The following is a 56,345-nucleotide window of genomic DNA, read 5'->3' as shown; positions in this document are numbered from 1 at the left end:
GCCTGCGAGGTTCCTGATGACCCACGAACCGGGCTTCGTCGACGCGAACTTCACGGCGGGCTTGCGGATGAACGAGGTTTCGCTGCCCCAGCGCACATCCGGGAACGGTGATTCGGCCATGGTTCATGGGACAACCCGACCGCGCCCGGTGTCAACACCGCAACCACTGGGCAGGAGTGGAGCCTGCGGAACGACCCCTACTAGGCTGGCGGGCATGGCTGAGCCCAGCGGCACCGACGCGTCGGACATGTATCCCTCGAGCATCTACATCGCGTCACCGGAAGGGGACACCGGGAAGTCGACCATCGCGCTCGGTGTGCTGCAGATGCTCGCCGCGTCCGCGGCCAGGGTTGGGGTGTTTCGTCCCATCGCCCGCTCCACCGACGAGCCGGATTACATCCTCGAGTTGCTCGTCGAGCACACCACCGCAGATCTGACGTACGAGCAGTCGCTCGGTGTCACGTACGAGCAGGTGCACGCCGATGCGGATGCAGCGCTCAGCGAGATCGTCAACCGGTACCACGAGGTGGCCGCTCAGTGCGACGCCGTGGTGATCGTGGGCAGCGACTACACCGACGTCGGCAGTCCCAGTGAGCTCGGTTTCAATGCCCGCATCGCCGTCAATCTCGGTGCCCCCGTGCTGCTTGCGCTGCGCGGGTCCGGTCGCACGCCCGACGAGATCGCGCAGTTGGCCACTCTGTGCCACGGCGAGCTGCGTCAGCATCATGCCCACCTGGCTGCGATCGTGGCCAACCGTTGCGCGCCGGACGATCTCGATGCGGTGACCGACGCCTTGGCGTCGGTCGGCGTGCCTGCGTGGTCGCTGCCGGAGATCCCACTGCTCGTCGCGCCGACGATGGCGGAGCTGCTCGAGGCGGTGGACGGTTCCCTGTACTCCGGTGACTCGTCGCTGCTGCAGCGAGAAGCGTTGCGGGTCATGGTCGGTGGTATGACGGCCGAACACATCCTCGAACGCCTCACCGAGGGCGTCGTCGTCATCGCGCCGGCGGACCGATCGGACGTACTGCTTGCCCTCGTCAATGCCCATGAGGCGGAGGGTTTTCCGTCGCTGGCCGGCATCATCATGAACGGCGGCATCGAACCCCATCCGGCGATCGCTCGTCTGGTGGCAGGACTCGGACCCCGATTGCCGATTCTGACCACCGAGCTCGGCACCTTCGATACCGCCTCCGCTGCAGCGCAGACGCGCGGCCGCGTGGCGGTGGGATCGCAGCGCAAGGTGGACACCGCACTCGGACTGATGGAACAGCGGGTCGACGCGAAAACCCTTCTGGGGCGGCTCGACATCGCCATCCCCACCATCACGACCCCGCAGATGTTCGAGTACCAGCTGATCCACCGAGCCCGCGCCGACCGCAAACACATCGTGCTTCCGGAGGGCGGTGACGATCGCATCCTCCGGGCTGCCGGACGTCTGCTGCAGCGTCAGGTCGCGGACCTGACGATCCTCGGCGAGGAGGGCCCCATTCGACGACGCGCATCGGAACTGGGCGTCGATCTCGACAGCGCTACGGTTCTCGACCCCAAGAACTGCGACTACGCCGAGGACTTCGCCGCCGAGTACACCGAGCTGCGCAAACACAAGGGCATGACGATCGACCGTGCCCGCGAGATCATGGCCGACATCTCGTACTTCGGAACGATGATGGTGCACAAGGGAATTGCCGACGGCATGGTCTCCGGTGCCGCGCACACCACCGCGCACACCATCAAGCCGTCGTTCGAGATCATCAAGACGACCGAGGGCGTGTCTACCGTGTCGTCGATCTTCCTGATGTGCCTGTCCGATCGTGTTCTCGCCTACGGCGACTGCGCCGTCGTACCCGACCCGACGGCCGAGCAACTCGCCGACATCGCCGTGTCCTCCGCGCAGACAGCAGCCCAGTTCGGTATCGAGCCGCGGGTGGCGATGCTGTCGTACTCCACCGGCGAGTCCGGTTCCGGAGCCGATGTCGACAAGGTACGGCAAGCCACAGCACTTGTGCGCGAACGTAATCCGGAACTGCTCGTGGAGGGTCCGATTCAGTACGACGCGGCGATCGAACCGTCCGTCGCCGCGTCGAAGCTGCCCGACTCCGACGTTGCAGGGCGTGCGACGGTGTTCATCTTCCCGGACCTCAACACCGGCAACAACACCTACAAGGCCGTCCAGCGCAGTGCCGGTGCGGTCGCCGTCGGACCCGTTCTGCAGGGCCTGCGCAAGCCCGTCAACGATCTCTCGCGCGGCGCGCTGGTCGAGGACATCGTCAACACCGTCGCCATCACCGCGATTCAGGCACAGGGCATCGCCGCGGCCGATGGGGAGGGCAAGTGAGCATCCTCGTCGTCAACTCCGGCTCGTCCTCGGTCAAGTTCCAACTGGTCGACCCCGGCTCGGGGGAGTCCGTGGCCAGCGGGCTCGTCGAGCGCATCGGTGAGTCCGACGGACGCGTCGAACTCGACCACCGGGGCGAGACCGTCGAGCGAGTCCAGCGCATCGACGATCACGGTGCCGGTCTGGCCCTGGCCTTCGAGATGCTCGCCGACGCAGGCGTCGAACTGGAATCGGTCACCGCCGTCGGGCACCGTGTGGTCCACGGCGGGACGGTCTTCTACCGTCCGACGATCATCGACGACTCCGTCGTGCAACAGATCTCCGATCTGAGCAACCTTGCACCGCTGCACAATCCGCCGAACGTGCTGGGCATCGAGGTCGCCAGGAAGCAACTGCCGAACGTGCCGCACGTGGCCGTGTTCGACACGGCCTTCTTTCATTCCCTGCCCGACGCCGCCGCGACCTACGCCATCGACGCAACCGTCGCTGCCGAGCACGACATTCGGCGCTACGGCTTCCACGGCACCTCGCATCGGTACGTGTCCGAGCAGGTGGCGCAGTTCCTCGGTCGCGACCTCGCCGACATCGACCAGATCGTGCTGCATCTGGGCAACGGTGCCTCGGCCTCGGCCGTCGCAGGGGGCAAGGCGGTCGACACCTCGATGGGACTGACTCCACTCGAAGGGCTCGTGATGGGTACCCGCAGTGGGGATATCGACCCCGGTGTGATCATGCACCTGCGACGCAGTGCGGGCATGAGCGTCGACGACATCGACGACCTGCTCAACCGTCGCTCCGGCCTGATCGGACTGTCCGGGGTCAACGACTTCAGGCAACTGCAGCAGCGCATCGACGACGGGGACGCCTCGGCGCGTCTGGCGTACGAGGTCTACATTCATCGTCTCCGCAAGTACATCGGCGCGTACATGATCGGCTTGGGCAAGCTCGACGCCATCACGTTCACCGCCGGTGTCGGTGAGAACGCCGCAGCGGTGCGTGCGGATGCCCTGGCGAATCTCGAGGGCTTCGGCATCGAGATCGACGCCGAGCGTAATGCGCTGCGCAGCAAGCAGGCTCGGGTGATCTCGACCGACTCCTCTGCCGTCACGGTGTTGGTGGTGCCGACCGACGAGGAGCTGGCGATCGCTCGTGCGGCGGACGACCTCGTCCGAGAAGGCAGCTAGAACAGCGCTGCAGTCAGAAGAGCGACCGTGGTCTGATCGCGTTCGCCAGGTCCACCAGCGAGAAGCGGTGGGCGCGATCGGTGGCGTTGCGGGCCAGTGCGCGAAGGCCCTTCTCGGTGCCGCGCCGCAACCCGTCCTCGGTGAACGGGACGCTGAGAATGGGTTCTCGCTCGGCTGTGGCGGCGTGGCCGGAGACGATCCAGTCCAGGGCCATCGCCAGCACCAGCGTCCGCATCTGCAACGCCCGGCTCTCGGCTTTGGGTAGCAGCGCCACTCGACGTGCTGCAGAACGGAAATCGGCCTCGGACAGCTCGGCTCGCGAGCGGTCCATCAGCAACGTCAACACGCTGGTCATGCGGGCCATGGAGTAGTGCCGCGAGCTGATCGGCACCTGATCGAGCGCGGCGATGGCACCGGTCTGATCGCCGCGGCGCTGCAACTGCCTCGCCAGGCCGAACGCCGAGCTGACGATGCCACGATTGGTTCGCCATACCGCTCGGTAGAGGCCCTCGGCGCGGGCCCGCCACTTCTCGGCTTCCTCCTTGTCGCCCGCGGCCACATGCCCGAGCAGTTCCGACGTGGCTCCGAGAGCGAGCTTGGGCGCGAGTTCGCCGGGCATCGCACCGAGCACGTTGTCGAAATGGGTGAACGCAGAATCGTATTCGTGATGCAGCAGCGCGATCAGGCCCGCGTACCACTGCACCCGCCAGGGGTCGGCAGTGTGGTCGGTCGACTGCACCTTCGCCAGGATGTCGGTTGCATCGACGACGTTCCCGAGATCCAGGTGGGCCTTGACCTCGGCGAGCGTGATCTCGAGGCTCAGTTCCACCGGACTCGACGAACCTGCGGAGCGGCCCGATTCGGCCCCGGCGGTGACGCGTTCGATGCCGTTTCGTTTGGCGTGCTGCAGCGAGTCCAGGGTCTGTCGCGGTTCGACGTGTACGGCCGCCGCCAGCAACGGCGCGCTCGGATCGTTGGGGTCCACCAGTGGAACCGGAAGCGCAGCAACCACTTCGGCGGCCGTCATTCGTTCGTGGCGTACCGTACCGTCCACGTAGGTGTCGGTGCGTCCCACCGACTGCTCGGTGCCGAAGGTCGTACGGGGCGGGCTGAACACCGTCGACAGTCCGGGCCGCTCGACACCTGTCCTGATGGCCAGAATCTCACGCAGCACGCCGGTGGCCTGCCCGGCCAACTCGTCCGCGGATCGGAACCGCCGAGTGGGGTCCTCGTGCGTCGCGCGCAGCAGCAGTCGATGCAACGACGGAAACTGCTGTAGCACTTCGGATTCCTCGGCCGAGGGTAGGCCGTCGAGGTACTTGCCGTTCTTCGACGGCATGTCCAGCGTCAACACCGCGAGTGTGCGGCCGACGGTGAAGATGTCCGACGCCACCGTCGGTCCCGTCTTCACGATCTCCGGTGCCTGATAACCCACCGTGCCGTACAGGTAACCGTAGTCCTCGATGCCCGCGACCGCGCCGAGGTCGATGAGTTTGATCTGGTCGTCGGAGACCATGATGTTCTCCGGTTTGAGGTCGTTGTAGACCAGCCCGATCGAATGCAGATAGCCCAGTGCCGGAAGCACTTCGAGTACGTAGGCCAACGCTTGCTCGACGGGCAGACGGGCACCGTCACCGCAGGCGGTGAGGATGTCGCGCAGCGAACGGCCGCCGACGTATTCCATCACGATGAAGCCGACGGTCGAGCCGTCGCTGCGGGGTTGCTCGACGAAGTTGTAGATCTTCACCACGCCGGGGTGGGCGACCTCGGCGAGGAACTGTCGCTCCGCGACCGCGACCGCGTGCGCCTCTTCGTCCCCGAAATGCAGCAGTCCCTTGAGGACCACCCAGCGGTCACTGACGTTGCGGTCGATGGCGAGGTAGATCCAGCCGAGCCCCCCGTGTGCGATGCAGCCCTGCACGTCGTACTGGCCGACCACGCGATCGCCCGGCTCGAGCAGTGGAGTGAAGTCGAACGTGGCCCCGCAGTGCGGGCAGATACCCATCGCCACGTCGGGCTCACCCGGTTCGCTGCGACCGACCTTGGCATTGCACTTCCAACAGAACCGTTTGTGCTGCGGCACCGTCGGATCCGACATCACTGCGGTGGCAGGATCGATCGGTTCGACGCGAGGCACGTCCACCAGACCGCCGCCGAGTCGTCGCCGAATGCCGGTGCTGCGCGATCGACCGGATCTCGATCGACCCGTCTTGGAGCGGGTGGAAGCGGACTGTGACGCCGTCGATGTCGGGGTCGGATCGCCGACCGTCGACCGCGAGACGGCCTGAGTACGCTCGACGCCGTCCGTTGCCGACACTGCTTGCGTTCTCGACACCGCCCGGGTGCGCTCGCTGTCGTCGGTGCGCGAGACCGCCTGCGTTCGCTCCGCCGGGGCCGTGGGCTGCTGTTCGTCGTCCATGTCCAGGCCCCTAATCGCTGTACGTCGCGCTGGGCGGACCGGGGGAGGGACCGAGCACCGTCAGCCAACGATCGTAGATGCGATTCCAGGTGCCGTCGGAGCGGATGCGCGCCAACGTCCCGTTGACGAAGCGCACCAGATCCTCGTTGTTCTTGTTGATCCCCACCCCGTACGGCTCCGGGCTCAGGCTGTCACCGACGATCTCGAGGTAGGGATCCTGAGCGGCGAGACCGGCGAGGATCGCGTCGTCGGTGCTGATGGCGTCGACCTGCCGTTGCTGCAGCACCACAAGGCAATCCGACCACATCGGCACCGTCACCACCGTCGCGGCGGGTTGGACGCGTTGAACGCGTCGCAGCGAGGTGGTGCCCTCCACTGCGCACACTCTCTTGCCTGCCAGATCCTCGACACCGCGGATGCCCGATCCCTGTACCACCAGAACACGGTGCTGCGCTTGGAAGTACACGGTGGAGAACTGGACATCCTTGCGGCGAGCACACGTGATGGTCATGGTCTTGACCACCATGTCCACCGAAGAATCCTGCAGAGCTTCGAGCCGCTGCGCAGAGGTGAGGATGCGAAAGTCCAATCGATTCGGGTCGCCGAACAGATCTCGTGAGACTTCCCGCGCGATGTCGACATCGAACCCGACCAGCTGGCCGGTCATCGGATCACGGAAGCTGAAAAGATTGCTGCCCGTGTCCAACCCGACGACCAACCGGCCCTTGGCGCGCAATGCGTCGACGGTCGGTTGTGGCGGCGGCGGAGCATCGGTGCCTGTCTGCAGCGGGCGCAGGCTGGCCGTGGGGCGCGCGCACTCGTCGTCGGCGGGACTCTCGGTGGGGCGGGCGGCGACGGACGCGCCGTCCGGTAGCGGCGGTTCGGTGAACGTCGTCTCCGCTTGCGGCGGTGCGTTTTCCGGCGTGGCGCAGCCGACCACCAGGGAGGTGACCAGAATGCCAACGGCAAGTAGACGTTTCACAGGTACTCACGCAGCCTCGGAAAGAGGCCGATACCGAAGGCGACCGACGCGAAGACGGTGAGCACGTAGGCACCGTTCGGCAGTCCGGACAGCACCCACACCGATCGGTCGATGTTGGACCGCAGTTCGCTTCGCGCGTTCTCGATTCCGTCGACCAGAACGCTGTCGAGCGCGGTGAACGCGGCCGCCGAATCGGACTCGCCCGAGCCGGTGGCGATGGAGACCGCGCCGTTGAAATCGCCGACCTCGAGGGCGGAGTCGATCCTCGAGTGCGAGACCGACCACGTGTTCAGTGCATCGATCACCGTGGTGTCGCCCTGGAACATCTCGGTGAGCCGAGAGACGTTGGCGTCGAACGATTCTCCGTAATCCTGGCCGCCGCCGCGACGAGCGAGGTCGAGTGTCTCGTCCGCTCTGGCCTGTTGCGCCAGAATGAAACCCGTCGTGTAGGACTTCAACGGGGACACTCCACGGTCGATCGCACGATCGGTGGCAATCGAGGAAATCAGTCCCACCACCAGCATCCAGCCGAGCAGTCCGGCGACAGCAACTGTGGCAGTGAGGAATCCGGCGTTCAACGTTCGGCGGGTGGTCCGCGACAGATACCACTGAGCCAGGCCGGTCATCAGCAACAGGAACACCAGCGAGCCGATCGCGAACAGTGGAGGACTGGTGAATCGTTCCTGATCGGCCGAGACTCGCGACGCCTGTTCGGTGTACAACTTCTCGGCCAGCGGCAGCAAACTCGACTGCATCATGGTCGATGCCTCGCCGAGATACGCCGCGCCCACCGGGTTTCCGCTGCGGTTGTTGGCTCGCGCAGTCTCGACCAGACCGCTGTACACCGGCAACCCCGCGGCGATCTGGGTGAGCACCGCGCTGGTGGCCGCGTCGTTCTCGGTCACCCCGGCCGAGGCCGCGATCAGCTCGGACGACGCCTCGCCGAGCGCCTGCGAGTAGCGCTCGCGTACCTCGGGCGGTTCGAGACCACCGGCGATGAACGCGGTGGCCGCGGCCGCGTCGGCCACCGACAGAGCCCCGTACAGATTCTGTGCCGAGTTCGCGAAGGGCTCGGTGCGCACCAACAGGGTGCCCAGGGTGTCGACCCGATCGGTCACGGCCGTGGACGCAAGATTTCCGACCGTCAACGCGAGCACCACCAGCGCGATTCCCATCGCGACCAACCGCGCGGGCGTCGAGCGCATCGTGTAGCGAACCGGTGGCTTGCCTGCAGCGACACCGACGTGTGTGGCCGTTGTCGGGGGGACGGCAGCGGAGGGGGTAATACCGGCCGCGATCACGCACCCGAGCATATAAGTAGGCGGACGGTACTGCAGCCACTACAGGCAGGTGATTCACCTAGGGTGGTGAGCATGCGTGGTGACGGCGACGGCTGGGTGATCGGCGAGAACGGCACTCGGCACTGGGGAAGGCACGGTGCCGCCGGCCTGTTGCTGCGCGCACCGTCCGACGCAGGCGAGCCGATGGTGTTGCTGCAGCACCGTGCCCTGTGGAGTCACCAGGGCGGAACGTGGGCACTGCCCGGCGGAGCCCGCGATTCCCACGAGAGCACGGCGCACGCGGCGGTGCGCGAGGCCCACGAAGAAGCCGGTATCACGGCCGAACAGGTCAGTGTTCGCAGCGAGCGCGTCACCGCGAGTGTCGAGAGCGGCTGGTCGTACACCACCGTCGTCGCCGACACCGATCATCCGTTGACCACCGTGCCCAACGGGGAGAGCACCGAGCTGCGCTGGGTGCCGGAGTCGGTCGTCGACGAACTCCCCTTGCACCCGGGCTTCGCGTCGAGCTGGCCGTCGCTGCGTACCGTGCCGCTGCGGGTGCTGCTCGACACCGCCAACGTGCTGGGGTCCCGGCCGAACGGATGGTGGAAGGACCGCACCGGGTCGACGAGCGCACTGCTGACCTCGCTCGCCGAGACGCTGCCTCGCACCGTCGAACTGCCCAGCGGTCAGTACGGCTGGCTCACCCGCATCGACGCCGTGCTCGAAGGTCGGGCCAGGGACGCCGTGGTGGACGACCCCCGCACCCGCACGATTCTCGCCGACGGCAGTGGCGACGACACCTTGGCCGAGCAGGCACACATCGACGGAGACCTGACCGCGCTCGTCACCGCCGACCGCGGGCTACGCGACCGGCTGCCGGAATCGGTGCAGGTCCTGACGCCGTCCGCAGTACTGGGTTGGCTCTAGGCCTGCAGTGCTCGGACCAAGTCCCGGGCTGCGGCCTGTGGATCCCGCGCCTCGGTGATCGCGCGGACCACGACGATGCGATCGGCACCGGCGGCCCGAACCTGATCGACATTGGTCGCGTCGACGCCGCCGATGGCGAACCACGGCCGTTCCGGCAGCGCGTCCGCCGTCGCCCGCAGAGTCTCGAGCCCCGCGGCCTTGCGGTTGGGCTTGGTGGGCGTCGGCCACACCGGCCCGACCGCGAAGTAGTCGACGCCGTCCTCGATCGCGGCGAGCGAGGACTGGGCCCGGTTCTGCGTCGAGCGGCCGATCACCACGTCCGGCCCCAGGATCTGCCGCGCGTAGTGCACCGGCAGATCACCCTGACCGAGGTGCAGCACATCCGCGCCCGAGGCCAACGCCAGATCCGCACGGTCGTTGACTGCCAACAGCGCACCGTGCCGCTTGGTCGCAGCGAGCAGAATCGCCAGCGCCGCAAGCTCGTCCTTGGCCTCGAGGGGCCCGAACTCGCGCTCGCCTGCGGAATTCTTGTCACGCAGCTGGATGATGTCGACGCCACCGGACAACGCGGCCTCGGCGAACTGCGCGAGGTCGCCCTTGTCGCGCCTGGCATCGGTACACAGGTACAGGCGAGCGGACGCAAGACGCTCACGGGGAGTCTGGTTGCGGGCGGTCTGAGATGGATGCACAAAGCGAACTGTATTCTCATGGAGGCCGCCACCGACGACGGAGTGGCCGAGAAATCGCGGGAGTCCCGAGGATCGTGGGGCTGAGAGTGGGTTCGCCGCCCTTACCGTCAATACCTGAACCCGATCATGCGGGCGCAGGGAGTGAGGACGTGAATCGCGTGCACATCGTCGTTATCGGCGGAGGCGTCATCGGGTTGTCGACGGCGCTGCGCCTGAGCCAGGACGGTCACCGAGTGGTGGTGCACGATCCCGCGCTCGGCAAGGGCGCATCCTGGGTCGCAGGCGGCATGCTGGCACCGCTGTCCGAGGGCTGGCCCGGCGAACACGAACTGCTGCACCTGGGCGCTGCGTCGCTGGCGAGGTGGCCGGACTTCGCCCGATGCCTCCCCGGACCATCGGTGTTCTCCGCAACCGGATCGGTGACGGTTGCCCTCGACTCGGCCGATGCCGCCGACCTACGAACCATCGCCGAATGGGTGGGCGAACAGGGACACGAACTCGAGATTCTCGGCCGAGCACAGCTGCGTGAGCTCGAACCTGCACTGGCGCAGAACATCCGACTTGGCCTGCTGGCTCCGACCGAGTTGTCGGTGGACAATCGGGCGCTGATCGCCGCGCTCGAGCAGGGTTGCCGGGACGCGGGAGTCGAATTGGTGACCACCCCGGTGGAGACCGTGCCCGACGCCGATCAGGTGGTCCTGGCCGCCGGGGCACAGTCGGCCGCACTGTGGCCCACGCTCCCCGTCCGGCCGGTCAAAGGCGAGATCCTGCGACTGCGACGACGGCCGAGCGCCGCACCGCCGCCATCGCGCACCGTCCGCGGAACCGTGCACGGCCGCGCGATCTACCTGGTACCGCGCGGCGACGGATTGGTCGTCGGCGCAACCCAATACGAATCCGGTCAGGACACCCAGGTCACCGTCGCCGGGGTGCGAGACCTCATCGCCGACGCCGAACGACTCATGCCGAGCATCGGCGAGTACGAGCTGTACGAAACCGCTGCGGGCCTGCGGCCGATGAGCCCGGACGGGTTACCGCTGATCGGCAGGCTGTCTCCCCGGTTGATCGTCGCCACCGGACACGGACGCAACGGCATCCTGCTCGCCCCCATCACCGCCGATGCCGTCGCCGCACTGGTGTCCGGCGAGACGCTGCCGGAGGCGAAAGCAGCCGACCCCCAGAGATTTCCGCAGATCGAGAGGACACCATGACACAGGTCGCGATCGGTATCACCGTCAACGGTGAAGACCACCTGCTCACCGAGGACATGACCATGCGTCGGCTGCTCGAATTCCTGGGCATGCCCGAGAAAGGCATCGCCGTCGCCGTCGACGGTGCCGTGCTGCCCAAGGGTCGCTGGGACAGCACCAGCGTCGAAAAGGGTTGGACCATCGACATTCTCACCGCCGTGCAAGGCGGTTGAGGTCATGACGGGACTGACCATCGCAGGCCGCACCTTCACCTCCCGGCTCATCACCGGCACCGGAGGAGCAGCGAATCTCGCCGTACTCGAGGACGCCCTCGTCGCGTCGGGAACCGAACTGACCACCGTTGCGATGCGCCGCGTCGACGCCGCCGGTGGGACGGGAGTGCTGGATCTGCTGCGCAGGTTGAACATCGCCCCGCTGCCCAACACCGCAGGCTGCCGCGGCGCGGCCGAAGCAGTGCTCACCGCGCAACTGGGCCGTGAGGCGCTCGAGACCGACTGGGTGAAACTCGAAGTGATCGCCGACGAGCGAACCCTGCTGCCCGACGCCATCGAATTGGTCACGGCTGCAGAACAACTCGTGGACGACGGCTTCCAAGTTCTCCCGTACACCACCGACGACCCGGTACTGGCCAAGCGGCTCGAGGACATCGGCTGCGTTGCCGTCATGCCGCTCGGCTCACCCATCGGCACCGGCCTCGGCATCGCAAACCCCCACAACATCGAGATGATCGTCGACGCCGCATCGGTTCCGGTGATCCTCGACGCGGGCATCGGCACCGCCAGCGACGCCACCCTTGCGATGGAACTCGGCTGCGACGCGGTGCTGCTCGCGACCGCGGTGACCCGGGCGAAGGACCCGGCGCTGATGGCGTCGGCGATGCGGAACGCGGTGGCGGCGGGATACCAGGCCCGACATGCCGGCCGCATTCCGAAACGATTCTGGGCGCAGGCCAGCTCGCCCATGTGACCGCTGTGTCGTCGGCGTAGCTCTTGTTCGTGGTGTTGCTTTTCCGGCAAACGCGCGCGCTTTTGCGGAAGGCGCGCGGAATTGTGGCGGATGGGTGGGCGATTGCGCGCGCGCCTGACGAATGCGCGCGCGCCTGACGAATGCGCGCGCGTTTGCCGGCGGCGGGTGTGTGGCTCCGGCTCGTCGAAGCGGCTGCTGTGTCGTCGGCGTAGCTCTTGTTCGTGGTGCTGCTTTTCCGGCAAACGCGCGCGCTTTTGCGGAAGGCGCGCGAATTAGTGGCGGATACGTGGGCGATTGCGCGCGCGCCTGACGAATGCGCGCGCGTTTGCGGCTGTGGGTGTGTGTGACCCCGTGACCCCGCAGCCCCTGTGACCCCGCGCCCGTGTGACCGACTGTCTCAGGGTGTGTGTCATCCGAAAGGATGATGCAATCGGCGACTGTGGGTCGATGTGCGGACGCTGACGATGGGGGACAGTTGTACCCATGATCGAAGTGACAGGACTGACCAAGCAATACGGCGCGGTGACGGCGGTCGACAACCTCACCTTCACCATCAGACCCGGCATCGTGACCGGCTTCCTGGGCCCCAACGGCGCAGGCAAGTCGACGACCATGCGGATGATCCTCGGCCTCGACCGCCCCACCAAGGGAACGGCGACCATCGAGGGCAAGAACTACAGCCAGCTCAAGCAGCCACTGCGTACCGTCGGCGCTCTGCTCGACGCCAAGTGGGTGCACCCGAACCGTTCGGCGCGTGCACATCTCGAGTGGATGGCGGCCTCCAACGGCATCCCCAAGTCGCGCGTCGACGAGGTGCTGCGGCTGGTGGGACTGTCGGAGGTCGCGAAGAAGAATGCGGGCGGGTTCTCGCTCGGCATGTCGCAGCGGCTCGGACTCGCCGGCGCGTTGCTCGGTGACCCCAAGGTGTTGCTGTTCGACGAGCCGGTCAACGGACTCGATCCCGAGGGCATCGTCTGGATCCGAAAGTTCATGCAGCGCTTGGCAGCCGAGGGCCGCACGGTCCTGGTCTCGAGCCACCTGCTCTCGGAGATGGCGCAGACGGCCGAACACCTCATCGTCATCGGACGTGGCAAGCTGATCTCCGATTCGTCGGTGCAGGAATTCATCGACCACGCCTCCGAGGCGTCGGTGCGCGTCCGCAGCCCGCAGCTCGACGGTCTGCGCCAGGCGTTGACCACGGCCGGTCTGACCGTGCGCGAGCCGGACAGGACCGACGAACTTCAGCCCTCGCTCGTGGTGCTGAACTCGACCACCGACGCGATCGGCGACATTGCCGGCCGAGCCGGAATCACATTGCACGAGTTGGCCTCCCAGCGAGGCTCGCTCGAGGAAGCATTCATGAAACTCACCGGAGACACAGTGCAGTATCACGGCGCGGGAGCCGACACTCCCCACACTCAGCAAGCGATGGGCGGTGCACTCTGATGGGCGTCTTGGCAGCAGAGAGAATCAAGTTCACCTCGACCAAGTCGCCCTGGTGGTGCAGCGCGATCATCGTGGTGCTCGGTCTCGGGTTCGCGGCCATTCTGGGTTGGGCTGCGAAGTCGGCCCTGAGCCTCGACGCGCCCGAGGGTATTCCGCCCACGACCGCCGCCGATGTCGTCGGAGTCGGAGTCGGCACGTTCGGTGCCATGGTGCTGATGATCCTGGCCGCGTTGACCGTGACCAGCGAATACCGGTTCGGGATCATCCGCACCACGTTCCAGGCGGTGACCAACAGGGGATCGGTTCTGGCCGCGAAGGCGCTGTTGGTGGGCGTCTACGGCGCTGTCCTGTCGTTCGCGCTTGCGGTGCTCGGGCTCGTCATCGCCAAGGCTCTGGCCGGCGAACAGGCGGGCGTGTTGCTCGGATTCGACGTGGACGGTACGTGGCGCGTTCTGTACGGCACCGCCATTCTGGCGTTCCTGCAGGTCGTTCTCGCGATCGGCGTCGGCGCTCTCGTTCGACAGTCGGCCGGTGCGATCGCGATCCTGCTGCTGTGGCCGCTGCTGATCGAGAATCTCGTCGGCCTCATTCCGAACGTCGGGGCGAAGATCCAGCCGTTCCTACCGTTCCTCAATGCCAATCACTTCCTCGGCTCCGACGGCGGAATCGACTTCCACTGGGGCCCGATCGGCGGACTGATCTACTTCGTCGCGTTCACCGCGGTGATCTTCGGGGCAGCGGTGTTCGTCGTCAATCGTCGGGACGCCTGACGCCACTCGCCGGTAGGGTGTCCGCTATGCGGATTTCCCTACTTGCAGGTAGCGCTGTCACTGTCTTGATTCTGGCCGGTTGCTCGTCCACCTCGGACGAGGAACCGGCCAGAGTTTTCGCGACACCCGACGGGCCCGGCCTGTCTGCCGCGGTCACCGAGGAGGCCTTGGTGGGGCACCTCGAACAGTTGGAATCAATCGCCGCCGACCACGACGGAAACAGAGCCGCAGGCACCGCCGGCTACGACGCCAGTGTCGATTATGTTGTCTCGCAACTCGAATCGGCAGGATTCGAGGTCACCACCCCGGAATTCGAATTCGAGACCTTCGAGGCGCAGACCCAAACCCTGTCGCTCGCGGGCACCGAGATTCCGGTGTTCGCACTCAGTTACTCGCCGACCACCACCGCCGAGGGGATCACCGCACGCGTCGTCGGCGCTCCCGCCGGTGCGGACGGCTGCGAGGCAGCCGATTACACCGGCCTCGACCTGGCCGGAGCCGTCGCGGTGGTGCCGCGCGGAGTGTGCCCGTTCGGCGTGAAGCAAACCGTCGCAGCAGAACTGGGAGCGGCCGCCGCGATCATCGTCAACAACGAACCGGGACCGCTCGATTCGGGCACACTCGGCGACGCCGACACCGCGCGGATCCCGACCGGCGGTGTCAGCCAGGAGGACGGCGCGGCCGTTCTCGCCGCACCCGAGGTGACGCTGACACTCGTCACCGAAACCGAAACGACCACCAGTCGCAACATCATTGCGCAGACCACCACCGGTTCGACCGAGAACGTCGTGGTCACCGGTGCCCATCTCGACAGCGTCCCGGAGGGCCCCGGCATCAACGACAACGGAACCGGAACGGCGGCAGTCCTCGAGACCGCACTGCAGATGGGCAGCGCCCCCGAGATCACCAACGCGGTGCGTTTCGCGTTCTGGGGTGCCGAGGAGAACGGACTCGTCGGTTCCACCAAGTACGTCGAGGGCCTGTCCGACGAGGACAAGCGAAACATCGCGCTGTACTTGAACTTCGACATGATCGGCTCGCACAACGCCGGATACCTCGCCTACGACGGAGACGACTCCGACCAGGTGGGTGAGCCCGCCGGACCGGCCGGATCCGACGCCATCGAGCGCACTTTCGTCGAGCGACTGGCCGAGGAGGGTGTAGCCGTCGACGGGACCGATTTCGACGGTCGCTCGGACTACGGCCCGTTCATCGAGGTCGGCATCCCCGCCGGCGGCGTGTTCAGCGGAGCGGACGAGAACAAGACCGCAGCGCAGGCCGAGAAGTGGGGCGGCACCGCGGATCAGACGTTCGACGAGAACTACCACACCGACCAGGACACCCTGGCGAACGTCGACCGCGCCGCACTGGCGAAGAACGGTGCGGCCGTGGCCTACGGCATCGGCGTCTACGCGCAGTCGGTGGAGGGCCCCAACGGGGTTCCGGTGGGTGCCGAGCGCGAGGCCTCGCGCGCCGAAGGGTGAGGGAAAGTATGTGTAACCGTGGGTTACGCTCGATGCTGTGAACGCAGTCGTCTCCTCGGTCGTGGAGTGGGTCCGCACCACCAACCGAGCGCCCGCGGTGGTCGGGGCGGTTCGGCGTGTGCGCCGCGCACTACCGGGTGACCCCACGTTCGGCGATCCCCTGTCGATCGACGGTCCGGGCCGAGCCCTGGCCGTCGCCCGCGTCGCCGACAGGTTCCTGGCTGCGAACGGACTCGACGACGAACCCGGCGCGTCTCGCGAAGTGGGTCTCGGGGCGCTGCAGCTGTGGCAGGCGATCCTCGAACGCGCAGGCCGAGGCCGCGGTGAGCACGATGTCACCATCGTGTTCACCGACCTCGTCGGGTTCTCGTCCTGGTCGCTCCGGGCCGGCGACACCGCGACCCTGACGTTGCTGCGCAAGGTCTCCAAGGCCGTCGAACCCGAGGTCGCATTCCGCGGCGGCCACGTCGTCAAGAGGCTGGGCGACGGCATCATGGCGGTGTTCGCCGACGCGGGCAAAGCAGTCGACGCGGTCTTCGCGGCCCGAGAGGCACTGAAGGGCGTCGACGTCGACGGCTACACCCCGACGATGCGCGTCGGCATCCACACCGGCAGCCCGCGTCAGGTGGGATCGGACTGGCTGGGCGTCGACGTCACCGTCGCCGCCCGGGTGATGCAGACCGGCGGCAACGGCAACGTGATGATCTCCGCGTCGGCCCTCGAGGCGGTCCCGCCGGAGGTGCTCGACGCCTTGCATGTGGTCTCCAAGCCCTATCGCCGCAGCTTCTTCGCTCCGAAGATCAAGGGCGCACCCGACGACCTACGCATCCTCCGACTCGTGCAGTCGCCACAGCGGTGACACCGGTCCGTGGCCCGCGCCCAGATCGTAGGACGCGGCCAGACAGCGGGTGACCCACTCCTTGCCGAACGCGACCGCGTCGGGCATGGAATAGCCGTGTGCCAGCGCCGACGCGATCGATGCGGCGAGGGTATCGCCGCCGCCGTGATCGTTGCCGGTGTCGATGCGCTCGCTGGTGAACTCGAGGAAGGTGTCGCCGTCGAACAGCAGGTCGGTGCTGTGCGTAGACGTCCGCAGGTGACCGCCCTTGACCAGGGCCCACTGCGCGCCCAACCCGTGCAGGGCCTCCGCGGCGCGGTGCGCGCTCGAGTCGTCGACCACGTCGATGCCGGTGATGAGCCGAACCTCGTCGAGGTTGGGGGTGACCAGCGAGGCGATGGGGAAGAGGGTGTGGCGGATGGCGTCGAGGGCTTCCGCGTGCAGCAGTGGGTCACCGTGCATCGACGCGCACACCGGATCGACGACCAGGGGAACCGGCTGATCTCGGCCGATACCCACCTCGGTGCACACGGCCGTGACAGCTTCGATGATCGCGGTGGAGGCCAGCATTCCGGTCTTCGCTGCGCCGACCCCGATGTCGGAGACGACGGAGCGAACCTGCGCAGCGACGACGTCCGGCGGAATCTCGTGGAAGCCCGTCACGCCGACGGTGTTCTGGACCGTGACCGCAGCGACGGCGATGCAGGCGTGGACACCCAGCAAGGCCATCGTTCGACTGTCCGCCTGGATTCCGGCTCCGCCGCCGGAGTCGGTTCCGGCGATGGTCAGCGCGCGGACGGGAGTCTCGCCGTTGGGCGTGAGCGGTAGGAACTTCACGAGAGAAGACAGTACCGGCGGGCGGAGAGACGGGGGGTCGCTGCCGTCGACACGGTTTGCCGAGCAGATGGCGAAAATATGGGCTGGCCTTGAATGTTGTTGTATCACAACGTCGAACAGGGTCACTTATGATCCGTACCAGCATTGTTGTCCTGTTCGGCGGACGAACCTACGCATCCGAAGGTTTGTTGGTAGAAAAGGTGACAGACCCACCGTGCGCATGTTTAATAGTGGTGCACGTCACATCGTTTTCACTCGTTCATCACTCCACACACAGCGAAGGAGGCGTCCCATGCTGGCAAGTTCTCCTAGCGCTGATGTCTCGATCAACAAAGACCAGAACCGGTTCGAGCTTCGACTCAACGGCGATCTCGTCGGGATCGTCGGCTTCTACGAGGTCGAAGGAAACGGCTCGCGCGCGACGCGTACTCATGTCGTGTCCTTCATGCACACGGTCGTCACCGAGGACTTCGGTCATCAAGGACTGGCCGGCATTCTGGTGCGCCGCGCGCTCGACAGTGCTCGGTCCTACGGCTGGAAGGTCAAGCCCGTCTGCACGTACGTGCAGCGCTTCGCCGCGGCCAACCCGGAGTACAACGACATGCTCGTCGCGCTCTGACGTTTCTTTCCCGGGTTGTCGACCGGTCACGGTAGGACCGGTCACATTCAGGGCACGACTCGGCGACGATCGAGGCACTCGCCTCGCGTCACATGGACAACACTGATCTCATAAGTGACATGAGTCACATACTTCCTCGACGAGCCGACGCGGTTCCCTCGGTCGATCGACCCGTCGTTCGCATCGAGGACGACGTCGATCACTACAGGTTCGATCTCTTCGTCGACGACGAACTCGTCGGCATTCTCGGGTACCGCTTCGGTGAGCGTGACGACGACGGCGTCGGCGTCGGCCCGGTCGTCGCACTCATGCACACCGTCGTCAAAGAGGAATACGGCGACCGCGGGTGGGCGGGAGTGCTGGTGCGAGCCTCGCTCAACACCGCTCGCGATCGACAGTGGCGCATCGTCCCGATCTGCACCTACGTCCGGCGCTATCTGGCGCAGCACGAGGAACTCCTGGATCTGATCGCCGAATAGTCGACCGGGCTCGGCCTCAGCCGATCTCCACGATCACCGGAGCGTGATCGCTGGCCCCCTTGCCCTTGCGTTCCTCGCGGTCGATCGACGCACCGGTCACCCGAGCCGCGAGAGCAGGGGAAGTCAACGCCATATCGATGCGCAGACCCTGCTTCTTGGGGAACCGCAACTGCGTGTAGTCCCAGTAGGTGTACGTCCTGGGCTCGGGGGTGAACTGCCGCGTCACCTCGGTGAAGCCGGCGTCACCGAACGCGGTGAAGGCGTCGCGCTCGGCCTGCGAGGTATGGGTCTTGCCCTCGAACAGAGCCGGATCCCAGACGTCGTCGTCGGTTGGCGCGATGTTCCAGTCGCCCACGAGTGCGATCTGCGCCTGCGGATCCGCTGCCACCCACGCCTGAGCGTCGGCCTTCAGCGCAGCGAGCCACTCGAGCTTGTAGGTGTAGTGCGGATCGGCGAGTTCGCGGCCGTTCGGCACGTACAGGCTCCACACGCGCACCCCGTCGCACGTTGCGCCGATGGCGCGCGCCTCCTGAGCGGGGTCGATCTCGGGATCCTTGCTGAACCCGGGCTGATCCTCGAACCCGACCTGCACGTCGTCCAGGCCGACGCGGGATGCGATCGCGACGCCGTTCCACTGACTCAGCCCGACGTGGGCCACCTCGTACCCGATATCGGTGAACCGCTCGTAGGGAAACTGTGCGTCCTTGCACTTGGTTTCCTGCATCGCCAGGACATCGACATCGGATCGCTGCAGCCAGTCGACGATTCGATCCTGACGAGAGCGGACGGAGTTCACATTCCAAGTAGCCAAGCGCACGGAGAGGAACCCTATCGAACGGCCCCGACAGGGTTCGGACCCATCGCGCTCTCGGGCCGGGCATAGCGATAGCGATGATGGTCGGCGAAGCCGAGGTCTCGGTACAGGGCAACGGCTCGGGTGTTCTCGACCGCCACCTGCAGGTACGCGTGCGTCGCGCCGTGCTCGCGTCCCCAGCGCACCAGTTCTCCGCACATCAGGGTGCCGAGCCCGTTGCGCCGATGCTCGGGGGAGACCCAGAGCGAGGTCAGTCCCACCCAGCAGCGACCGTCCGGGGCGGTGGTCACCGCGGCACGACCGACCGCGGCTGCCGAGGACGAGCGCGCGCCGATCATCCCGAAACCAAGGGTTCCGCCCCGAACCGCCGAGACCACCTCCGCTGCGCCCGCGGGTGCTGCACGTCCCTGGTAGTACAGGCAACTCAACCACTGCCGGGACGGCTCCGAGCTGACGGTGATCGCCGAGTCACCCTCACGCAGAACGAGATTCGAGATGTCCGCGGCCATGACGGCAGTCTCGTTGTAGGTCCGCCACCCGGCCGGCGCGCTGCCGAGCCGATCGGGAAGGGCGAGCGTCGGCGGTAATCCGCGAGCGGCGTATCGGGTGGTGATGCGCGCCAGCGTCTCTGGTGCCGTCGACGCTCCGGGTTCGAGCGGCACGGCCGAATTGGCGCGGGCGGTGAAACCGAGACCGAAGCGGACCTGCCAGCCGTCGATCCCTTCCCGCTCGACGCCCGGCCAGCCGTCGGCAGCGGCGGCTTCGAGCGAGCGGATCTCCGAGGTTCGAATCGGCCTGGGCCCCAGGGGTTTCAATGCCACGACTCGGTCGGCGGCAACTTGAACCAGTGTGCCGTCCCGGCCGCGCACCGAGACCGCGCCGGCGTCGCTGGACACCAGTTCACCGATCACGTCCGTCATCGTGTGGGTGTGGCCGGGTGGCAACCGATAGCGAAGCATCACCCGCGTACCCACCGGGACGGTCAGTCGTCGTCCTCGTCGTCGTGGCCGAACGGGTCGTCCACCGTGCCGGGCGTCCAGCTCAGTCCGGGCACGCCCCACCCGGCGCGCTTGATGGCCTTCTTGGCCGCCCGCGCATGCCGTCCGATGAGCACGTCGGTGTAGAGGAAACCGTCGAGATGACCCACCTCGTGCTGGAGCATCCGAGCGAAGAAGCCGCGGCCCTCGATGTCGACGGGATCGCCCTTGGCGTCCGTACCGGTCACCCTGGCCCACTCGGCGCGCCCGGTGGGGTGCTGCTCGCCGGGAACGGACAGACAGCCCTCGTCGTCGTCATCGGGATCGGGCATCGTCTCCGGAATCTCCGACGTCTCGAGCACCGGGTTGACGACCTCGCCGCGGCGGCGGAAGATCTTGCCGTCCTCGCCTTGATCGGGGCAGTCGTAGATGAACAGACGCTTGCCGACGCCCACCTGATTCGCGGCGAGACCGACGCCGTTCGCGGCGGCCAACGTCTCGTACATGTCGGCGATCAGCTCGGCCAGCTCGGCGGGTGACTCGGTGACGGGTGCGGTTGCGGTGTGCAGCACCGGATCGCCGACGATCCGGATGGGAAGAATTGCCATGGTTGTGAAGGATAGTGGGCGAGAGTGGAGCCTGCGGAACGACCCGAGTGCCTGCTGCATGTGGTCGAGCACGTGGAACACGCCACGCGCCGGTACCTCGCGGGAGCCGTGCTCGAGCCGTCGAACGTGGTTGAATGATCCCCGAAGTACAACCGTGTAATTCGGTCGGTGCTCCTTTGGGTGCCGGCAGTGCTGGGGGAAGCAGATTTCTCCGGGTGGGTGATCCTGCAGACCCGAGGAAGTCGAGAAGTCGAGGAGTGGGATGGACGGCGCAGCAGCGCGTGACTCGAACCAGTCTCAGCAACCGGGAAGTTCGGACGGCTCACAGGATCCGAACGAGGTCGGTGCGGACGGACTGAGTCGACGAGAGCACGACATCCTGTCCTTCGAGCGGCAGTGGTGGAAGTACGCCGGGGCGAAGGAAGAGGCCATCAAGGAACTCTTCTCCATGTCGGCAACCCGCTACTACCAGATCCTGAACGCGTTGGTCGATCGTCCCGAGGCACTTGCCGCTGATCCGATGCTGGTCAAGCGCCTGCGCCGGTTGCGTGCGAGTCGGCAGAAGGCTCGTGCGGCACGTCGACTCGGGTTCGACGTCTGAGCAGGTCCTCGAGTTCCGTGTGCTGGGTCGCCGTCGACGGTCGGCTAGGGTCGACTACGTGAGCAGCCCGAACCCGGAACAGACCGGGCCACCACTCCGTGCCCTGGCCATGGTGTTGATCTCGCTCGCGATCCTGTTCGCGGCGATCGGCGCGTTGTCGCTGACGGGTTCCGATTCCGACAACTCGGCCGCCGAGCCCGCCGCCGAGACGACGAGTGCACCGGCTGCGGTAGCACCCACCGCACAGGCTCCGGCGGCTCAGGTACCGGCAGGTGACGCGACGACCAGCAGCGCGCCGACCACCACCACCTCGGGCACCCCCGCCGACGTCGAGGTGCGGGTTCTGAACAACTCCAACATCTCCGGTCTCGCGGCAGGCACCGCAAGTACGTTGACCGCCGAGGGATGGACCGTCGCCGAGACCGGCAACTTCAGCGAAGCCCAGTTCGCTCAGACCGCGGTGTACTACGGCACCGCCGCAGGCGAGGAACAGGCCGCGCAGACGATCGCCACGCAGCTCGGAGTCCCGGCCGAACCCAAGCCGACCTCACTCGAATCCACGGCAGGCGTCGTCGTCATCGTGACTCAGTAGTCCTGCAGCGGCCAGTTGCACAGCATCGACTTCCGTGCCCGATTCGGCTGAATCGGTCGGCACGTTATCATTTCCGAGCCCGGCGAAACTGCCTGAAAGAGGAGCGATTTCCGATGGACATGTTCAAGCGACGCACTGCTGCGACCCGATCGTTGCGTTACGTGGCCCCGGTCCTCGCGATCGCGGCGCTCGGGCTCTCCGCCTGCAGCAACGGCGAGGTTCCGTCCGATGTCCCCGGAACCGTCCCTCCGGTCTGGACCGGCGAGGCCGATCCGTCGGCAGAAGCCGTGGCGGGTGACGGCCCGGCCGAGTCGGGCTCCGGCGACACCATCGAGGGCACACTGCGCGACGCCGGCGGTGCCGAGGTGGGCACGGTCTCGTTCGCGGCCGAGGGCGACAAGCTCACCGTCACCGCCGAGGTCGAGGGCATGACCCCCGGCTTCCACGGCTTCCACGTCCATGCCGTCGCCGCCTGCGAGCCGAACTCCGTGGCACCGACCGGTGGAGATCCGGGCGCGTTCCTGTCCGCTGGTGGTCACCTGCAGGTCGACGGCCGCACGGAGCACCCGGCCAGCGGTGATCTGACGTCCATCCAGGTCGGCGAGGACGGCACCGGAATGCTCGTCACCACCACCGACGCGATCACACTCGACGATCTGCGTGCGGACGGTGCCGGAACCTCGGTGATCGTGCACGAGGGTGCCGACAACTTCGCCAACATCCCGCCGCGATACACCCTGCCCGACGGTGCCGCTGTGCCGGACATGACGACTCTGATGACCGGCGACGCCGGCTCGCGGGCGGCATGCGCGGTACTGCAGTAGTTTGAACGCTCCCCGGATCGACTTCGCGAGTTCACCGCGCCCGACGCTCGGCGTCGAGTGGGAGATCGCGCTGGTCGACAAGAACACGCGGGACCTGGTCAACTCCGCCGAGGCGGTCATGGACGGCGTCCGCGATCTCGCCGGGGACACCCCGCGGGTGACCAAGGAACTGCTGCGCAACACCGTCGAACTCGTCACCGGAGTGTGCGAGAACGTCGGGGAGGCCATGGAGGACCTCGGCGGCTCGCTGGAATTGGTGCGGCGCGCCGCGGACCCATTGGGAATCGATCTGTTCTCGGCGGGCACTCATCCGTTCGCCGAGTGGTCCACCCAGCAGCTCACCAGTTCTCCGAGCTACGACGAGTTGATCGCTCGTACCCAGTGGTGGGGTCGGCAGATGCTGATCTGGGGTGTGCACGTGCACGTGGGTGTGTCGTCTCCCGACAAGGTCTTTCCCATTCTCAACTCGCTGCTGCTGCAGTACCCGCACCTGCTGGCGCTGTCGGCGTCCTCGCCGATCTGGGCGGGCAACGACACCGGCTACGCCAGCAATCGGGCGTTGATGTTCCAGCAGCTGCCGACGGCCGGTCTGCCGTTCCAGTTCGAGGACTGGTCGCAGTTCGAGGGATTCGTCCGCGATCAGCTCAAGACCGGCGTCATCGAGCAACTCGGCGGCATGCACTGGGACATCCGTCCTGCTCCCAAGTGGGGCACGATCGAGGTTCGGGTGTGCGACGGGGCGTCGACGAAGCGGGAGCTCGCGGCTCTCGTCGCGTTGACACACTGCCTCATCGTCCATCTCGACGAACGTCTCGAAGCGGGGGAGACCCTGCCGTCGATACCGCCGTGGCACGTCCAGGAGAACAAGTGGCGGGCCGCGCGGTACGGCCTCGATGCCGAGATCATCCTCGACTCCGACAGCAACGAACGGCTGGTCACCGACGATCTGCACGATCTGCTCGAGAAGCTGACGCCGACGGCCGTCCGACTGAACTGCGTCGACGAACTGGCAGCAGTGGCCGACATTCCCCGGCGGGGGGCGTCGTACCAACGTCAGCGGGCGGTGGCCGCGCAATCGGGCGGCGACCTGCGAGCCGTCGTCGAATCGTTGGTCACCGACCTCCGATCCTGATCCGCTCGCCTACTGGTCCGATTCGTTCGGTTCCATCTCGTTGACGATCAGCAGTCCGTCGCGGCCGCGCTGTTCGCGGTAGGCGACGCGGCCGACCGTGTGCGCGATGACCGGAGCGGTGACCAGGGTGAAGATGCCCACCAGCACCAGCATCCAGATGTCTACGTTGCCGCGCAGGCTGATGATGGCCCCGATCAGAACCATGATCAGCCCGACCACCTGTGGCTTGGTGGCCGCGTGCATCCGCGAGAGGGTGTCGGGAAAGCGCACGATGCCCACCGCCGCGGTGAAGGCGAGCAGGGCTCCGAACAGGATGAAGACGGAAGAAATGACCTGGGCTACGGTGCTCATTCGTCCCTCACAGTGTTGTTCATTCGTCCCTCACCCTGAATCGTGCGATGCTGACCGACCCGACGAAGCTGACCAGTGACAGCGCGACGATGGCCGGTACGAGGGTGGTGTCGCGGCTGTACACGGCCCACACGCCGAGACCGCACATCGAGACGGCCAGGATCGTGTCCATCGCGACGAGACGGTCGAGCGTGCTCGGTCCGTCGAGCAATCGGTACGCGGTGAGAATCGCGGCACCGATCAGGAGGGCTCCGGCAATCGCCAGTACGACGGTCACGACCAGTCCCCCTTCCTCTTGTCGTCGGTCTTCTTATCGTCCCGAGGCGCGTCCGAATCGACCGGGATCGGATCGTCGCCGAGCACTCCGTGGTACTGCTGGTACTCCTGGAAGTGCAACGGGCTCGGCTTCCAGTCGGAGTCTCGCTCGAACGCGGCGATGAAGAGCTTCTCCATGTTTCGTACGTAGGCGTAGAAACCGTCGACGGCCTTCTGGGTGCCCATGTCCAACACGTGCACGTAGAGCAGGCGTCTGGTCCGGTCGATTTCGAGCACCATGGTGCCGGGCACGAGATTCATCGCGTCGACGAACAGGGTGAGCACCAGATCGGACTTGATCGCGATACGGCAGCGCAGCACCCCGGTGACCGGTGGAGCCTTGGGCCGGATGGCCAGCCAGGCCACGCTGAAGCTCGATTCCATTGCGTAGTAGAGAAATACGACGGCCAGCTTGACGAGTGAGAACACGTGGATGCGGCCCTCGACGGGAACGCGAGGCAACGGCAGCAGCACCATGATGAGCAGTCCCACCGCGATGCCACCGAGGATGTTCGCGGCAGAGACGTTGCCCCACAACAGAACCCAGATGGCGGTCAACCACGCGAGAGTCCACACGCGTAGCAGAAGGGAGCGGTTCATCTTCATCGAGTGCCTTCCTCGTCTCCGCGAGCCTGCTCGGCGGCCTGATCTCCGACGAATTCCGCTCCGCGCACCGCATCGATGTACACCGATCGATCACGAAGGTCGGCCGCGGCGCGATCACTGATGTCGATGATGGGGCCCGCGAACACCGTCATGGCCAAGCCGACGGCAACGAGCCCGATCGTCGGGATCAGCATGAAGGCCGGCATCCGGCCCACGTCCTCGCGATCACCGAACGCGATGTCCGAGGAGTCGTCGAGCAGCGCGGACGGGCTGTTGTCCGCCAGGTCGCCCTCGGGGGCGTCGGCGCGAGCACGCCAGAAAGCCTTGGTCCAGACACGGGCGACGACGTACAGCGTCAGCAAGCTGGTGACCGTTCCGCCCGCGACGAGCAACCAGGCCAACACGCTGCCCTGCTCGCTACCGGCCTGCAGCAGTGCGACCTTGCCGATGAAGCCCGAGAACGGCGGAATGCCACCGAGATTGAGGGCCGGCACCAGGAACACGATCGCCAGCACCGGGCTGGCCGCAGCCAGACCACCGAGGCGTCGAAGAGACGACGAGCCGGCCTGACGCTCGATGAGACCGACGACGAGGAACAGTGTCGTCTGCACCAGAATGTGGTGGGCGACGTAGTAGATCGAGCCGGACAGTCCCGATTGCGTCGACAGCGCGACGCCGAAGATCATGTAGCCGATATGACTGACGAGGGTGAACGAGAGCAGTCGTTTGATGTCGCTCTGTGCTATGGAACCGAGGATGCCGACGAGCATCGTCAGCAGGCCACAGACCATCAGTACGTTGTCGAGCGAGCCGTCGGGGAACAGCAGGGTGTGGGCGCGAATGATCGCGTACACACCGACTTTCGTCAGCAGGCCGGCGAACACGGCGGTGACCGGTGCCGGGGCGGTGGGGTAGGAGTCGGGCAGCCACGTCGAGAGTGGGAACACCGCGGCCTTGATGCCGAACGCGACCAGCAGGACGGCGAAGATCGCGGTCCTCGTTCCTGGGTTGATGTCGTCCATCCGTACCGCGATGTGGGCCAGGTTCAGCGTTCCGGTTGCGCCGTACACCAGCGCGATGCCGATCAGGAAGATCAGCGAGGACACCATCGACACCATCACGTACGACACGCCCGCGCGTACCCGGTCCGCACTCGCGCCGAGGGTCAGCAACACGAACGACGCCGCGAGCAACACCTCGAAGCCGACGAACAGATTGAACAGGTCCCCTGCGAGGAACGCGTTGCAGACACCTGCGGTCAACGCGAGGTAGGTCGGCAGGAAGATCGAGACGGGCTGGTTCTCGCTGCCGTCACGGATGCCCTGACCGATCGAGTAGACCATGACGGCCAGCAGGACTATCGACGAGACGACGAGCATCATCGCCGACAGGCGGTCCACCACGAGGGAGATGCCGAGCGGGGAGTCCCAGCCGCCGACCTGCAGTGCGCTGGTGCCGTCGCGATCGGCGAGGTAGAGCATCACCGACGAGATGGCGACCACAGCGGTCAGCGCGACGAGGGTGATGAAACGCTGAGCGCGAGGACGTCGACCCAGCACCAGAGTCAGCGCCGCCGCCAACATCGGAATCAGTACCGGCAGCGGAGTCAGAACGTCGATCACTCCTGGGGAGATCGTCACTGGTCGTCTCCCTTCTTCTGTGGCCTGCTGTCGTCCTTCTCGGCTGTGTCGATTCCGTCGAGCCCGCGCACCTGCGGATCGTCGTCGTCGTTGTCGAAATCACCGTCGTGCAGGTCCTCGTAGCATTCGAGGTCCTCGCGATTGACGAGTTGTTCGATCGGAATCGGGTTGCCCTTCGAGTCGAACGCGTCGCCGCCGAAGCTCGGCTCGCCCGTCACCGGGTCGTCCGAGCGGTCGCGGTCGGGGGCCTCGGCCATCGAGCGACGCCGGGAGACCTTGGTGTCCTCGGGGTCGTTCTCCACGTCGTCCTTGGTGTTGAGAGTGAACGACCGATACGCCAGCGCCAGGACGAACGCGGCGATACCCATCGTGATGACGATCGCCGTCAGGATCACAGCCTGGGCCAGAGGATCGGCCATCTCCTGATTGACGGCGTTGTCGCGACCCACGATGGGTGGTGCCCCCGCGGGCCCGCCGACGGTCAGCAACAGCAGATTGACGCCGTTGCCGAACAACAGCAGCCCGAGCAGCATCTTGGTGATGCTGCGTTCGAGCAGTAGATACACACCCGATGCGACGAGAACACCGGTGATGATCAGCATTCCGAGATCTGCGGTCATGGGGCGCTCACTCGGCCTTGGCTCTGCATTTCCACCTGCGCGTCGAGACGGGCACCGAGGCTACGGAGCACGTCGAGTACCAACCCGACCACGATGAGATACACACCGAGGTCGAAGAACAATGCGGTGACCAACTTGATGTCGCCGAGAATCGGCAACGTCACCTCCAACGTCGCCGAGGACAACGCAGGCGCTCCGAGGAACATCGACGCCACCGCGGTACCGGCCGCGAAGATCAACCCGAGACCGAGGATCTTTCCGGCGTCAATCGGCACTGCCTCGCCGAGCTCGTAGCGCCCACCCGCCAGGTACCGCAGCACCAGCGCGAGTCCGGCGGTGAGGCCACCGGCGAAACCGCCGCCGGGGGCGTTGTGGCCGGAGAAGAAGAAGTAGATCGAGAGCACCATGATCGTCGGGAAGATCAATCGCGTCGTGACCTCGAGAATCAACGAGCGATGTCGCGGATCGATCAGATCGCCGCCGAGCAACCACGTCGTCTCCGCGGCGAAATTCGCATCCGAGGACGATGCTGGGGCGTCGGACACCCGCGGAGCGCTGCCGAACCGGCGGTTGCGGAAGACCAGGCTGGCCACGCCCGTCGCAGCGACGAGCAGAACGCAGATCTCGCCGAGGGTGTCCCAGGCGCGGATGTCCACGAGGATGACGTTGATGACGTTCTTGCCGTCGCCCAGGTCGTAGGCGGCGTCCGGCAGGAGCAGCGACACCGGGGCGGTGTTTCGGGCGTTCATCGCGAATGCGCCCAGCACACTGACGGTCGCTCCGACGGCGACGGCCAGCACGGCGCGGGGGCCGCGCGAACCGGCCGAGCCCCGATCGTCGACCTCGGCCGGCAGCTTGCGCAGCACCAACACGAAGACCACGAGGGTGAGAGTCTCGACGAGGAACTGGGTCAGTGCCAGGTCCGGTGCGCCGTGAATGGCGAAGATGACGCCGCAGCCGTAGCCGGTGAGACCGACGAGGATGACGCTGGCGAGGCGGTTGCGCATCACCGTGGCTCCGAGGCCACCGGCGATCATGATCACGCCGATGACCAGCTGCAACGGGGTGTTCCACAGGGTGTAGTCCAGGCCGGAGTCCTGGCCGACGAGCAACACGATCATCGGCAGCAGCACCAGAGTCAGCAGGATCGTGCCCTGGGTGAGGGGGAGCGAACCGCGCTGGGTGGTGCCGGTCAGGCGGATGGACAGGGCATCCATGTACTTGAGCACGTTGTCGTAGATGCGGTCTGCATTGCCGAGCGGGGGATGCTCGAACTTGAGCCGGTTGACGACCCGGTGGGCGATGAACAGCCCGACACCGCCGGTGACGACGACGATCGTCAGCGCGAGCGGAAGGTTGAATCCGTGCCAGAGGGCCAGGTGGTAGGGCTCCTGGCCGTACGACGGGAGGGTGCGGGCGTAGGGACTGACGATGCGGTCGACGATCGAGGATCCGAATCCGGCCATCACGCCGAGAACCGCCAGGAAAGCAGGTGCAGCCAGGAACAGTGCGGACGGTGCATGCATCGCCCTGACCGACGGACTCGGACGCTTGAGCTGCTTGCGTGCGAATGCGCCCCAGACGAATCGGATGCTGTAGGTGACCGTGAGAATCGAGCCGATCACCAGGCCCGCGACGACGACGGCCGCGACGATGGGATCGAGCGTCGGCGTGCTGATCACGGCCGACAACGCAGTCTCCTTGCCGACGAACCCGAGCATCGGCGGGAGTCCGGCCATGCTGGCCGCGGCCAGCGCCGCTATCGCGGCGAGCCAGGGAGCCTTCTTGCCGAGGTGGGCGAGCTTGCGGATGTCGCGGGTGCCGGTGGTGTGATCGACGATGCCCACGATCATGAACAGCGCCGCTTTGAACATCGCGTGTGCGATCACCATCGTCAGGCCGGCGAGCATCGCCTTCTCCGAACCGATGCCGACCAACACCATGAGAAAGCCGAGCTGGCTGACGGTTCCGAACGCGAGGATCAGCTTGAGGTCGAATGCCCGCAGTGCTCGCCAACCGGCCAGGATCATCGACAGCAGTCCGAGGCTGATCACGGTGGCGCGCCACGGGCCGGAATCGGCGAACCCGGGGGCCAGGCGCGCCACGAGGTAGATGCCTGCTTTGACCATCGCGGCGGCATGGAGGTAGCCGCTCACCGGGGTCGGTGCGGCCATGGCTCCTGGCAGCCAGAAGTGCAGTGGCACGATGGCCGACTTGCTCAGTGCACCGATCAGGACCAGCACGATCGCGACACCGGGCAACCATCCGCCCGGCGCGTTCGCGACCAGCTCGGAGAGGTTGTAGGTACCGGAGACCTGGCCGAGGATGATGATGCCCACCAGCATCGCCAGGCCACCCGCGGTGGTGACGAGCAGCGCCTGAGTGGCTGCGCGTCTGCTCGAGGCACGCTCGGCGTAGTGACCGACGAGCAGGAACGACAGGACCGTCGTGATTTCCCAGAAGATGTAGAGCACCAGCATGTTGTCGCTGGTGATGAGGCCGAACATCGCACCGGAGAACGCGACCATCTCGGCGGCGAACAGCCCGAGCCGAGGTTCGTCGTCCTCGAAGTAGCGCGCACAGTAGAGCAGAATCAGGGCACCGATGCCGAGGACCAGCAGCGACATGATGGCGGCGAGGGAATCGAATCGCATGTCGATGTTCATCGACAGGCCCGGGACCCATTCGATGTCGAGCTTCTGTTCGGTTCCCCAGTTGCCGAACACCCAGATCAGGCTGAGCAGGGGTACGAGCGCGAGGGGGAAAAAGGCATTGCGACCCCACCACCGGACCAGCAGCGGCGCGAGCAGCGCGGCGGCGGCGTGCGCAAGAAGAATGGCGAGCAAGAGTCACTCCGTCGTCTCGGTCGCATCGGCGGTCAAACCGAGCGGTGGTCGTAGGGCGGCGATGAGTAGGGTGTGCGAAGTCCGTGTGAAATTCGATGTGAGGCTTTGAGAAGTACGAACCGGTTGCCGAACGGCAGCCGTGAGTTGTCGATGTCCACTTTACTTTGCGTGGTCGGACGCGTGCCAAGCGGTACATAACGGTCGCGGTGACTCCGGTCGAGGGGAGCGCGTTGTCGTGAGCGGATCGAGGATCATTCGGACCGCCGGGCTGGCGTACGTCCGGAATCGCCGAATGATCCAGACGCGATCGGCCGGCAAATCCGCGTTCTACATGGCGGGCGGAAAGATCGACCCCGGCGAGACACCCGAGCAAGCCCTCCATCGGGAGATCAGAGAAGAGCTCGACGCGTCGGTGACGGGTGCCCGGCTGCTCGGGGTGTTCGAGTGTCAGGCATGGGGGCACCCGGCGGGCACCCCACTCGAGCTCACGTGTTTCCTCGCCGATCTGGCCGACGAGCCGACGCCGACCAGCGAGATCGCAGAGATCAGGTACTTCACCCGTGACGAGTACGCAGCGATGCCGGACGTCGCTCCGGGATCACTGATGGTGTTCGACCGGATGAGAGCGCTCGATTTGATCGACTGAAGCGGGTACGTTGGGAACCGAGAGAACGAACGTTCTCCACCGGCCACCGTTGAGGAGTCCCGATGACGAACCTGTCCCAGAAAGCCACCACCCTGCTCGAGCTGCACCAGCCCGGAAACCCGGTCGTACTGCCGACCGTGTGGGACGCCTGGTCCGCCAATCTGGCCGTGTCCGCAGGCTTCACCGCGCTGACCGTCGGAAGCCACCCCGTCGCCGACTCCATCGGCAAGCCCGACAACGAAGGCATGACCTTCGACGAACTGCTCGCCCGCATCTCGCAGATCTCCGCCGCCGTCGACGTGCCGCTGTCGGTCGACATCGAAGCCGGCTACGGCGAGGACCCCAAGCGACTGATCGACGGCCTGATCTCCGTCGGAGCCGTCGGCCTCAACATCGAGGACACCGTGCACAGCGAAGGCGGACGCCTGCGCGAAGCGCAGGAGCACGCCGACTTCGTCGGAGCACTGCGCGCGGCGTCCGACGCCACCGACGTACACGTGGTCATCAACGCCCGCACCGACCTGTTCGTCAAGGCGATCGGCGACGAGAGCGACCGCGTCGACCGCGCCATCGCGCGCCTGAAGCTGGCTGCCGCGGCCGGAGCCGATTCGCTCTACCCCGTCGGATTCCACAACGACGCCGACTACAAGCGTCTCGCCGAGGAACTCCCGCTGCCCATCAACGCCATCGCCAACCCGGCCGAAGGCGATCTGTCGCACTTCGCATCCCTCGGTGTCGGTCGCATCAGCTTCGGACCGATCTTCCAGATGGAGTTGGCCAAGCGGGCAGAGGAGATCCTCGGCCGCTGGAAGTGAGAGCGGCTTCGCCGCAGGTGAGCAGAACTTCGTAGCCTGCTACGAGTTTCCGTTCACGACCCGTAGGCCCGCAGATGCGCCACCTGCTCGGGATCGAGTGACGGCTTCACCGTCGCCCGAGCGGCGGCGACATCGGCGGCGGTGACGTCGGCCGCATCCATCGACCGACGCATCGCCGTCAACGCGGCCTCACGCAGCAAGGCCGCGCAGTCGGCCGCGGAGTAGCCGTCGAGATCGCGCGCCAGCGCCTCCAGATCCACGTCCTCGGCGAGCGGGATCGATTTGCCCGACGCCTTCAGGATGTCAACGCGCGCATCGGAATCCGGCGGCGGCACGAACACCAGGCGCTCGAGGCGGCCGGGGCGCAACAGGGCGGGATCGATCAGATCGGGTCGGTTGGTCGCCCCGAGCACGACGACGTCGCGCAACGGTTCGACGCCGTCGAGCTCGGTCAGCAGCGCCGCGACCACCCGGTCGCCGACGCCGGAATCCGAGCTCTGGCCGCGTCGGGGGACGAGCGCGTCCACCTCGTCCAGGAAGATCAGCGAGGGAGCGGAATCGCGTGCACGCTGAAACAGTTCTCGCACAGCCTTTTCCGAGGATCCCACCCACTTGTCCATCAGCTCCGCGCCCTTGACCGAGTGCACGCTGAGCTGCCCGGAACTGGCCAGCGCCCGCACGAGGAACGTCTTGCCGCAGCCGGGAGGGCCATACAGCAGAACTCCTCGCGGCGGCTCGATTCCCAAGCGCGCGAACGAATCCGGGTGACGCAGCGGCCACAGCACCGCCTCGGTGAGTGCCTGCTTGGTCTCCACCATGTCGCCGACGTCGTCGAGCGTGAGACTGCCGATGGCCAGTTCTTCGCTACCCGATCGCGAGAGTGGACGGATCACCTGAAGAGCGCCCACCAGATCGTCCTGCGTCAACGAGGCCGCGGCCGAATCGTTCGATGCGCGAGCCGCCGCCCGCAGTGCCGCCTCCCGCGTCAGTGCGGCCAGATCGGCGACCACGAAACCCGGTGTCCGTGAAGCTATCTCGGTCAGATCGACGTCGCCCTGCGGAACCTTGCGCAGCAGATGCTCCAGCAGTCCCTTGCGGCCCGACGCGTCGGGCAGGGTGATGGTGAGCTCACGATCGCACAGGTCCTGACCGCGCAGCCTGGGATCTGTTGCCTCCGGATGAGCCGTCGTCGCGATCAGGGCAAGACCGGGAGTGTCGACGGCCCGGCGCAGTACGTCCAGGACGAACGTGGACGCCGGCTCGGGAACGGACGGCAGCAACGCGTCGACGTCGGTGATCAGCAGAACCCCGGAGCCGGCGAGTTCGTCGACCGCCGCGGTGACCTGATCCACCCGAGCCGAGGCCTCGAGCGCGCCGATCGACGGTCCGTCCAGTACGACGCATGTGCGTTCTCCGATGACCGCGCGCGCCAACGTCGCCTTACCGGCCCCGCCCGGTCCGGTGATCAGCACTCCCAGATGCGGTGATGCGCCCAGCGTTGCCAACAACTCCGACTCGTCCAACGCCAGCCGCAGCCACTCGGTGAGTTTCGACTGTTGGACGCTCACTCCCACCAGATCCGCCACGCTCACCGGCGGTGCTGCGGACTTCGGCGCGGGATGCGACGCGGCCTGCGGCTGTGCAGCGGTGACGGTGCCCGAGCCCCACCCGACCGCCGAATTGGGCTGCACACTCACCGGCCCACCCGACGGGTCGACGGCCGAGACCGTCAACAGCTCGGTCGTCCACGCAACCCCGAACGTTCTCGACAGCGCCTGCGTCGCCGATGTGGTCGAGGTGCCGGGTCCGAGATCGCGGGGGAGGAGCGAGACCGTGTCGCCCACCGTCAGCACCTTGCCCAGCAACGCTTGGCGCAGGGTGGCGTCGGAGATGGAACCGGTGGCGAGCGCGGAGCCTGTCACCGTGACGGTTCTGGCTCCGTAGACGGTGACGGGTCCGACTGCGACAGAAGCATTTTCGCGAAGGCCGGTGTTGGAGAGCGTGACGTCGTCCAGAAGTGCGGTGCCCTGGGGCGATCCGTCGGGTGCCGCCGCGACGACGGCGGCCGTGCGACGAGAACCGATGAGCGACACGGCATCCCACTCTCTCAGGCCCAGCGCCGCGAGAACTTCCGGATGCAGGCGCGCGACGCCGCGTCGGGCATCGGCGGCCGAGGTGTTGAGGCGGGCGGTGAGAACGAGCTCAGGCGTCGTCGAGCGAGATTCGGTCACACACCCAACCTACTGGGGTCGTTCCGCGGGCTCCACTCCCTGCAGTAGGCGGCGAGACACTAGCTGCGAGGTCGACGCAGTCCCAGACGAGCCTGCGACCGGCGATTGTTGCCCGGTGCGCGTCGGATGGCCCGACGCTCTGCGCGGCGCTCGGCCGGCTTGGCGTCCCAGGTGTACGGGCGCGCGGCAGTCCAGCGTTGCGAGCGCACCGCGAACGGGATGTGCACCAGGTAGGCCAGCACCAAGCCCATCAGCAGGATCAGCGGGAAGGTGATGAGCGCGGCGGCGAGCAGCGCGACGAGCACCAGCAGGATCGCGGCGAGCCGCGGCGGCACCGAGACCGTCTTGAGCGCCAACGTGGGGATGCGGCTGACGATCAGACCGGCGGTGAGGATCGACCACCCGGCGACGACGTAGAACGAGGCCCACCAACCGTCGCCGAATTGCTCGAAGCCCGCGATCGGTGCCATGGCGATGAGCGCTCCGGCGGGAGCGGGAACTCCGGTGAAGTACTCGCGGGCGTAGGCAGGCGTGTCGTCCTCGTCGAGCAGAGTGTTGAAGCGCGCGAGACGGAGCACGATGCTCACGGCGTAGACCAGTGCGACGATCCAGCCGCCGCTGCTGCCCTCGAGCAGTGTCACGTACAGCACCAGAGCCGGGGCCACACCGAACGAGATGGCGTCGGACAGCGAGTCCAGTTCGGCACCGATCTTGCTGGTGGCGTCGAGCAGTCGAGCGATGCGGCCGTCCAACGCGTCGAGTATCGCAGCGGCACCGATCATGGCGAGCGCAGTGCCGAGCTGCCCGTCGAGGGCGAACTTGACCGCGGACAGGCCCGAGCACAGCGCGAGAATCGTGACGACGGATGGGAGCAGACGAATGGCAGCAGGCGGCTTGGCGCGTCTGGTGATCATGTCGGTTTCTACTGTGGAAGCTCGGCGAGGACCGTCTCGGCACCGACGGCGCGTTGACCGCGTTCGACCAGCAGTGTGGTGCCCGCGGGGAAGTAGGTGTCGACGCGGGAACCGAATCGGATCAGGCCGTACGTGTCGCCGATCGACAGGGCGTCGCCCACCTTGGCGTTGTTGATGATGCGTCGAGCAATGAGGCCGGCGATCTGCACGACGGCGACGTCCTGTCCGGAGTCGGTCCTGATGTGCATGCTGTTGCGCTCGTTGACCTCGCTGGCCTCGGCAAGGTCTGCGGACTTGAACTGGCCTCGGCGATGCACGACCTCCACCACTCGACCGGCGACGGGAACGCGCTGGACGTGCACGTCGAGAACCGAGAGGAAGATGCTCACGCGCGGAACCGGCTGCGAGCCCAGATCGAGCTCGGCGGGCGGGACGGCGGTGTCGACGAGGGTGACCAGGCCGTCGGCGGGAGCGACGACGACGCCGGGGCGGTTCGGTGGCACCCGCGACGGGTGGCGGAAGAAGGTGGCGCAGGCTCCGGCGGCGACGAGGCCGGCGTTGCGAACCCACTTGGATCGGCGGCCGAGAACGGCGACGGCGAGCGGACCACCGACGAACGGCAGGCCTGCGGGGTGGAGCGGTGGAACCGTTTCACGGACCAGGTCGACGATGTGAGCCGCTCCGGTGCGGGGCGGTTGACCAATCGGGGCGGGACGGCGTGCCACGGTCTCCTCTAACTTTTCGTCGGACAGGTGTCGGCAGGTCGTGATGCCGGAAGCAATCGAGGCGTGAAAGCACGACTGCCGAGGCCCTCACAGCGTACGTGAGGTGCCCCGGCAGTCGGGAGCTGCGAGTCGATCAGACGCGGCTGCGACCTGTCACGAGCTTGACCAGGAACAGCAGGATGACTGCGCCGAGGATGCAGGTGATGAAGCTGAAGATCAGTCCGCCACCTTCGACGTCGACGCCGAAGACCTTCAGCAGGTATCCGCCGATGAGGCCACCGATGACGCCGACGACGATGTTCAGGATGATGCCCATCTGAGCATCCGTCTTCATGATCTTGCTGCCGATCCACCCTGCGAGTCCGCCGATGATGATCCAGCCGATGAATCCGAGACCCAACATGTGTTGCCCCCACTTTCCGTTCGTGTCGTTTGCTTGTCGAAACGTCGGATGCCCGAGGGAAACAAACCTGAAACCTTCCTGAGAAGAATTATTTTTCTCCCAGCTTCTCGCTCTCGACCTTGATGCGGCGCAGGGTGCTGTTCATACCCTCGACGAGTTCGACGTCGAACTCGTCGATGCCGCCGAGGACACGCTTGACCAGCAACGACGACACCGCCGACGTGCCGCTGGGTGCCTCCCGCTTCTCGACCACGGTCGTTCCGGTCGCGGTCGGTGTGAGGGTGTAGGACCAGATCGTCTTGTTCTCGACGACGCGGAACGCGAGTTCACGGTTGGGCTCGAAGGTGACGACCTTGGAGGTCGTGGGCCAGACGAGCATCCCCTTGCGATTGACGTTGAGCGTCTTGGTGCCCTTGCCGACCGGTCCGCCGAAGACCTTCATCTTCTTGCACTGCGGGCTCCACTCACCCATGCGCTGCAGGTCCGAGACGATGGACCATACGGTCTCGGGGCTCGCGGCGATGTCGATCGTGGCTTCGAGAGTCTTGCTCAACGTGGGCCTCCTGATAGTGAGTAGATGCAACTGAATGTCACACTCAATCGTGCGCATCCTATGTGTCAACGGGCACAATCGACCACGTAGGTGAGCAGAAATTCGTAGCCCACTACGAAGTACCGCTCACCTGGGGTCGTTCCGCAGGCTCCACTCCCGCTCACATGCGAGCGAAGCGAGCCAGTACGAAGGCATAGAGCCCGTAGAGCGCGATGCCCACTCCGGCGAGGATCAGCAGAAGCTGACCGTAGGGCTGTGAGCCGAGGGTCTTGAGGGCACCGTCGATGCCGGTGGCCTTCGACGGATCGGACTGCACAACGGCCACCACGACGAGGAGTCCGGCTCCGACGAGGGCAGTGCCCTTCGCGGCGTATCCGGCGATGCCGAGTTTGACGACGGCCCCGCTCTGGTGGCCTTCGAGATCGTCGAGGAAGTTCTTCGAAACGCCCTTGTAGACGTGGTATCCGCCGACGCCGATGACGACCAGCGCGACAGCAATGAGCACGAGCTTGCCGCCGCCGGATTCCATCAATCGCGCCGACCAGCCGGCGTTCTGCTGCCCGCTCGACTTGCCCGAGCCGGTAGCGAAGCCGTAGGTCGAGAAAGCGAACGCGATGTAGACGACGGCCAGCGCGGCAGCCTTGAGACGGTCCATAGCACTGCCTGCGTCGGCGTCGGACTTCTTGCCGACGATCGCTTCGACGATGCGCCACAGCGCCAGCGCCACGAATGCGACCACCGCCACCCAGAGCGCAATCCTCCCGCCGGGCTTGTCGGCCAATTCGGCGAGTGCACCGGACTGGTCTGCATTACCTGCCTGGCCGAATGCCAACCGAACCGCGATGTATCCGATCAGAATGTGCAGCACTCCGCTGACGAAGTGGCCGGCTCGCGCCGCTTTCTCGAATGCTCCGTTGTTCTGTACGGAACTGGCCACATTTCCCGACGTGTTCACTATCGTTCCCCGATCAGTAGATTGGTGCTCTCGTTTACCCCGAGCGAGGACCGAGGAAACTGTCTCGAGCTGCGAAACGCCGCACGAGATCCCACCGAGGCGTTAACACCGGGCGGACACTGATCGATGTAGCAAGCGGAGTGTCGGGACCAACGAAGAAATTGTTCGGAGTGATCCACCGTGAAATTACAGTCGATAATGCGTCGTACCAGCAGAGATCTCCCGCTGTTGAAGACCGCCAGGATGAGCGGCAGCCCACGCACCTGGCCCGCCGAGAAGCTCGAACGACTCCTCACCCCGCAGGAGCTCGATCTGATCAGGCGCGGCCGAATCTGACCCCACTGATTCCAGGACTGCTTGCCTCCCATTCGGGGCGACGCGGTGGCATGCTCATGTCGTTGGTGAGCACCAGTTCTGGAGGGTCATGAAACCGGTCATTCTCAGCGTCGACGACGATCCAGGGGTTTCACGTTCGGTCGCCCGCGACCTGCGCCGCCGATACGGCGAGCTGTACCGCATCGTGCGTGCGGAGTCCGGTTCCGGGGCGCTCGACGCGCTGAAGGAACTCGCGCTGCGCGGCACCCCGGTCGCCGTACTGTTGGCCGACTATCGGATGCCGCAGATGAGCGGCATGGAATTTCTCGAACAGGCCATGGACATCTTCCCGACGGCCAGGCGCATCCTGCTGACCGCGTACGCGGACACCGACGCCGCGATCGACGCGATCAACGTCATCGACCTCGACTACTACCTGCTCAAGCCGTGGGATCCCCCCGAGGAGAAGCTCTATCCGGTGCTCGACGCCCAACTGGAGGCCTGGTGTGCCTACGACCATCGGGCCGTCGAGGACACCAAGATCATCGGCCACCGTTGGTCCGCGCGCTCGTCGGAGATCCGCGAGTTCCTCGCTCGCAATCAGCTGCCGTATCGCTGGTACATGTCCGACGAGTCCGAGGGTGCCCGGCTGCTGGCGGCCGCGGGCGTGGACGACAGCCGGTTGCCGGTGGTCATCACCACGGAGGGCGATGCGCTGATCGAACCGTCCGATGCCGAACTCGGCAATCGGCTCGGGTTGACGGTGTCGCCGTCCGAGGAGTTCTACGACCTGGTCGTCATCGGCGGCGGACCGGCGGGACTGGGAGCTGCGCTCTACGGTGCGTCGGAGGGTCTGCGGACGACCCTGATCGAGCGGACCGCAACCGGCGGCCAGGCCGGTCAGAGTTCGCGCATCGAGAACTACCTGGGCTTTCCCGACGGGGTGTCGGGTGCACAGCTGGCCGAGCGGGCACGGCGGCAGGCGCTCAAGTTCGGTGCCGAGGTGGTCACCACCCAGGACGTCGTCGGCCTGGAAACCAACGGTGCCGCGCGCACCGTACGGTTCGCCGACGGCCGCAGCATCAGTGCACAGACGATCATCCTGTCCACCGGTGTCGCCTATCGCAGGCTGGACGCACCGGGAATCGACGACTTCACCGGACGCGGCGTGTTCTACGGATCGGCGATGACCGAGGCAGCGCGCTGTGCCGAGCAGGACGTCTACATCGTCGGCGGCGCGAACTCGGCCGGTCAGGCGGCGGTGTATCTCTCGCGCGGGGCCAAGTCGGTGACCATTCTGATCAGAGCGTCTTCCCTCGAAGCGTCGATGTCGTACTACCTCATCAAACAGATCGAAGAGAATCCGAAGATCAGCGTTCGGCCGTGCACCGAGGTCGCGGGCGTGTCGGGCGACGGTCACCTCGAGTCGATCACGCTGCGGAACCGGGCAACCGACGAGACGACGACCGTCGACGCGCAGTATCTGTTCCTGTTCATCGGGGCGGCGCCGCGCACCGAGTGGCTCGACGGGGTACTCGTGCGGGACGACCATGGATTCGTGGTCACCGGGCCGGATCTCGTCACCGATGGACGTGGACCTGCCGGGTGGACGCCGACTCGCCTGCCGCATCACCTCGAGACGAGTGTGCCCGGCGTCTTCGCGGCCGGTGACGTTCGATCCGACTCGGCCAAACGCGTCGCGTCGGCAGTGGGAGAGGGAGCAATGGCCGTGATGTTGGTGCACAGATATCTGGCGAACCCGTGAGCGCGCAGGAGCGGAGCCCGCGGAGTGACCAGAGTGGGCTTGCGTGTGATCCGGAGGAGTTGCGGACTCTGTTCTTGTTCGAGCATCTCTCCGACTCGCAGCTGGCGGAGCTGTGTCGGGACGGACGCATCGAAACGATCGAACCCGGGCCGGTGTATGCGGAGGGCGATCCGGCGACGTGCTTCTACGTGTTGATGGACGGTGCCGTCGTGCTCTCGAAGCTCTCGGGCGGGGAGGATCTGGTGGTCAACCGGACCTCCCAGCGGGGGGTGTACGCGGGTGCGTGGCAGGCGTACCTGGGTGATCGGGTGCCGCAGACGTACCAGGGTTCGATGCGGGTGACCGAGCGCTCGCGGTTCTTCGTGCTCGACGCCGAGTGCTTCGCGTCCATCGTGCGGGAATGGTTCCCGATGGCGCTGCACCTGCTCGAGGGTCTGTTCTTCGGCAATCAGAACACCAAGCAGATAGTGGAACAACGAGAACGCCTGTTGGCGTTGGGTTCTCTGTCTGCCGGGTTGACGCACGAGCTGAACAATCCGGCAGCCGCTGCGGTGCGGGCTACGTCGGCGTTGCGGAATCGGGTGGCGCACATGCGGCAGAAGTTGGCGATGATCGCCGGCGGCACTCTCGATCGCGGCAGCATGGCGCATCTGGTCGGACTGCAGAACCAGGCCGTGGAGTTGGTGGCCAAGGCTCCGAAGCTGACCGCGATGGAGGCGTCGGACCGCGAGGACGAACTCGGAGAATGGTTCGAGGACAAGGGTATCGGCGACGGTTGGGATCTGGCTCCGACGTTCGTCTCGGCCGGTCTGGATGTGCCGTGGCTCGACAAGGTTGCTGCGACGGTGGACGATCCGACGATGCTGGAGGGTGCGATCCGGTGGCTCAACTACACCGTCGAAACCGAGCTGTTGATGAACGAGATCGCGGATTCGACCACGCGCATCTCCACGCTCGTCGGTGCAGCGAAACAGTATTCGCAGATGGACCGCGCGCCGTACCAGACCGTCGACGTGCGGGAATTGCTCGACAGCACTTTGATCATGTTGGGCCGCAAGATCGGTGACGAGATTCGGGTGGTGAAGGACTACGACCCCGCGGTTCCGCCCATCCCGGTCTACGCAGCCGAACTCAACCAGGTGTGGACGAACCTGATCGACAATGCCGTGCAGGCGATGGCAGGCGCGGGAGTGGAGCCTGCAGGAACGACCCCGAAAGAGAAGGGGGTGTTGACGGTGCGGACATCGTTGGACGAGGATCAGGTTCAGATCGAGATCTGTGATACCGGACCCGGTGTGCCGCAGGAGATTCGGTCGCGGATCTTCGAGCCGTTCTTCACCACCAAACCGGTCGGCGAAGGTACGGGTCTCGGTCTGGACATCTCGTGGCGGATCGTGGTGAAGAAGCACCAGGGTGATCTGCGAGTGGTGTCCGAACCGGGCGACACACGGTTCATCGTTCGGCTGCCCGTCGACCCGGCCACAGAGGAGGCAACATGACCATCGAAGGCATCGACCCGAAGGTCCCACCGTCGGGCCCGGGCTGTGTGGAGTGCACGCAAACGCAAGGGTGGTGGGTGCATCTGCGTCGGTGCGCGCAGTGCGGCCATATCGGGTGTTGCGATTCCTCACCGTCGCAGCACGCCAGTAAGCATGCGGAGTCCACCCGGCACCAGTTCGTGCGCAGTTACGAGCCCGGCGAGGACTGGTTCTACAACTATGCCGACGAGCAGATGTACGACGGCCCCGAACTGGCTCCGCCGCAACATCATCCGCTCGATCAGACGGTGCCCGGGCCGCGTGAGCGGGTGCCGTCGAACTGGCAGGCCCTGATCAATTGAACGAGAACCTGACTCGACCCACCGATGTACCGGCCGAGGATTTTCTGGCCGCTGTCGAACATCCGGTTCGCCGCGCGGACGGTCTAGCCCTGGCCGAGATGATGGGTCGGGTGACCGGGCAGCCGGCGGTGATGTGGGGGCCGACGATGGTGGGTTTCGGTGCCTACCGTTACACGACGGGCAGTGGCCGTCGGGGCGAGAGTCTCGTCGTGGGGTTCTCCCCACGTAAGGCGAATCTGTCGGTGTACGGCGCGACGTACGCCCCGGAATCGGATTCACTGCTCGAACGCTTGGGCAAGCACAAGCGAGGCGCAGGTTGCCTGTACGTGAACAAGCTCGCCGATGTGGACATAGCGATTCTCGAGCAACTGGTGGCTCACAACTACGCGTACATCCTGGGTAGCCTCGCGTCATGACCTTGATCGCAGAGGACCTCCTGTTGCTGTTGCTCGACGACGACTCGGGCAAACCGCTGGCCGACAGCACGAAGTTACCGCGGGTGCTGGCAGGTGCCCTGGTGGTCGAGCTCGCGATGGGTGGATCGTTGCGCATCACCGGCCCCGGCGAGCAGACGAAGAAAGATCACGTGGTCGTTGCAGGAGCGCCCCCAGCCGACGTCCTGCTGCGTCGAGTGTTCGATCTCGTGGCATCGGCGTCGCGGCCGATGAAGCCGCAGAAGGTGATCGAGAAGTCGCAGAAGAATCTGTCGAAGGAGTTGATCGCTCGGTTGGTGGCCCAGGGTTTCGTCGCCGAGAACAAGGCCAAGGTGTTGGGGCTGTTCCCGACCACGACGTGGCCTGCTCGTGACACCTCGCACGAGAAGGGGTTGCGAGATTCCCTACGCGGCGCGCTCGTCGACGGGACGACGCCGTCGCCCCACACGGCTGCGCTGATCTCGTTGATCTCGGCGGTGGACCTGACGCACAAGGTGATAGTGGATGCGGACAAGAAGCTGCTGAAACAGAGGGCGAAGCAGGTCGCCGAGGGGGAATGGGCAGGCGCGGCTGTGCGCAAGGCCGTCTCGGATGTGAACGCTGCGGTGATGGCCGCGGTGATGGTGCCCGTCATCGTGTCGACCACGAGCAGCTGAAAGTCAGGGTATGAGCAGAAGCGTTGCAATTGTCTTGTTCGACGATGTCGAGGTACTCGATGCCTGCGGGCCGTTCGAGGTGTTCTCGGTGGCGAATCGAGTGGCCGACCGTGCCGGGAGTGCACGACCTTTCGAGGTGAGTCTCGTGGGGATCGATGACAGGCCGGTCGTCGCCAGGGGTGGAATGAGGATCGGGGTGGACACCACGATCGACGATCCGCGGGGATACGACGTCGTCGTGATTCCCGGCGGTGTCGTCGATGCCGTCGAGAAGAACGCCCGAGTGCTGGAGTGGTTGCAGCGCACTCGGCCCGGTGCGGAGTTGGTCGCGTCGGTGTGCACCGGTGCGTTCGTGCTCGCCGCAGCGGGTTTGCTCGACACACGCCCGGTCACCACGCACTGGGAGGATCTGGAGCAACTGTCCGCTCGATGGCCTGCCCTCGTCGTCCACGAGGCCGTTCGATACATCGACCACGGCGATCTGGCGACCTCGGCGGGTATCAGCGCCGGTCTCGATCTGGCGTTGCACCTGGTCGCGCGGTGGGCGGGAGCGGATCATGCTCTCGCCACCGCGAGCCAGATGGATTACGACTGGTCAGGCGCTGAGCACCCGTAGCACCAGCGCGACGACCGCGAACACGGCCAGTCCGGCGGCGGGTGCGAATTCCCTGTCCTTGGCGCGAAGATGGGCGGCAACGGCTCCGACGAAGTAGAGGATGACGCCGACCGCGGCTGCGACGCCGATGGGCCAGACGGCCAATCCGACCAGCAACCCGACGGCTCCGAGAATTTCCACGTAGGCGAGCCAGGGAATCTTGTCGGCGGGGACGCCGACCTGCTCGAGCATCGGAACGACGGAAGGATTCTTCGTCAGTTTCCCGATGGCGGAGAACGTGAGCGCGACGGCGAGCAGAACCGAGACGACGACGGTTGCGATGAACATGGGCCCTTCTTTCATATCCGAGGCCACTAGTAATTCAGAAGCAGCAAGGCGGACTGTAGCACCTCGGTAAGGTGGACGTATGGTCACCAGCGAGCAGCCTCACGACCCTCGTGCCTGCGACGGGGCGCTGACCAAAGCCTTCGGCTTCCTCGGCAAGAGATGGAACGGAATTCTTCTCGCGACGCTGATGAACGGGCCGATGGGGTTCTCGGACCTTCGCCGCGCGGTCGGTGGCATCAGTGACTCGGTGTTGTCGGAGCGACTGGGCGAACTCGGCAAGGCGGGCCTGGTGGCGCGCACCGTCGACGACGGGCCACCCATCTCCGTCGGCTACAGCCTGACGACGTCCGGAGAGGCGCTGCTGCCGTCGTTGGAGGCTCTGACCGACTGGGCTTCGAAAAACCTCTGACCCCCGCGACGGCGTCGCGAGGGCCAGAGGTGGATCGATCGGTCAGTCGGTGTGGTTGCTGTCCTTCTGGCCCTCGGCCGAGTCGGCGAACTCCTGCGTGTCGAAGACTTCGCCGCCGAGTGGGTCGACCGGAGCATTGTCTCCGGAGTACTCGACCGCCCCGGTTTCGGGATGAACCTCGAGCTGTTCGTTGGGCACCTCGTGCACTGCCAGTACGACGGTCCCGTTGCGAGCGGGCGCCGTGAGGCCCTCGCGTGACGGGGTCAGGCCGGAGAACGTGCTCGAGATGCCTGCCGCCGCCCTCTTGCGCGTTGTCGACCCAGCTGGGTCCGGCTCCTTGTCCGCGACCTCCGGCGTTGCGGTCACGCGCACGTACCGCGGGGTGGTGGCGACGTCGTAGCGGAAGGCCTTGAGCATCGACACGCAGGCGAGCACCAGAATGATCGAGAACGGCACGGCCGTGGCTATCGACATCGTTTGCAGCGCCGTCAGCGACCCTGTTCCGCCGATGAGGAGCAGAACCGTCGCCGCCACGCCTTCGAGAATCGACCAGTACACGCGGGTGATCTTCGGCGGTTCGAGGTCGCCGCCGGTGGAGAGGATGTCGATGACCAGCGAGCCGGAGTCGGAGGATGTCACGAAGAAGAACACGATGACGAAGATCGCCAGCACGCTGCTGATCGTCGCCAAAGGCAACGTGTCGAGCAGCTGGAACAGGCTCGTGTTGGTGTCGACGGCACCGTCGACCAACAGGTCGCCGTTCTCACGCTGACGCAGGATGCCGGCATCACCGAAGATCGTGAACCACAGGGATCCGATGATCGTCGGTGCCAGCAGCACTCCGAACACGAATTCGCGGATGGTGCGTCCGCGGGAGATACGCGCGATGAACATGCCGACGAACGGTGCCCAGCTCATCCACCAGCCCCAGTAGAAGATGGTCCAGTCGCCGGTCCAGCCGTCGTCGGAGAACGGTGATGTGCGCAGCATCAACTCCGGCAATGCCTGGATGTAGCCGCCGAGGTTCTGCACCCAGGACTGCATGAGAAACAGGCTCGGTCCGGCAATCAGAACGAAGACGGCCAGAGCTGCGGCCATCCCCATGTTGATGTTGGAGAGCCACTTGAGTCCTCGTGAGACGCCGGACACGACGGAAAACGTCGCGAGACCGGTGACTCCGGCGATGATGATGACCGTCACCCAGTTGTTGGTATCGACCCAACCCAGGTATTCGAGGCCGGCCGAGATCTGTTGCACACCGAATCCGAGCGAGGTGGCAACGCCGAACAATGTGCCGACGATGGCGACGGCGTCGATCGCGTGGCCGATGCCACCCTCGATGCGCTTGCGCCCCAAAAGCGGCTCGAGCAGCCAACGTACCGACAGCGGGCGTCCCTTGCGGTACGTCATGTACGCCAGTCCGAGGCCGACCACGACGTAGATTGCCCAGGCGTGCAGGCCCCAGTGGAAGAGGGTGAGCTCCATCGCCTGTCGTGCAGCGGGGTCGGTGCTACCGGGAACGCCGCCCGCCTCGGGTGGCGTCACGTAGTGCGAGAGCGGCTCGGCGACGCCGTAGAACACCAGGCCGATGCCCATGCCTGCGCTGAACAGCATGGCGAACCACGAGAGGACGCCGAACTCGGGCTTCTCGTCGTCGCGACCGAGGCGAATGTTTCCGACCTTGCTCAAGCCGCAGTACAGCGCGAAGAGCACGAATCCGGTGGTCGCCAGGATGTACCACCACCCGACACCGGCTGTGATGGCCGAATTGAGTCGATCGAACGCATCTGCGGCGGTTCCGGCGTAGATCACCGAGAAGGCGATCATGGCGAAGATGACGATCGACGCGGGAACGAAGACGGGCTTGAGCAGGCCGCCCCACGCTTCTTTTACTGCTTTCACTTACTTGACTTCCTTACAACTCGAGTCACCGTAATCGGCTGACCGTTATCGGTTTGCCGTTCTTTTTCTCTTGTTTCGGTCAAGTACCGGTAATCACCATAAACGACATCGGCGCTGGTGGCGAAACTGCCGAGTCGCCTCGAGCCCTGGAACGGACTACAGTTCTGTCGATGCTGCGGACGTGTCCGATCGTGTCACCCGTCGGTTACGGCGGCGCGAGTAGGCCTGTGCGGCAGGCGATTCCATGACGATGCGATTGCAGCCGGGTTCGGAGTTCGCGGGATTTCGGGTGCAGCGCCGCCTCGGCGTCGGGGGCATGAGCGAGGTGTATCTGGTTCTCGGACGCGGCCACGATCGGCTCGAGGCCCTCAAGATCCTGGACCGGGACGCGTCTCGATCGCCGAGCTTGCGCAACAAGTTTCGGATGGAAGCGGCCGTCGCCGCGCAACTGGTGCACCCGAACATCGTGTCGGTGCACGAGCACGGTGAGTTCGAGCACCAGTTGTGGATGTCGATGCACTACGTGGACGGCTACAGCGCCGCGCGGCTGGTCGCCCGCGGACAGATCGCTCTCGAAGTGTCCCGGGTGGCGCGCATCGTCGCCGAGGTGGCCAAAGGGCTCGACTACGCCCACTCGCAGGGCGTCGTGCATCGGGACGTCAAGCCGGCCAACATTCTCGTCTCCACCGAGCGAATCGACGGCTACGAGCAGGTGATGTTGTCCGACTGGGGAATTGCACGCCTACTGGGGGACGCGACTCCGCTCGCTGCGGGTGGGACGGTGATGGCATCCATCCCGTACGCGGCACCGGAGCTGCTGCGCGGGGGAGTGCTCAGTGCGCAGACCGACGTCTACGGTCTGGGGGCCACGCTCGTCGAACTGACGACCGGCCGGACGCCGTATCCGCTGGCCACGCCGTTGGCCATCACCGCTGCACACCTCACGGCCGAGCCGCCGTCGGTGACGCGGCGTCGACGCTCGTTGCCTCGGGGCCTCGACGCCGTGGTCGCACGCGCGCTGGCGAAGGACCCGGCGGATCGCTTCCGAACCTGCGCCGAGCTCAGCGATGCGGTGGCGGCAGCAGTGAAAGCGGGAGTTCCCGAACCGCCGCCGCGCCGATCGCCGTTCAGCCGATCGCGCTGGCTCAAGTTTTCCTGACCGCGACACGACGAAGGCCCCACACCGAGTCGGTGTGGGGCCTTCGCTCACGGGTTCACTCCTCCGGGTCGACCGGACGGTTCGCCACCACCGGGTACTGACCGGTGTAGCCGAGGCGTTCCTCGGCGACGGCGAGCACCTTGGTGCGCACCAGGAACCAGCCGCCGATCAGCGCGGGGATGATGACCACCAGGGTGGCGATGGTCCAGCTGCCGATCGGGGCGTCGAACGCCATCAGCACCAGCACGCCGAACAGGAACACCAGGGTTGCGTAGCTGGTGTACGGCGCACCGAACAACCGGAACTTGGGCCGTTCGAGGATGCCCTTCTTGGACCAGCGGAACAGCTGTATCTGGCACAGCACGATGGTCGCCCAGCTGGCGATGATGCCGAGCGCGGACATGTTAAGCACGATCTCGAAGGCCTCGCCCGGGGCGATCGCGTTGAGGGCGACGCCGAACAGCGTGATGAAGCAGGTGAGCAGGATGCCGCCGAACGGTACGCCGCCCTTGGTCATCTTCTTGGTGAACTCCGGCGCGCTGCCGTTCATCGCCATCGAGCGCAGAATGCGGCCCGTCGAGTACAGCCCGGCGTTCAGGCTCGACAACGCGGCGGTGAGCACCACGATGTTCATGATGGTGCCCGCGCCGCCCAGGCCGATGCTCGAGAAGAACGTCACGAACGGCGACGTCCCGGACTGGTACGCGGTGTACGGCATCAGCACGGCCAGCAATACCAGCGAGCCGACGTAGAACAGTGCGATACGAGCGATGACCGAGTTGATCGCCCGCGGCATGATCTTCTCCGGGTTCTCGGTCTCACCCGCAGCCGTCCCCACCAATTCCACTGCAGCATAGGCGAACACGACACCCGAGATCACGATCACCAGTGGCCATGCTCCGGACGGGAACAAGCCGCCGTTGTCGGTGATGAGGTTGATACCCGGCACCTCGGTGCCCACCGGAATGCGGCCGGCGAGGAACACGATGCCCACGATGAGGAAGGTCACCAGCGCGACGACCTTGATCATCGCCGCCCAGAACTCCATCTCACCGAACCAGCGGACCGAGACGAGATTGATGGACATGACGATGACGAGGGCGATCAGTGCGATGACCCACTGCGGGATCACCTCGAAGCTGCCCCAGTAGTGCATGTACGTCGCGATGGCCGTGACGTCGACGATGGCCGTCATCGCCCAGTTGAGGAAGTACATCCAGCCCGCGACGAACGCAGCCTTCTCGCCGAAGAACTCGCGCGCGTAGGACACGAAGCTGCCCGACGACGGGCGATGCAGGACCAGCTCGCCGAGTGCACGCAGGATGAAGAAGACGAAGATGCCGCACAGGGCGTAGGCGAGAAACAGGCCGGGGCCGGCACTGGCGAGGCGTCCGCCCGCGCCGAGGAACAGGCCGGTGCCGATTGCGCCGCCGATCGCGATCATCTGCAACTGACGAGGTTTGAGGCCCTTGTGGTAGCCCTCCTCCTCGTGATCCATCGCCGAATTGTCGTACGAGGTGTCGACCGTATCGGACATGTTTCGATCCTTACTGTCGCTTTTGTGGGGGTATGTCCGAATTGAAATGACGTGAAAACTACTGTCCCAGAACGATATTAGCGTTCGGCGTTCGTGCGGAAGATGCCGAATGTTAACAATGGCCACGGATGTGAACAGTGTGTGAAGGGCCCGTGCAAAGGTGAGCATCTGCTCGCGACAGCCGCCGCGCGGTGGCGTCGGGCACGGGGGTGGCGGTGGTTCGCTCCCGGCGGACGACCTTGCACTCGCCATGGTCGAGTGCTAGAAATGCAGTTGGCACTCTCGACACGTGAGTGCCAGGTCGGGACACGGTGAGGCCGGGGAATCAACGACACCCCTGGTCGTCCGTCGCGGGCACCGAGCTCGGCCAGCAATGTGTCACCCCCAATCCGGAGGATCACTTCGCAATGGCCAAGATCATCGCGTTCGACGAAGAGGCACGCCGTGGCCTCGAGCGAGGCCTCAATGCCCTCGCCGACGCAGTAAAGGTGACGTTGGGCCCCAAGGGTCGCAACGTCGTACTCGAGAAGAAGTGGGGAGCTCCCACGATCACCAACGATGGTGTTTCCATCGCCAAGGAGATCGAGCTCGAAGATCCCTACGAGAAGATCGGTGCCGAGCTCGTCAAGGAGGTCGCCAAGAAGACCGACGACGTCGCAGGCGACGGCACCACCACCGCTACCGTTCTCGCTCAGGCACTCGTCCGTGAAGGCCTGCGCAACGTCGCAGCCGGCGCGAACCCGCTCGGCCTCAAGCGCGGCATCGAGAAGGCTGTTGCAGCCGTCACCGAGTCGCTGCTCGCGTCCGCCAAGGAGATCGACACCAAGGAGCAGATCGCTGCTACCGCTGGCATCTCCGCAGGCGACCCGTCCATCGGCGAGCTCATCGCCGAGGCCATGGACAAGGTCGGCAAGGAAGGCGTCATCACGGTCGAGGAGTCCAACACCTTCGGCCTGCAGCTCGAGCTCACCGAGGGCATGCGCTTCGACAAGGGCTACATCTCGGCGTACTTCGCCACCGATGCAGAGCGTCAGGAAGCCGTCCTCGAAGACGCGTACATCCTGCTCGTCAGCTCCAAGATCAGCACCGTCAAGGACCTGCTGCCGCTGCTGGAGAAGGTCATCCAGTCCGGCAAGCCGCTCGTCATCATCGCCGAGGACGTCGAGGGCGAAGCTCTCTCCACCCTCGTGGTGAACAAGATCCGTGGCACCTTCAAGTCCGTGGCCGTCAAGGCTCCCGGATTCGGTGACCGCCGCAAGGCTCAGCTCGCCGACATCGCCATCCTCACGGGCGGCGAGGTCATCAGCGAGGAGGTCGGCCTCTCCCTGGAGACCGCCGGACTCGAGCTGCTCGGTCAGGCACGCAAGGTCGTCATCACCAAGGACGAGACCACCATCGTCGAGGGCTCGGGAGATTCCGACGCCATCGCCGGTCGCGTCAACCAGATCCGCGCCGAGATCGAGAACTCCGATTCCGACTACGACCGCGAGAAGCTGCAGGAGCGCCTGGCCAAGCTGGCCGGTGGCGTTGCAGTCATCAAGGCCGGAGCGGCAACCGAGGTCGAGCTCAAGGAGCGCAAGCACCGCATCGAAGATGCCGTGCGCAACGCCAAGGCAGCCGTCGAAGAAGGCATCGTCGCCGGTGGCGGCGTGGCACTGCTCCAGGCAGCGCCCGCACTCGACAACCTCAAGCTCGACGGTGACGAGGCAACCGGCGTGAACATCGTTCGCGTCGCGCTGTCCGCTCCGCTCAAGCAGATCGCATTCAACGCAGGCCTCGAGCCCGGCGTCGTTGCGGACAAGGTCTCCAACCTGCCCGCCGGTCACGGCCTCAACGCCGCGACCAACGAGTACGAGGACCTGCTCGCTGCAGGCATCAACGACCCGGTCAAGGTCACCCGCTCGGCACTGCAGAACGCAGCGTCCATCGCGGCTCTGTTCCTCACCACCGAGGCCGTCGTCGCCGACAAGCCCGAGAAGGCCGGAGCGCCCGCAGGCGATCCGACCGGTGGCATGGGCGGCATGGACTTCTGAGTCCAGCCCCTCGCTGAAAAAGCCCGACTCCGCTCTGCGGGGTCGGGCTTTTTCGCGTTCGAATCGGGTGCAATGGGCCGCGCCTGGCGCGGTCTGCTGCACCCGATTCGAAGCAGTCAGTCCCGGTGATACGCGATGTTGATGACGTTGCCGTCGGGAGCGCGAACGAAGAACCGGCGAACACCCCACGGTTCGGTCGTCAACGGATACACGATCTCGTAGCCCAACTTCTGGGCTTCGGTGTACGCGCCGTCGACATCGTCGGTGTGCACCGACATCACCGAATCCTCCGGTGCGCTGGCATCTTCGGTTACGAGTTGAACGCTGACCGGGCGGTCGGGCGACGTCAGCCGTGCAACCCAGCCCATGTCGAACTCCTCCGAACGCAGACCGAGAAACTCGGTGTAGAACGACTTGGCCGCGTCCACGTTCGGCACGCGCAGATTGGTGATGATGCTCCTGGTTCTCATCGAACTCCCTCCGAAACGTGGCCGGTCGAGACGAACCGAACGGTTCGACGCTAGCTGCGGAGTCGGTGCTCCGCAGTTGTTTCCTGTTGAGTGAGTCGACGCGCAGTGGTTAGGGTCGGTCATGACTCGCATTCGCTCGATGGTTGCCGCCCTTGCCCTGACAGCGGCCCTCGCGGGTTGTTCCACTTCGGGAACCGCCACGCCCGCGTCCGCGCCGACGACCTCCGATGCACCGGCCACGACCGAGCGCGCCGAGCCGACGAGTACAACTCCTCCCACCACGTCGAATGCCGCCGAGTCGTACGTCGTCGGCAGCACTCGGGTCACCGGATCCACGGAACATGCAACCTACGATGTCGCCATTCCGCAGCTCAGTGGTGGGGATCCCGCTGTGACGGCGGAGTTCAACGAGTCGATGCGGGCGGCCTTGCAGGACTTGATCGACGGCCACGACGGACAGGACTTCGCCCTCGGCGACGGCTACACGCCGAGCTCCACCTACGTCGGTAGGCGCGTGATCAGTTCCGAACAGATCACCGACTGGATCGCCGTGCCTGCCGGCGCCCATGGTGATTCGCTGATCTCGACCGTGACGATCGACGTCGACACCGCGCAGCCGATCACCCTCGATAACGCGTTCACCGATCTCGATGCGGGTCTGTCGAGGTTGTCCGAGCAAGCGGCGAAGATTCTTCCGACCACCCGGGCCGGCGAGAACTTCGAGCGCTCGGGCATCGAGCCGACGGTGGCCGACTTCGGCAACTGGACCGCATCACCGGAGGGGATGAACATTCACTTCGGTGACTACCAGGTGGGGGCCTATGGCATCGGCCTCATCACGATCACCGTCCCATGGACCGACCTGTCCGACGTTCTCGCGCCCGGCATGCAGGACGTGCTGAGCAGTTGACCCTCGGCGCATACCGCCACCGCAATGCGAGCATGGACCCATGATGATTCGCGCAGGAGTGTTGGATGTGGAGTTCGACCGCGTCGGCGATCCGTCCGGTCCCTCGGTGGTGCTGCTACACGGGTTTCCGTACGACCCACGCGGTTACGACGACGTCGCCAGGCTGCTCGCCGAATCCGGATACGACGTGGTGGTGCCGTATCTGCGGGGCTTCGGACCGACCCGGTTCGTCGACGCCGACACGATGCGATCCGGTGAGCAGGCCGCGATCGGCCACGACCTGCGTGAGTTGATTCTCGCGCTGGAACTGAACGAGCCCATCGTCGCCGGCTACGACTGGGGTGGGCGAGCGGCGTGCGTCGTCGCCGCGATGTGGCCGGAGTTGGTGTCGGGCTTGGTGAGCGTGTCCGGATACCTGGTCCAGGACATCGAAGCGGCGGTGTCGACGCCGGTGTTGCCGCATCTCGAGAAGCGGTACTGGTATCAGTACTACCTGCACTCCGAGCGGGGCCGGGTCGGGCTCGCGGCCCATCGCGCAGAGATCGCACAGACACTGTGGACGGATTGGTCGCCGACCTGGCGGTTCGGTGATTCCGAGTTCGCGGCCACCGCACCCTCGTTCGACAACCCCGACTTCGTGGACGTGTCCGTGCATTCCTACCGCCACCGCTACGGCGTCGAGGCCGGGGACCCGGCCTATGCAGCGACGCAGGAATCGCTGACCGAGCAACCGAGGATCACGGTGCCCACGATCGTGATCGATCCGACCGAGGACACCGTTGCCTCGCTGTACGGCAGCCCGGACCACGCGGCGCACTTCACCGATCTGATCGACGTTCGGCAGATCGACTGCGGCCACAACCCGCCGCAGGAACTGCCGGGACAGTTCGCCGACGCGGTCGTGACGCTGGGCCAGGTGGTCCGGGATCGAGAACGGAGCTAGAACGATCTAGTCGACGGCGAGTTCGCCCAGTTCGTTCCAGTCGGTGCCGTCGACCTCTTGGCTGATGATCTTCGGTGTCTCCTGCAGGTACGGCGGGAGATCCTTCTGCGCCTGCTTGAAGTGATCCGAGTTCACGTGTGTCGCACCGGCGTCGGGGTCCTTGAAGGCCTCCACCAGGACGTACTCGGTCGGGTCGTCGAGGGTGCGTGACCAGAAGTACCAGAGGCACCCCTCCTCGGCCTGGCAGGCTTCGGTGAAGTCGCGCGAAATCTCGGGCCAGTTGTCGGCGTGCTCGGGCTTGACCTTGAACTTGGCGGTGATGAAGATCAACGTTGCTCCTCGTTGTTGGGGTTGTGTCGGTGGTTACTACCCGATTTCAGGGTACGAGAATCGCGCGGCCGCGAACCCGTCCGTTGTCGAGGTCGTCGATGGCACTCTGAAAGTCGTCCAGTGCGTAGGTCTGCGTATGCAGGTTCACGGCACCGCGCGCGGCGAGAGACATCAGATCGCACAGGTCGTTGTAGGACCCGACGAGGTTGCCGACGATGTTCTTCTCCGCCGACACCAGGTCGATGGTCGGCACGTCGACGTTCTCGCCGTAGCCGATCACGTGGTAGTCGCCTGCACGCCTGGTCATGGCCAATCCCTCTGCGGTGGAGCCATTTTCGCCGACGAAGTCGAGAACGACCTCGGCTCCGAATCCGCCCGTGAGCTCCATGACCTGGTCGATCTGGCTGCCGTCGGCGACCACCGCGTGATCGGCACCGAGAGTCAGGGCGAGCTTGACGGCATCGGCGTTGCGGTCGATGACGATGAGCTCTGCGGGCGACAGCGCCTCGAGCACCTGGATACCGATGTGGCCGAGGCCGCCTGCACCGATGACGACGCATTTGTCGCGTGGAGTCAGCCGCCGGGCCGCTTTGGCGGCGGCGTGGTACGCCGTCAGGCCCGCATCGGCCAGCGCTGCCACCGCGGACGGTTCGAGTGATTCGTCGATCTTCACCACTGTCCTGGCGTTGGTCCGCAGATAGTCCGCGTACCCGCCGTTGGTGTCGATCCCGGGGAAATCACTGCTCTCGCAATGCACGTCGTCACCGGACCGGCATGCCCGACACAGTCCGCACGTGACCAACGGGTGCAGGATCACCTTGTCGCCCTCGCGGACGTTGGTGACGGCCGAACCGACCGCGTGCACCCATCCGGCGTTCTCGTGTCCGATCGTGTACGGCAGTGTGACACCGGACTTCTCGGCCCACTGGCCTTCGAGGATGTGCAGATCGGTGCGGCACACGCCTGCCCCGCCGATCTTCACGATCACGTCGAGAGGGCCTCGAACCTCGGGAATCGGTACCTCGGTCATCTCCAGATTCTTGTGATACCCGACCACCTGGACGGCGCGCATCGTGCTCATCGTGACTGCTCCTGTGTTGTGGTGTGCTGGACGGTGAGGGAGGTGAGGGGGATGAACGCGCCCTCCTCGCGAGGGACTTGCTGTTCTTCCGCGCCGGGGTAGCGAGTCTGCAGCAACCCACGACAGAAGTGCGCGTTGCCGTCGATCGAGACGCGGGTGGCGCGGGCGCGTCGCATCACCATCGTCAGATCACCGGTGTGTGGGCGACCGGTGTGGTCGACCAGAGCCGGAGCGGCCGGGTCGATTCTCAGCCCGAGTGCCTCGCGGCGACGAAGCAGAGCGGTCGACGTGCGATCGTCCGCAAGATCTCCGAGAACCACTGCGGCCAAGTCGTTCTCGGTCGCACCGGGATTCGCTCGCAGCCATCCCTGGAGAGAACGTTCCATCGCCGCCACATACGCCTTGCGGCGGAACGTCGCTCGTAATTCCTCGAGGTCCTCCTCGGCTTCGTGGCCGAAGGTGCCTCGATATCCCGCGTCGGCGGCGAGGCCGGCGTTGATCTTGTCCGAGTCGTGGTGATCGTCAAGTTCGACGAGAACATGCTCGGTCCACGGCAGTGCCGCCAGCACGTCCTTCGCATCCCCCGACATGAGGTACGCGAAGTTCGGCGAGCAGAACGACGTGGGCAACCGCAGATGAACGTGGACGGTGCTCTCGTCGACCTCGAGGGATCGGACGAAGCCGAGATCGGTGATGGGCTCGTCCAATTCGGGATCCAGGACGACACCGAGGGCGGCGTAGGCCTCGTCCTTCCTGGTGGTCGTGGCAGTCGTCATCTCACACCGCCGCGAGGTCGGCGCGCTCGGGCTGACGCGGTCCGGTCTCGGTCTCGTCGGCGTCGGGCAGCTGCAGCTCTGCAGGGACCTCGATGTCGTAGAGCTTGGCGGCGTTGAGTCCGAGCACCTTCTTCTTCTGCTCGAGCGTGATGGGAGCGTATTCGTCGAGGGACTCGTGGATCTGGAAGTCGACGAATCCTTCGACCAGCCACTTGGGCGTCCACAGTGCGTAGTCGGAGGAGAAGAAGATGCGGTCCTCGCCCAGCCAGTACAGCAGCTCACCCATGATCTGGCCGAAGTACTTCGGACGTGTGTGCATGAACGGAATGGCCACCGCGAGACCGGCGTACACGTTGGGTTCCTGGGTCGCGATCCAGCAGAAGTCCTCGAGCCGGGGCAGTCCGCAGTGCTCGACGACGAAGTTCAGATCGGTGAAGTCGGTGGCCACGTGGTCGACATCCGCTACGTCGAACGCATCTCGATCGAGCGGACGGATCGTCGGTCCCTTGTGCACGTGGATGTTCTTGATGCCGACTTCGCGGCAGACCTCGAGGTAGCGCCGCGTCCAGTCGTCGTCGAGCTTGTAGCCGCGGGAATCGCCGTGCCACTCGGCGGTGTAGAGCTTGACGCCCTTGAGTCCGAAGCGCTCGGCGTCGGCTCGCAGCTGGTCGAGGCCACGTTCGCCGTTGCGCGGATCGAAGTGGTGGTTGTAGGTCAGCTTGTCCGGGTGCGCGGCGGCCAACGCCGACGCCTCCTCGGTCTGTCCGAACCCGTTCTTGTAGAACTCGCCGAGGTGGGCGGGCTGGAAGATGGCGTGATCGACGTAGCCGACCTCGAACAGGTCGTGCATCAGGCGCTCGCCACCCTGGTAGAGGTACTCGTCGTACGTCCACAGTTCGCTCTCGGGGGAGAGGTTGCGGTGGTAGTCGTAGAAGCAGTCGATGAACTGCTTGCCGTGGATGTTGCGCTGGTTCTGCTCCCGCGCGTCCCACAGAGCGATGTGAGCGTCGACGATGAAGAACTTCTCGCCATTCTTGGTGTACATGCGGTGTGCCTCCCGGATGGTGCGATACGTGACGTGCGTCACGTCGTTATGGGAACGACGGTAGGTCCGAATCGAGCCGGCGTCGTGGCCTCGGCGTCTCAATTCGAGACGCTGCCCCGGCACAGATGGCGACATGCGAATGTAACCTGGATCACATGGC

At 65.7% G+C, this 56,345-nt stretch carries 59 protein-coding genes (2 of these 59 running past the window's edge); 30 read left to right on the top strand and 29 right to left on the bottom strand.

Annotated features, from left to right (window positions below):
* Positions 1 to 120, bottom strand: partial view of a nitroreductase/quinone reductase family protein gene (locus tag CH274_RS27960; RefSeq protein WP_032393754.1) — the beginning only. The gene continues 393 nt to the left of window position 1, outside the view; only the first 120 of its 513 coding nucleotides appear in the window; the start codon lies at positions 118 to 120; its stop codon lies off the left edge, out of view.
* Between the two features lie 94 nt (positions 121 to 214).
* Between CH274_RS27960 and pta the strand changes: the two genes are divergently transcribed.
* Positions 215 to 2,335: a phosphate acetyltransferase gene (gene pta, locus CH274_RS27955; protein ID WP_176459345.1), complete on the top strand. Its 2,121-nt coding sequence runs from the start codon at positions 215 to 217 to the stop codon at positions 2,333 to 2,335.
* Positions 2,332 to 3,519 (top strand): acetate kinase, encoded by a 1,188-nt coding sequence (locus tag CH274_RS27950; protein WP_094659487.1) that lies wholly within the window; start codon positions 2,332 to 2,334, stop codon positions 3,517 to 3,519. The genes pta and CH274_RS27950 overlap by 4 nt, the downstream gene beginning before the upstream one ends.
* Positions 3,520 to 3,532: 13 nt before the next feature.
* Here CH274_RS27950 and CH274_RS27945 read toward each other — a convergent pair whose 3' ends face one another.
* Genes CH274_RS27945 through CH274_RS27935 form a run of 3 tightly spaced genes read right to left on the bottom strand, consistent with a single transcriptional unit; the run spans position 3,533 to position 8,221 of the window.
* Positions 3,533 to 5,938 (bottom strand): serine/threonine-protein kinase, encoded by a 2,406-nt coding sequence (locus CH274_RS27945; protein WP_052049229.1) that lies wholly within the window; start codon positions 5,936 to 5,938, stop codon positions 3,533 to 3,535.
* 10 nt (positions 5,939 to 5,948) lie between these two features.
* Positions 5,949 to 6,920 (bottom strand): glutamate ABC transporter substrate-binding protein, encoded by a 972-nt coding sequence (locus CH274_RS27940; protein ID WP_032393756.1) that lies wholly within the window; start codon positions 6,918 to 6,920, stop codon positions 5,949 to 5,951.
* On the bottom strand, positions 6,917 to 8,221 hold the full coding sequence (locus CH274_RS27935; protein ID WP_256993716.1) for a hypothetical protein: 1,305 nt from the start codon (positions 8,219 to 8,221) through the stop codon (positions 6,917 to 6,919). The genes CH274_RS27940 and CH274_RS27935 overlap by 4 nt, the downstream gene beginning before the upstream one ends.
* Positions 8,222 to 8,293: 72 nt before the next feature.
* Between CH274_RS27935 and CH274_RS27930 the strand changes: the two genes are divergently transcribed.
* Complete coding sequence (locus CH274_RS27930) at positions 8,294 to 9,130, top strand: NUDIX hydrolase (RefSeq protein ID WP_094631002.1); 837 nt, start codon at positions 8,294 to 8,296, stop codon at positions 9,128 to 9,130.
* Here CH274_RS27930 and thiE read toward each other — a convergent pair.
* Entirely contained in the window at positions 9,127 to 9,819 is a 693-nt protein-coding gene (gene thiE / locus CH274_RS27925) for a thiamine phosphate synthase (RefSeq protein WP_032393757.1), read from the bottom strand. The two genes, CH274_RS27930 and thiE, sit on opposite strands and share 4 nt — an antisense overlap.
* Positions 9,820 to 9,977: 158 nt before the next feature.
* Here thiE and thiO point away from each other — a divergent pair, with 158 nt between their 5' ends.
* From thiO to CH274_RS27890, 7 genes are all read left to right on the top strand, one after another.
* Positions 9,978 to 11,030, top strand: a complete 1,053-nt coding sequence (gene thiO / locus CH274_RS27920) for a glycine oxidase ThiO (RefSeq protein ID WP_256993726.1) — start codon at positions 9,978 to 9,980, stop codon at positions 11,028 to 11,030.
* On the top strand, positions 11,027 to 11,242 hold the full coding sequence (gene thiS / locus CH274_RS27915; RefSeq protein ID WP_094659485.1) for a sulfur carrier protein ThiS: 216 nt from the start codon (positions 11,027 to 11,029) through the stop codon (positions 11,240 to 11,242). Before thiO ends, thiS begins: the two co-directional genes overlap by 4 nt.
* 4 nt (positions 11,243 to 11,246) lie before the next feature.
* A complete protein-coding gene (locus CH274_RS27910; protein ID WP_094659484.1) occupies positions 11,247 to 11,996 on the top strand; it encodes a thiazole synthase in 750 nt (249 codons plus the stop codon).
* A gap of 483 nt (positions 11,997 to 12,479) precedes the next feature.
* Complete coding sequence (locus CH274_RS27905) at positions 12,480 to 13,442, top strand: ABC transporter ATP-binding protein (protein WP_094630917.1); 963 nt, start codon at positions 12,480 to 12,482, stop codon at positions 13,440 to 13,442.
* On the top strand, positions 13,442 to 14,212 hold the full coding sequence (locus CH274_RS27900) for an ABC transporter permease (RefSeq protein ID WP_094659483.1): 771 nt from the start codon (positions 13,442 to 13,444) through the stop codon (positions 14,210 to 14,212). Before CH274_RS27905 ends, CH274_RS27900 begins: the two co-directional genes overlap by 1 nt.
* Before the next feature lie 26 nt (positions 14,213 to 14,238).
* A complete protein-coding gene (locus tag CH274_RS27895) occupies positions 14,239 to 15,696 on the top strand; it encodes a M28 family peptidase (protein ID WP_094659482.1) in 1,458 nt (485 codons plus the stop codon).
* Between the two features lie 37 nt (positions 15,697 to 15,733).
* Positions 15,734 to 16,555, top strand: coding sequence for an adenylate/guanylate cyclase domain-containing protein (locus CH274_RS27890; protein ID WP_094630915.1), 822 nt, complete (start codon positions 15,734 to 15,736; stop codon positions 16,553 to 16,555).
* Here the strand turns inward: CH274_RS27890 and thiD are convergent.
* The gene (gene thiD / locus CH274_RS27885; RefSeq protein ID WP_094646804.1) at positions 16,517 to 17,371 is read right to left on the bottom strand and encodes a bifunctional hydroxymethylpyrimidine kinase/phosphomethylpyrimidine kinase; all 855 of its coding nucleotides are present in this window, start codon (positions 17,369 to 17,371) and stop codon (positions 16,517 to 16,519) included. The two genes, CH274_RS27890 and thiD, sit on opposite strands and share 39 nt — an antisense overlap.
* Positions 17,372 to 17,663: 292 nt before the next feature.
* Here thiD and CH274_RS27880 point away from each other — a divergent pair, with 292 nt between their 5' ends.
* A complete protein-coding gene (locus CH274_RS27880; protein WP_032393766.1) occupies positions 17,664 to 17,990 on the top strand; it encodes a GNAT family N-acetyltransferase in 327 nt (108 codons plus the stop codon).
* Between the two features lie 119 nt (positions 17,991 to 18,109).
* Positions 18,110 to 18,469 (top strand): GNAT family N-acetyltransferase, encoded by a 360-nt coding sequence (locus CH274_RS27875; protein WP_094659621.1) that lies wholly within the window; start codon positions 18,110 to 18,112, stop codon positions 18,467 to 18,469.
* Between the two features lie 16 nt (positions 18,470 to 18,485).
* Here the strand turns inward: CH274_RS27875 and CH274_RS27870 are convergent, their stop codons facing one another.
* The 3 genes from CH274_RS27870 to CH274_RS27860 are packed head-to-tail and all read right to left on the bottom strand — an operon-like array spanning position 18,486 to position 20,868.
* Positions 18,486 to 19,286 (bottom strand): exodeoxyribonuclease III, encoded by an 801-nt coding sequence (locus CH274_RS27870; RefSeq protein ID WP_094646806.1) that lies wholly within the window; start codon positions 19,284 to 19,286, stop codon positions 18,486 to 18,488.
* Positions 19,287 to 19,297: 11 nt separating this feature from the next.
* A complete protein-coding gene (locus CH274_RS27865; protein ID WP_441346942.1) occupies positions 19,298 to 20,269 on the bottom strand; it encodes an N-acetylglutamate synthase, CG3035 family in 972 nt (323 codons plus the stop codon).
* Positions 20,266 to 20,868, bottom strand: coding sequence for a peptide deformylase (locus CH274_RS27860; RefSeq protein ID WP_032393768.1), 603 nt, complete (start codon positions 20,866 to 20,868; stop codon positions 20,266 to 20,268). The genes CH274_RS27865 and CH274_RS27860 overlap by 4 nt, the downstream gene beginning before the upstream one ends.
* A gap of 262 nt (positions 20,869 to 21,130) precedes the next feature.
* Between CH274_RS27860 and CH274_RS27855 the strand changes: the two genes are divergently transcribed.
* The 4 genes from CH274_RS27855 to CH274_RS27840 all read left to right on the top strand — a co-directional run bounded on the left by CH274_RS27855 (position 21,131) and on the right by CH274_RS27840 (position 24,017).
* Positions 21,131 to 21,469: a DUF3263 domain-containing protein gene (locus CH274_RS27855; RefSeq protein WP_032393769.1), complete on the top strand. Its 339-nt coding sequence runs from the start codon at positions 21,131 to 21,133 to the stop codon at positions 21,467 to 21,469.
* A gap of 58 nt (positions 21,470 to 21,527) precedes the next feature.
* Complete coding sequence (locus CH274_RS27850; protein WP_230596606.1) at positions 21,528 to 22,061, top strand: LytR C-terminal domain-containing protein; 534 nt, start codon at positions 21,528 to 21,530, stop codon at positions 22,059 to 22,061.
* Between the two features lie 113 nt (positions 22,062 to 22,174).
* Complete coding sequence (gene sodC, locus CH274_RS27845; protein WP_045198742.1) at positions 22,175 to 22,885, top strand: superoxide dismutase[Cu-Zn]; 711 nt, start codon at positions 22,175 to 22,177, stop codon at positions 22,883 to 22,885.
* Between the two features lies 1 nt (position 22,886).
* Complete coding sequence (locus CH274_RS27840) at positions 22,887 to 24,017, top strand: glutamate--cysteine ligase (protein ID WP_230596607.1); 1,131 nt, start codon at positions 22,887 to 22,889, stop codon at positions 24,015 to 24,017.
* Positions 24,018 to 24,026: 9 nt separating this feature from the next.
* Here the strand turns inward: CH274_RS27840 and mnhG are convergent, their stop codons facing one another.
* From mnhG to CH274_RS27810, 6 genes are read right to left on the bottom strand one after another with little or no spacing between them, the layout of a single operon-like run.
* The gene (gene mnhG, locus CH274_RS27835) at positions 24,027 to 24,368 is read right to left on the bottom strand and encodes a monovalent cation/H(+) antiporter subunit G (protein WP_032393771.1); all 342 of its coding nucleotides are present in this window, start codon (positions 24,366 to 24,368) and stop codon (positions 24,027 to 24,029) included.
* A 19-nt stretch (positions 24,369 to 24,387) separates the two neighbouring features.
* Positions 24,388 to 24,645, bottom strand: coding sequence for a monovalent cation/H+ antiporter complex subunit F (locus CH274_RS27830; protein WP_032393772.1), 258 nt, complete (start codon positions 24,643 to 24,645; stop codon positions 24,388 to 24,390).
* On the bottom strand, positions 24,642 to 25,283 hold the full coding sequence (locus CH274_RS27825) for a Na+/H+ antiporter subunit E (RefSeq protein ID WP_373453493.1): 642 nt from the start codon (positions 25,281 to 25,283) through the stop codon (positions 24,642 to 24,644). Before CH274_RS27825 ends, CH274_RS27830 begins: the two co-directional genes overlap by 4 nt.
* A gap of 2 nt (positions 25,284 to 25,285) precedes the next feature.
* A complete protein-coding gene (locus tag CH274_RS27820) occupies positions 25,286 to 26,929 on the bottom strand; it encodes a Na+/H+ antiporter subunit D (protein ID WP_032393774.1) in 1,644 nt (547 codons plus the stop codon).
* Entirely contained in the window at positions 26,926 to 27,549 is a 624-nt protein-coding gene (locus tag CH274_RS27815; RefSeq protein WP_032393775.1) for a Na(+)/H(+) antiporter subunit C, read from the bottom strand. The genes CH274_RS27820 and CH274_RS27815 overlap by 4 nt, the downstream gene beginning before the upstream one ends.
* A complete protein-coding gene (locus tag CH274_RS27810; RefSeq protein WP_094659480.1) occupies positions 27,546 to 30,395 on the bottom strand; it encodes a Na+/H+ antiporter subunit A in 2,850 nt (949 codons plus the stop codon). The genes CH274_RS27815 and CH274_RS27810 overlap by 4 nt, the downstream gene beginning before the upstream one ends.
* A 235-nt stretch (positions 30,396 to 30,630) precedes the next feature.
* Between CH274_RS27810 and CH274_RS27805 the strand changes: the two genes are divergently transcribed.
* Together CH274_RS27805 and CH274_RS27800 are read left to right on the top strand one after the other, a co-directional pair.
* A complete protein-coding gene (locus CH274_RS27805) occupies positions 30,631 to 31,041 on the top strand; it encodes an NUDIX hydrolase (RefSeq protein WP_329955499.1) in 411 nt (136 codons plus the stop codon).
* 62 nt (positions 31,042 to 31,103) lie between these two features.
* Complete coding sequence (locus tag CH274_RS27800; protein WP_094630904.1) at positions 31,104 to 31,856, top strand: isocitrate lyase/PEP mutase family protein; 753 nt, start codon at positions 31,104 to 31,106, stop codon at positions 31,854 to 31,856.
* A 53-nt stretch (positions 31,857 to 31,909) separates the two neighbouring features.
* On the opposite strand, the gene CH274_RS27795 is transcribed toward CH274_RS27800, so the two are convergent.
* The 6 genes from CH274_RS27795 to CH274_RS27770 form a co-directional block, all read right to left on the bottom strand.
* Positions 31,910 to 34,087: an AAA family ATPase gene (locus CH274_RS27795; RefSeq protein ID WP_094659479.1), complete on the bottom strand. Its 2,178-nt coding sequence runs from the start codon at positions 34,085 to 34,087 to the stop codon at positions 31,910 to 31,912.
* A 59-nt stretch (positions 34,088 to 34,146) separates the two neighbouring features.
* The gene (locus CH274_RS27790; protein ID WP_032394133.1) at positions 34,147 to 35,001 is read right to left on the bottom strand and encodes a CDP-alcohol phosphatidyltransferase family protein; all 855 of its coding nucleotides are present in this window, start codon (positions 34,999 to 35,001) and stop codon (positions 34,147 to 34,149) included.
* 8 nt (positions 35,002 to 35,009) lie between these two features.
* The gene (locus tag CH274_RS27785) at positions 35,010 to 35,726 is read right to left on the bottom strand and encodes a phosphatidylserine decarboxylase (RefSeq protein WP_094630900.1); all 717 of its coding nucleotides are present in this window, start codon (positions 35,724 to 35,726) and stop codon (positions 35,010 to 35,012) included.
* Between the two features lie 133 nt (positions 35,727 to 35,859).
* Positions 35,860 to 36,129 (bottom strand): GlsB/YeaQ/YmgE family stress response membrane protein, encoded by a 270-nt coding sequence (locus CH274_RS27780; RefSeq protein WP_045198755.1) that lies wholly within the window; start codon positions 36,127 to 36,129, stop codon positions 35,860 to 35,862.
* Between the two features lie 88 nt (positions 36,130 to 36,217).
* A complete protein-coding gene (locus CH274_RS27775; RefSeq protein WP_094659620.1) occupies positions 36,218 to 36,682 on the bottom strand; it encodes an SRPBCC family protein in 465 nt (154 codons plus the stop codon).
* A gap of 160 nt (positions 36,683 to 36,842) precedes the next feature.
* Positions 36,843 to 37,637 carry a DUF1206 domain-containing protein gene (locus CH274_RS27770; RefSeq protein ID WP_373453950.1) on the bottom strand — a complete coding sequence of 265 codons (795 nt, stop codon included), beginning with the start codon at positions 37,635 to 37,637 and terminating at the stop codon, positions 36,843 to 36,845.
* 424 nt (positions 37,638 to 38,061) lie between these two features.
* Here CH274_RS27770 and CH274_RS27765 point away from each other — a divergent pair, with 424 nt between their 5' ends.
* From CH274_RS27765 to CH274_RS27740, 6 genes are read left to right on the top strand one after another with little or no spacing between them, the layout of a single operon-like run.
* The gene (locus CH274_RS27765; protein WP_094659477.1) at positions 38,062 to 39,717 is read left to right on the top strand and encodes an FAD-dependent oxidoreductase; all 1,656 of its coding nucleotides are present in this window, start codon (positions 38,062 to 38,064) and stop codon (positions 39,715 to 39,717) included.
* On the top strand, positions 39,714 to 41,216 hold the full coding sequence (locus CH274_RS27760; RefSeq protein ID WP_094659476.1) for an ATP-binding protein: 1,503 nt from the start codon (positions 39,714 to 39,716) through the stop codon (positions 41,214 to 41,216). Before CH274_RS27765 ends, CH274_RS27760 begins: the two co-directional genes overlap by 4 nt.
* The gene (locus tag CH274_RS27755; protein WP_045198761.1) at positions 41,213 to 41,557 is read left to right on the top strand and encodes a UBP-type zinc finger domain-containing protein; all 345 of its coding nucleotides are present in this window, start codon (positions 41,213 to 41,215) and stop codon (positions 41,555 to 41,557) included. The genes CH274_RS27760 and CH274_RS27755 overlap by 4 nt, the downstream gene beginning before the upstream one ends.
* Complete coding sequence (locus CH274_RS27750) at positions 41,554 to 41,973, top strand: DUF1801 domain-containing protein (RefSeq protein WP_032393785.1); 420 nt, start codon at positions 41,554 to 41,556, stop codon at positions 41,971 to 41,973. The genes CH274_RS27755 and CH274_RS27750 overlap by 4 nt, the downstream gene beginning before the upstream one ends.
* Positions 41,970 to 42,647, top strand: a complete 678-nt coding sequence (locus CH274_RS27745; protein WP_094659475.1) for a GOLPH3/VPS74 family protein — start codon at positions 41,970 to 41,972, stop codon at positions 42,645 to 42,647. The genes CH274_RS27750 and CH274_RS27745 overlap by 4 nt, the downstream gene beginning before the upstream one ends.
* 10 nt (positions 42,648 to 42,657) lie before the next feature.
* Positions 42,658 to 43,263 (top strand): DJ-1/PfpI family protein, encoded by a 606-nt coding sequence (locus CH274_RS27740; RefSeq protein WP_094659474.1) that lies wholly within the window; start codon positions 42,658 to 42,660, stop codon positions 43,261 to 43,263.
* Here the strand turns inward: CH274_RS27740 and CH274_RS27735 are convergent.
* A complete protein-coding gene (locus tag CH274_RS27735; protein WP_094659473.1) occupies positions 43,243 to 43,590 on the bottom strand; it encodes a DoxX family protein in 348 nt (115 codons plus the stop codon). The two genes, CH274_RS27740 and CH274_RS27735, sit on opposite strands and share 21 nt — an antisense overlap.
* A 79-nt stretch (positions 43,591 to 43,669) precedes the next feature.
* Here CH274_RS27735 and CH274_RS27730 point away from each other — a divergent pair, with 79 nt between their 5' ends.
* Entirely contained in the window at positions 43,670 to 43,999 is a 330-nt protein-coding gene (locus tag CH274_RS27730) for a winged helix-turn-helix transcriptional regulator (protein WP_045198771.1), read from the top strand.
* A gap of 42 nt (positions 44,000 to 44,041) precedes the next feature.
* Here CH274_RS27730 and CH274_RS27725 read toward each other — a convergent pair whose 3' ends face one another.
* Positions 44,042 to 45,901 (bottom strand): BCCT family transporter, encoded by a 1,860-nt coding sequence (locus tag CH274_RS27725; protein WP_176459346.1) that lies wholly within the window; start codon positions 45,899 to 45,901, stop codon positions 44,042 to 44,044.
* A gap of 244 nt (positions 45,902 to 46,145) precedes the next feature.
* On the opposite strand from CH274_RS27725, the gene CH274_RS27720 reads away from it, so the two are divergent.
* Positions 46,146 to 47,060, top strand: coding sequence for a serine/threonine-protein kinase (locus tag CH274_RS27720; RefSeq protein WP_094659472.1), 915 nt, complete (start codon positions 46,146 to 46,148; stop codon positions 47,058 to 47,060).
* Between the two features lie 55 nt (positions 47,061 to 47,115).
* On the opposite strand, the gene CH274_RS27715 is transcribed toward CH274_RS27720, so the two are convergent.
* The gene (locus CH274_RS27715; RefSeq protein WP_094659471.1) at positions 47,116 to 48,597 is read right to left on the bottom strand and encodes an amino acid permease; all 1,482 of its coding nucleotides are present in this window, start codon (positions 48,595 to 48,597) and stop codon (positions 47,116 to 47,118) included.
* Positions 48,598 to 49,004: 407 nt separating this feature from the next.
* On the opposite strand from CH274_RS27715, the gene groL reads away from it, so the two are divergent.
* The gene (gene groL / locus CH274_RS27710; RefSeq protein ID WP_008713461.1) at positions 49,005 to 50,630 is read left to right on the top strand and encodes a chaperonin GroEL; all 1,626 of its coding nucleotides are present in this window, start codon (positions 49,005 to 49,007) and stop codon (positions 50,628 to 50,630) included.
* A gap of 116 nt (positions 50,631 to 50,746) precedes the next feature.
* On the opposite strand, the gene CH274_RS27705 is transcribed toward groL, so the two are convergent.
* Entirely contained in the window at positions 50,747 to 51,100 is a 354-nt protein-coding gene (locus tag CH274_RS27705; RefSeq protein ID WP_032393793.1) for a VOC family protein, read from the bottom strand.
* Between the two features lie 121 nt (positions 51,101 to 51,221).
* Here CH274_RS27705 and CH274_RS27700 point away from each other — a divergent pair, with 121 nt between their 5' ends.
* Both CH274_RS27700 and CH274_RS27695 read left to right on the top strand, forming a co-directional pair.
* The gene (locus CH274_RS27700; protein WP_094659470.1) at positions 51,222 to 52,010 is read left to right on the top strand and encodes an RsiV family protein; all 789 of its coding nucleotides are present in this window, start codon (positions 51,222 to 51,224) and stop codon (positions 52,008 to 52,010) included.
* A 40-nt stretch (positions 52,011 to 52,050) separates the two neighbouring features.
* On the top strand, positions 52,051 to 52,953 hold the full coding sequence (locus CH274_RS27695; RefSeq protein ID WP_094629784.1) for an alpha/beta fold hydrolase: 903 nt from the start codon (positions 52,051 to 52,053) through the stop codon (positions 52,951 to 52,953).
* 6 nt (positions 52,954 to 52,959) lie between these two features.
* Here CH274_RS27695 and CH274_RS27690 read toward each other — a convergent pair whose 3' ends face one another.
* The 4 genes from CH274_RS27690 to CH274_RS27675 are packed head-to-tail and all read right to left on the bottom strand — an operon-like array spanning position 52,960 to position 56,185.
* Positions 52,960 to 53,283, bottom strand: a complete 324-nt coding sequence (locus tag CH274_RS27690) for a putative quinol monooxygenase (RefSeq protein WP_027498443.1) — start codon at positions 53,281 to 53,283, stop codon at positions 52,960 to 52,962.
* Between the two features lie 46 nt (positions 53,284 to 53,329).
* Entirely contained in the window at positions 53,330 to 54,355 is a 1,026-nt protein-coding gene (locus tag CH274_RS27685; protein WP_094659619.1) for an NAD(P)-dependent alcohol dehydrogenase, read from the bottom strand.
* A gap of 5 nt (positions 54,356 to 54,360) precedes the next feature.
* Positions 54,361 to 55,140 carry an iron-sulfur cluster assembly protein gene (locus CH274_RS27680; RefSeq protein ID WP_094659469.1) on the bottom strand — a complete coding sequence of 260 codons (780 nt, stop codon included), beginning with the start codon at positions 55,138 to 55,140 and terminating at the stop codon, positions 54,361 to 54,363.
* Position 55,141: 1 nt separating this feature from the next.
* A complete protein-coding gene (locus CH274_RS27675; RefSeq protein WP_094659618.1) occupies positions 55,142 to 56,185 on the bottom strand; it encodes an amidohydrolase family protein in 1,044 nt (347 codons plus the stop codon).
* 155 nt (positions 56,186 to 56,340) lie between these two features.
* On the opposite strand from CH274_RS27675, the gene CH274_RS27670 reads away from it, so the two are divergent.
* A protein-coding gene (locus CH274_RS27670) for a GAF domain-containing protein (protein ID WP_094659617.1) crosses the window boundary here: on the top strand, positions 56,341 to 56,345 show its beginning. Its footprint extends 1,456 nt past the window's final position; only the first 5 of its 1,461 coding nucleotides appear in the window; it begins with the start codon at positions 56,341 to 56,343; the stop codon falls past the right edge of the window.

Source organism: Rhodococcus sp. 06-418-5 (assembly GCF_002258285.1).
In the GTDB taxonomy this organism is placed as follows: Bacteria; Actinomycetota; Actinomycetes; order Mycobacteriales; family Mycobacteriaceae; genus Rhodococcoides.
The sequence above is the reverse complement of the archived record's forward strand: the minus strand, read 5'-3'. Positions and strand labels throughout refer to the sequence as shown.

Excerpts from the sequence above, each read along its gene's own strand:
- CH274_RS27700 (WP_094659470.1), top strand. The coding sequence starts at position 51,222 with ATGACTCGCATTCGCTCGATGGTTGCCGCCCTTGCCCTGACAGCGGCC.
- CH274_RS27730 (WP_045198771.1), top strand. The coding sequence starts at position 43,670 with ATGGTCACCAGCGAGCAGCCTCACGACCCTCGTGCCTGCGACGGGGCG.
- CH274_RS27675 (WP_094659618.1), bottom strand. The coding sequence starts at position 56,185 with ATGTACACCAAGAATGGCGAGAAGTTCTTCATCGTCGACGCTCACATC.
- CH274_RS27895 (WP_094659482.1), top strand. The coding sequence starts at position 14,239 with ATGCGGATTTCCCTACTTGCAGGTAGCGCTGTCACTGTCTTGATTCTG.
- CH274_RS27720 (WP_094659472.1), top strand. The coding sequence starts at position 46,146 with ATGACGATGCGATTGCAGCCGGGTTCGGAGTTCGCGGGATTTCGGGTG.
- CH274_RS27780 (WP_045198755.1), bottom strand. The coding sequence starts at position 36,129 with ATGTTGGGTCTCGGATTCATCGGCTGGATCATCATCGGCGGACTCGCA.
- CH274_RS27900 (WP_094659483.1), top strand. The coding sequence starts at position 13,442 with ATGGGCGTCTTGGCAGCAGAGAGAATCAAGTTCACCTCGACCAAGTCG.
- CH274_RS27825 (WP_373453493.1), bottom strand. The coding sequence starts at position 25,283 with ATGAACCGCTCCCTTCTGCTACGCGTGTGGACTCTCGCGTGGTTGACC.
- CH274_RS27790 (WP_032394133.1), bottom strand. The coding sequence starts at position 35,001 with ATGATCACCAGACGCGCCAAGCCGCCTGCTGCCATTCGTCTGCTCCCA.
- CH274_RS27735 (WP_094659473.1), bottom strand. The coding sequence starts at position 43,590 with ATGTTCATCGCAACCGTCGTCGTCTCGGTTCTGCTCGCCGTCGCGCTC.
- groL (WP_008713461.1), top strand. The coding sequence starts at position 49,005 with ATGGCCAAGATCATCGCGTTCGACGAAGAGGCACGCCGTGGCCTCGAG.
- thiS (WP_094659485.1), top strand. The coding sequence starts at position 11,027 with ATGACACAGGTCGCGATCGGTATCACCGTCAACGGTGAAGACCACCTG.
- CH274_RS27905 (WP_094630917.1), top strand. The coding sequence starts at position 12,480 with ATGATCGAAGTGACAGGACTGACCAAGCAATACGGCGCGGTGACGGCG.
- CH274_RS27910 (WP_094659484.1), top strand. The coding sequence starts at position 11,247 with ATGACGGGACTGACCATCGCAGGCCGCACCTTCACCTCCCGGCTCATC.
- pta (WP_176459345.1), top strand. The coding sequence starts at position 215 with ATGGCTGAGCCCAGCGGCACCGACGCGTCGGACATGTATCCCTCGAGC.
- CH274_RS27705 (WP_032393793.1), bottom strand. The coding sequence starts at position 51,100 with ATGAGAACCAGGAGCATCATCACCAATCTGCGCGTGCCGAACGTGGAC.
- CH274_RS27880 (WP_032393766.1), top strand. The coding sequence starts at position 17,664 with ATGCTGGCAAGTTCTCCTAGCGCTGATGTCTCGATCAACAAAGACCAG.
- sodC (WP_045198742.1), top strand. The coding sequence starts at position 22,175 with ATGGACATGTTCAAGCGACGCACTGCTGCGACCCGATCGTTGCGTTAC.
- CH274_RS27765 (WP_094659477.1), top strand. The coding sequence starts at position 38,062 with ATGAAACCGGTCATTCTCAGCGTCGACGACGATCCAGGGGTTTCACGT.
- CH274_RS27715 (WP_094659471.1), bottom strand. The coding sequence starts at position 48,597 with ATGTCCGATACGGTCGACACCTCGTACGACAATTCGGCGATGGATCAC.
- CH274_RS27945 (WP_052049229.1), bottom strand. The coding sequence starts at position 5,938 with ATGGACGACGAACAGCAGCCCACGGCCCCGGCGGAGCGAACGCAGGCG.
- CH274_RS27800 (WP_094630904.1), top strand. The coding sequence starts at position 31,104 with ATGACGAACCTGTCCCAGAAAGCCACCACCCTGCTCGAGCTGCACCAG.
- CH274_RS27740 (WP_094659474.1), top strand. The coding sequence starts at position 42,658 with ATGAGCAGAAGCGTTGCAATTGTCTTGTTCGACGATGTCGAGGTACTC.
- CH274_RS27815 (WP_032393775.1), bottom strand. The coding sequence starts at position 27,549 with ATGACCGCAGATCTCGGAATGCTGATCATCACCGGTGTTCTCGTCGCA.
- CH274_RS27685 (WP_094659619.1), bottom strand. The coding sequence starts at position 54,355 with ATGCGCGCCGTCCAGGTGGTCGGGTATCACAAGAATCTGGAGATGACC.
- CH274_RS27755 (WP_045198761.1), top strand. The coding sequence starts at position 41,213 with ATGACCATCGAAGGCATCGACCCGAAGGTCCCACCGTCGGGCCCGGGC.
- CH274_RS27745 (WP_094659475.1), top strand. The coding sequence starts at position 41,970 with ATGACCTTGATCGCAGAGGACCTCCTGTTGCTGTTGCTCGACGACGAC.
- CH274_RS27680 (WP_094659469.1), bottom strand. The coding sequence starts at position 55,140 with ATGACGACTGCCACGACCACCAGGAAGGACGAGGCCTACGCCGCCCTC.
- CH274_RS27855 (WP_032393769.1), top strand. The coding sequence starts at position 21,131 with ATGGACGGCGCAGCAGCGCGTGACTCGAACCAGTCTCAGCAACCGGGA.
- CH274_RS27695 (WP_094629784.1), top strand. The coding sequence starts at position 52,051 with ATGATGATTCGCGCAGGAGTGTTGGATGTGGAGTTCGACCGCGTCGGC.
- CH274_RS27930 (WP_094631002.1), top strand. The coding sequence starts at position 8,294 with ATGCGTGGTGACGGCGACGGCTGGGTGATCGGCGAGAACGGCACTCGG.
- CH274_RS27860 (WP_032393768.1), bottom strand. The coding sequence starts at position 20,868 with ATGGCAATTCTTCCCATCCGGATCGTCGGCGATCCGGTGCTGCACACC.
- mnhG (WP_032393771.1), bottom strand. The coding sequence starts at position 24,368 with ATGAGCACCGTAGCCCAGGTCATTTCTTCCGTCTTCATCCTGTTCGGA.
- CH274_RS27875 (WP_094659621.1), top strand. The coding sequence starts at position 18,110 with ATGAGTCACATACTTCCTCGACGAGCCGACGCGGTTCCCTCGGTCGAT.